Below are 57,671 nucleotides of genomic sequence, written 5' to 3' on the forward strand. Positions count from 1 at the left end.
ATCCAAAAATTGCCTAAGGCAACACAAAACCAATTAAAAATGATTGCTTGAAACTAAATTTATTGCTTCTTTGCTTGATATCATGCGGTTTATAATCATTTTTTATGTTTCAAGTTTTAGTTTCTAAATCATCTATTCTACGCTTGACCAAGAAACTGGGTTTTTCTGGCTATTCTGAATTCAAGTATTTTCTTCGCCAAGAGCAGACAAGTCGCCTAGCCTCAGAGACGGAGCAACTGCTTTATGATAAGCAAATGGATGATATTCAACGTACGCTAAACCATTTGAAGGCAGCGGATTTGCTACCGATTAATGACATGTTAGGGCGTAGCAAGACCATCTATTGTTATTCAACGGGCTTTTCGCAGAAGAAACCCTTGGAAGAATTTTCTAAACTCATGCTACCTTTAGAAAAGCGTGTCCTTATTTTGCCTAATAAAACCGAATTTGATATGGCTATGCCTATGATTAGTCATGAGGATTGTGTGATTATCACTTCTTTTAGTGGTGAAACTGAAAATATTAAGGAAAACTTGACCACGTTAGCTGTTCGTAAGATTAAAACTTTAACCATTACAACACCAGGTAATAATTATTTTGCACGAAATAGTGATTTTCATCTGAACTATTATTGCACGCCATTTCATGTGGGGCAAAAGAGATTTGAGATTTCGTCTCAGGTTAGCTTGAATATTCTGATGGACTATCTTTATCGGTCCTATGGTGCCTATACTTTATTGGAGGAGTAAATTCATGTTTCGTTTTAAGACTAGAACCTTTAAACATCTATTGGTGGGCTACTGGTTAGTGGCGCCTGCTTGTTTCTATGTCTATCTGCTTATGACCAGTAGTATGCGGCAGGTTAGTATGGTGGACCTGATGACGAATGTTCCAGGGATTACCTTGGCAAGTCTGCTGGCTTCATTGATGCTGATTCAGGCTGTAACACTCTATTTTATTCAACAAATTTCTAGCAGTCGGGATGGGTTATTAGGTAAGTTTTTAACCTTTTCCATGATTCAGCAGCTCTTTACAGGGAATATTGTTGGTGCGATTCTTTCCTTCTTTTATGGTCGTTCCTTAAGCTATAGTCAAGAAAATCCGACAAGGCAGCAAAAGAGTGTCGTCTTGGTTACTTGTGTAGTGTTCTCAATGTTTTCGCTCTTATCACTGTTTATTGCTTGGCGTTTAAGAGGCGGTTAATTAAATGTATACAAAAACGTTAGATCTTCTGTCTGACATCAAAACGGTGGCACTGCTCTGAGCCTTGGTCTCAGAGCTCACCTGGCTACGTATCTGTAGTTCGGCTGAAGCCGAAACAGCTACTGTGCGCCCGATGTGCTCTACACCGTGATGTCAGACAGAAGGTCTAACGTTTTTTGATTTGATTTTGGAGATAGGAAATCTATTTTTAGGTTATCCAACTAAGTTCTAGTGCCAAATATCTTGTGTTAATTCAATAAAATTCTATCACATCTGGTGTCATGCAAGGTCAAGGGTATAAGCAAATTGCTCAGATTATCCAAAGTAATACAGAGGCTAACTACAAACAAGCCTTGCGCATTGCTCGGACTGAGGGTGGTCGCTTGAGGTCTGCAGCACGTCAAAAAGCCAATGAGGAAATGAAAGAGCTAGGTGTTGATATTCGTAAGCAATGGCTTGCTACAGCTGATAGGAAGACTAGGCACAAGCATCAACGGTTAGATGGTCAAATTAAAGATATTGAGGACTACTTTGAGGTTGATGGCTACAAGGCTAAAGCACCTCGGATGTTCGGTGTGGCTGCTTTGGATATCCATTGTCGGTGTACTACTATCTCTATTGTTGATGGTATTTCTGCTGACCTGCGATTGGATAATGAGACTGGGGAAGAGATTCCTTTTCAAAAGTATTCTGATTGGCGCAAGTCGATTGATGAACGGTACTTTACCATCTCAAGTTCTGATGACTTCATGAAAGCTAAAAACATGAGGGAGTATCAGGTTTCTAAGGAGAAAGAGTTTATACAAGATTTAAATGTGTCCTTTGGGGCTCGGAAGGTCTTAAATTCTAAGTTTAATATGTATGTGTCGAACACATTGCCGGGTACTAAGAAGAGCATTAACTATTATGAAAAACAAATAGACCAAGCTTTTTCTATGTTGAATATTCCTGACGGTGCAGAACTACCAAGAATAGTGCTTATGAACTCTGAGAAAGATATGGGTGTTGGAACTAGGTTTGGTTCATTCTCATCAGCATCTAACACGGTTTATCTTGATGCTAGGAAGCCGAATGAAAAGAGTATCTTATCAAGACTTAAAAAAGCTAATCAAGAGAAACGAAAACAAGGCTATAAGACAGATTGGTTTGCGGTTGATGATGACGCACTGAGCCCGGTAATTCATGAGTTGGGACATTATCAGCATTATCAATATGTTAATAAGTATGCTAAAGAAAATGGACTTATGTTCGGAGAATCAAAACGTAGATTTAATGAGAAATTGATTGAGTTCATGGGTCAAAAGCGATATAATGTTAGTGAAGATATTAGTGCTTATGCTAAGTATCATTTTGCTAAAGTTGGCGGTGAGCTTAGTATGAATTCAACAAATGAGATAATCTCAGAATCTTATACACTGGCTGTTTTGGAAAAGAGTCGGAAAGCAACTCAAATTATTAATTTTTTAGAGAGAGGAGAGTGGTAACGTGAAAATCACAGCAGGGTTTGAAGAGTTTGAAAAAAAAGGAGAGTCATTGTTCATTGCAATTGATCCATATTTAGCTCCGCTAGGTCAGGGTGAGACAACCCTAATTCCGGATGCCCCTCCTGAAATTGTAAAACTACGCGATGAATTTTTAGAATGGCGTGAGGAATACCATAAAAGATATGATATTAAAATGGATATCTAAGCACCCAGTAGCTAACTGTTACTAGGTGCTATTTTTGTACCCAAAAACTAAATAAAGTCATTAACTAGTCTTAGAAATACGGCTATTTTTTATGTCCTGATGGATGACGTTAAAAGCCATACCGCCCAAGTCTGGGGGCATATCCAGACACTCCTAGCAGGGAGCGACCTGCATAAATATGCTATTGGAGGATGTAGAGATGGACTGGATTATGGTGATTTTGAACAAGTACAAAAAGGAAGATGGCACTATTGACTTGGTATCTGCAGAACAAGAGATTAGAGCTGAATTTCCTAAGAATGCGATTGTTAAGTCTGTGTTTAATGAGCAGACAGAGCAACTAAAGACTGCTAATGAGACAATCAACAAGCTTCAAAAAGGTAACAAGGACAATGAAGAGCTGCAAGCTGAGATTACTGGCTACAAGAGCCGCATTACCGAACTGGAAACAGAAGCTAAGACAAATGCTATGACTTACCAAGCTCGTACAGCTTTAGATAAGGCTGGGATTATGGATGTTGAGTATGGTTTGTATTTGTTAGGCGAGTTAGAAACGGACAAAGACGGGAATGTGATCAATCTGGACAACAAAATCAAGACGCTACAGATTGAAAAACCTAGCTTTTTTGAGGTTAAGCAAGAAGAAAAACCTGCAGCTGGGTACAAAGTAAATGATAACAAGCTGGATAATGGCTCTACTAATTCTAGTCGTGAGGCACAAGCAATCGCTGATGTGTCTAAAGTACACAATACTTCTTAATAGTAAATTCTCAAACAGTAGTTTTTCTTAGGTAATTAACATAATTCTAATTATTCTTTCATTTTCATCGGAAGTATTGTATACTTTGATTTGTCGATGATCAAAATCGGAATAAAGAGATAAAAGTATGAGGAATATGCTTTGCAAATACATGGTTATCGGATGATAGTTATGAAATAGTTGGAGAATTCATGAAATCTTACATACTTTATATAGTGCTAATAATCCATGTGAATAGTGGAATATGTTGTGGAGAATGAACTAAGAATCTATAGAAAAACAGGTGCAACAGCAGCTACTTGTCTTTGTGGAAAAATGCACTAGGACAAGCTAGACAGTTAGAAAATTTATTAAACAAAGTGGGGTAAGTTATGACAAAATACATGAAATTTTACTGGAAAGAAAACTTGCTATTATTCTTCATTATCGTTGTTGGGGCCTTATCCCAAGTATTATCGGTCGTGTTGAATGCCAGAGCCTTTAATGCTTTGATTGCTTTTGATTGGACAGAGTTTGTGAAAACAATGCTCTTGATTCTCTTTATGCTGATTATTTATATCCTTAGTTTATTGATTAAAATTCCTTACGAGACAAGGGTATCACAACTCATGTCTACCAAGATTAGAACAGATGTCATTTCAAAACTAGAAGATGTGTCTTACCAAAAGTATCATGAGTACGATTCAGGAACCTTCGTATCATGGATTACAAATGACATTAATACCATTGAACGTGATGGCTTTGCTAATGTGTATTTACTGATTACCATGATAGTGAATATGCTTTTTGCTAGTATTGCCCTATTATTCTTCCATTGGAGTATTATTGTTTACTCTGTGGCTGTCTCAGTAATAACTATCTTACTACCTAGACTTGTTCAAGCAAAGGTTAGAGATGCTGTTATTGATTTTTCTAAACAACAGGAAAGATTTGTTTCAGTTATGACCAGCATGATTAAGGGCTTTGATACCTTATTTTCTTTTAACTTAGTTTCTAGAATCACTAAAACAGTAACAGAAGCATCAGAAGAATTGGCAGATAAACGTGTGAAACAACAAAGAGCTATGGCTTATAGTGCTATCCTAGGAGCTTCTGGAAACCTTTTTGGACAAGCTGGGGTTTTGGTCTTAACCGGATATTTAGCCTTTAAGAGAATTGTGTCATTAGGTTCGATTACAGCTACTGGTGCTTTGAGTGAAACAATTTTCAACAGCCTTGGAAACATCACCAACGTTATTGTTGAGATAAAAACTGTTCAACCGATTTTTGAAAAGTTTGATGCACTGGATGCGGATGATGCAGGAGACTACCTACCGTTCCATAAAACAAACGACCAGATTAGCCTCGACAACTTGAACTACAGTTTTGGCGATAACCAATTGTGGACAAATGTCTCATACAGTTTCAATGAAGGTGGCAAGTACGCCATTGTCGGAGAAAGTGGAACAGGTAAAACAACCCTCTTGAATATTCTGAATGGTAAAATCAATGACTACCAAGGTTCAGCTAAGTTTTCCAACAATGAACTAAAGGATGTAGATGGTTACCAATTGCGACAAGAGATTATCTATCTAGACCAAGCGCCCTATATTTTTGATGGCAGCATCTTTGATAACCTTACCCTAGGCGAAAGCTTTTCTGAGCAAGAGATTTGGGAAGCACTCGATGTTGCAGGTTTAAAACAATTCGTTCAAGCTCAAGAAAACCAATTGGAAAGCCCTGTTGGCGAAGACGGAAGACTGCTGTCAGGCGGACAAAAACAACGGCTTTCTCTAGCGAGAGGCTTCCTCAGAGGAAAACGAGTGATTCTAATTGATGAAGGAACCTCAAGCCTAGACCATGAAACTGCTCTTGAGATTGAAAATAAACTAGTTGAAAATGCTGACTTAACAGTTATCATGGTCACACACAACTTAAGAGAAGAAATTGCTTCAAAACTAGATGGTATCTTGAATTTGAATGACTTTAAAGCCTAATGACTTTCTGCTCATAAAAAAGAGCCTCCAACTTATCACTTAGATAAGTTGGAGGCTCTTTTTTATGGCATATTTTCTAGGAATCGAATTTAGATGAAAAAGTTGGTCACGGTAAGCACTAATAGAATCGTAGTAAGTGCAAAATCAAATTTAGTCAAGGTATTCTTGTGTAGATGTTTTCCAAGATAAATGACGTTAATAACCAAAGCAAGAATAAAAGAAATAGTATTGTAAGGGCTAGGTAAAAAATATTGAATGATAATTAAGGCAAAGATTAACAAATAAACCAGTAGCTCTCTAGTGTCCTCTTTTTTCATAAATAGTCCTCCTCTTATTATAATTGATACCATATCTTAATATCTATATTACCAGACAAAAAAACGATTTCAAGGGGGGCTCAAGTCCATGTTGCTATTCAAACTCTTTCGTGAGTTAAAAATATATCAGTCATTAAGGACTTGAACCTCATCCCATAAAAAAGACAGGGCTCAATAGACACTGCCATTTTGCAGCAAAATCTGCTATACTATTGAGGAGCAAGACGCTTAAAAAAGCTAACTGGACAAATAACCTACCACTATCTATTGGAAGTAGGTTTGTTTTTTGCGTGCATATGGTATGTAGTAGGCTACAAACACATAAAAAGTGACACCAATCAAGCCCTTACAAATCCTTGCTATTTCAATTATCAGATATTTAGAGTAAAATAATAATGATGTCACCATAGACGTGACAAGAAACAAATGAAGAGAGGTGAACCATGGAAGAAAATGTTCATGACCGCATTCCCCCACAAAATATTGATGCAGAACAATCTGTCATTGGTTCCATTTTCCTAGAACCAGATGCCATTGTGGGTGTTCTAGAATATTTAACCCCTGAAGATTTTTACCGCCAAAATCACCAAGTCATCTTTAAGGCTATGATGGCGCTTAACGAACGTGGTGAAGCGGTTGATATTGTGACAACCAGTAACGAGTTGTCGGAAAAGCAACAGATAGAAAACGCTGGTGGCCAGGGTTACCTGATTGAATTGGCTGAAAAAGTGCCCACAGCTGCCAACGTTGAATATTACGCTAAGATTGTTTCAGATAAATCAACCCTAAGACGATTGATTCGCACCTCTAATGAGATTTCCAAGGAAGCCTTCACGGATGGTGGCGATTTGGCTTCGGTATTAGACCGTGCTGAAAGAAATATTCTAGAGGTGTCAGAAAAAAGAAATCGCTCTGGTTTTGTCCTTATTAGAGACGTCTTAAACCAAGCCTTGGAATCGGTGGAAGCTCGTGCTAAGAGCACAGGGGACATTACTGGTATCCCAACTGGCTATATCGAGTTGGACCGTATGACTTCAGGCTTACATGCAGACGAATTGATTATCCTAGCAGCCAGACCATCTGTCGGAAAAACAGCCTTCGTTTTAAACATTGCACAAAACGTTGCGACAAAAGCCGAAGAAGTGGTTGCCATTTTCAGCTTGGAAATGGGGGCGGAGTCCTTGGTTAACCGGATGATCTGTTCTGAGGGCAGTATTGATGCTGGTCGTTTGCGGAATGGTCAGTTGACTGACCAGGAGTGGGAGAGTTTTTTCCTTGCTATGGGGTCGCTGTCTAAGGCGGATATCTATATTGATGATACGCCGGGGATTCGGGTGGCAGAAATTCGAGCAAAATGTCGTCGTCTCAAGCAAGAAAAGGGGCGTCTTGGCTTAATTGTTATCGATTATCTGCAATTGATCGAAGGAACGGGTCGAGAAAGTCGGCAACAAGAGGTTTCAGAGATTTCCAGAAACTTGAAAAAATTGGCCAAAGAATTGTCCTGTCCAGTTATTGCCCTGTCGCAATTGTCGCGTGGGGTGGAGCAACGGCAAGATAAGCGGCCGATTATGTCGGATATTCGTGAATCAGGTTCTATCGAGCAAGATGCGGATATTGTTGCTTTCCTTTACCGGGACGATTACTATCGTCAAGAAGAAGGGGAGGAACCTCAAGAGCCTAACAATGTGATTGAGGTCATTGTGGAAAAGAACAGGAGTGGTCCTCGGGGCACTGTCGAGCTCATTTTCACTAAGGAATACAATAAGTTTACATCTACGGTGCCTGACCAGTTGGCCAACAGCATGGTCGCGCCGTACTAAAAATCAAAGTGTTGGGGCAACCTGAACATGAAAAAACTAGAAGAGGTGGATGTTTATGTCATCAGTAGTAGTAGTAGGAACGCAATGGGGAGACGAAGGAAAAGGAAAGATTACGGACTTTCTAAGTGAAAATGCCGAAGTTATCGCACGTTACCAAGGTGGAGACAATGCCGGCCACACCATCAAATTCGGCGGTGAAACCTACAAGTTGCACTTAATTCCTTCAGGGATTTTTTCACCAGAAAAGATTAGTGTCATTGGAAATGGTGTTGTGATCAACCCTAAATCCCTCATTAGAGAATTGGCTTACCTACACGAGAAAGGCATTACCACTGATAATCTGCGTATCTCTGACCGTGCTCATGTGATCTTGCCTTACCACATTCAATTGGACCAACTGCAAGAAGATTCCAAGGGCGACAATAAGATCGGGACCACCATTAAAGGGATTGGACCAGCTTATATGGACAAGGCGGCTCGTATTGGGATTCGGATGGCTGACCTCTTGGACAAGGAAGTCTTTAAAGAGCGTCTAGCCATTAACCTAGAAGAAAAGAACCGTCAATTCGTAAAAATGTATGACTCACAACCGATTGCTTTTGAGGATATCTTTGAAGAGTATTACGACTACGGTCAACAACTCAAAAAATACGTTTGCGACACATCTGTTATCTTGAATGATGCTTTGGATGCGGACAAACGCGTGCTTTTTGAAGGAGCTCAAGGGGTTATGTTGGATATCGACCAAGGAACTTACCCATTTGTCACCTCTTCTAACCCGGTAGCGGGTGGGGTTACCATTGGTTCAGGAGTTGGGCCTTCTAAGATTAACAAGGTTGTTGGTGTCTGCAAGGCCTACACCTCTCGTGTGGGAGATGGACCGTTTCCTACAGAGCTGTTTGATGAGATTGGTAGCCGCATTCGTGAGGTGGGTCGTGAATATGGAACGACTACAGGAAGACCTAGACGTGTCGGTTGGTTTGACTCCGTTGTTATGCGTCATTCCAAACGTGTATCAGGGATTACCAACCTCTCCCTTAACAGCATAGACGTACTAAGTGGTTTGAAAACATTGAAAATCTGTGTGGCCTATGAGAAAGCTGATGGCACACGTATTTCTCACTACCCTGCCAGTCTCGTAGAACTTGGCCAATGCAAACCAGTTTATGAAGAGTTACCAGGTTGGGAAGAGGACATTACAGGATGCAGAACTCTAGAAGAATTGCCAGAAAATGCTCGTAACTATGTTCGTCGTGTTTCTGAGTTAGTTGGTGTTCGTATCTCTACGTTCTCTGTTGGACCAGACCGTGATCAAACCAATATTCTTGAAAGTGTTTGGGCATCTGTGTAATAATAGTAAAACTCCAAGCAAGTTAGTTGGAGAAGATTACCATAAGGAAACGATTGGTGCACCTTGACCAGTCATGACCACCCTAAGGAGGCAGGTATGAAAAAAATTCTAGTTGTAGATGATGAAAAGCCAATCTCAGATATTGTCAAATTTAGTCTAGCAAAAGAAGGGTATGAAGTATCCACGGCATTTGATGGGGAAGAAGCATTGAAAGTCTTCGGTGAGGTTCAACCTGACCTAGTTCTCTTAGATTTGATGCTACCAAAGATTGAAGGCTTAGAAGTTTGTCGTGAAATTCGTAAAGTCAGCCAAGTACCGATTATCATGGTAACGGCTAAGGATTCAGAGATTGATAAGGTTCTAGGGTTGGAACTTGGTGCAGATGACTATGTCACCAAACCATTTTCAAATCGGGAATTAATCGCTCGTGTTAAGGCTAACTTGCGTCGTCAGCAGTTGGCGCCGGTTGACCCAGATGGCGGTAAAACCGTTAACGAAATTGTCATCGGTTCTTTGATTATCCATGAAGATGCCTATGTGGTGTCCAAACGTGGCGAAGAGATTGAGTTAACCCACCGTGAGTTTGAATTGTTGCACTACCTAGCGCAACACATTGGACAAGTTGTGACGCGTGAGCATTTGTTACAAACGGTTTGGGGTTATGATTATTTTGGTGACGTTCGAACAGTCGATGTGACGGTGAGACGTTTGCGTGAAAAGATCGAAGATACGCCAAGCCACCCAAGTTGGATTATGACCCGTCGCGGCGTCGGTTATTTCATCAAGAATCCAGAACAAGAAAAAGAGTAGGCATCCATTAGAATAGGGCTTATTCCATATAGAAAAACATATGAGCACTAACCAATCGCCTTATCATAAGGACAAAGGTGGTGCTCATTTTTTGGAGGTTTCCATGAACAAAGGCATTCGATTTTTTAGATCGATTCATTTTAAAATACCCTTGCTCTTTATCTTCCTCTTGCTAATTGCCTTGCAACTGATTGCGACCAACTTTTTGCGTCAGTTGGAGCTACAAACCATCAACAATTTCCAAGAGCAGGTTCAGTTGCAGGTAGGGTATCTGAAAAATACCATCCAGCCCATTTTGGCGCAAGATACGACGGAAGAGGCTAAAGAAGAGTTGATTTATCAGATTCTGCAAGATTATCCGGCTGGGAACTATATTGTTGAGACTCGTGTGGTTGATGCTCAGGGCTATATTTTGGGGACGACCGACCAGTCAGCCCAATCCCTAGTCGGAACCAAATCAACAGAGACGGACATTCAACAAACCCTACTGCTCAATCAATCCACCAACTATGAGTACACTAGTGAAAATATCCGCTATTGGAAATTGGTATCGCCTGTCGAGCAAAGCAATAATAGCAACCAATTATTGGGCGCCTTGTCCATTAGAACCAATATTGAATCCAGTTATAAGCAGGTACAAAATATTGGTATTATCTTTATTAATGCGTCTTTGGTGGCCATTGGCTTAACCATTGTGGTGACTTTTTTGATTTCCCAGGGGATTACGCGACCGATTGAGGCCATGAAACACCAAACGGAGCGGATTGCGGACGGGAATTATACGGGTGAGGTTAAAATTTACGGAGATGATGAGCTGGGTCAGTTGGGTCAAGCCATTAATGACTTGTCGACTAAGGTTAAGGAAGCGCAAGAGACCACCGAGTCGGAGCGGCAACGGCTAGACTCTGTCCTCAGGCATATGAGTGACGGGGTGATTGCCACTGATAGACGGGGGCGCATTGTTATCGTCAATAATGCTGCCTTGGACATTCTCAATATCCAGTCTGAAAATCTGATTGGAAAACCAATTATGGATATTCTGAAACTGGATGAAAGCTGGTCTTTCCGTAATTTGTTAGAAACACAAGATGAAAATGTTATGCAGATTGTAGAAGAAGATAGTGGTTCGGTTATTCAGTGTGAGTTTTCCGTGATTCAAAGGGATTCTGGCTTTATTTCAGGTTTGGTCTGTGTCTTGACGGATATTACCGAGCAAGAAAAGATTGACAGAGAACGCCGTAACTTTGTATCCAATGTGTCGCATGAGTTGCGGACGCCTTTGACCAGCATTCGTTCTTACACGGAGGCCTTGGTGGATGGGGCTTGGGAAAATCCTGATATCGCACCAAATTTCTTGAATGTGATTGAAACGGAAACCAATCGGATGATGCGTATGATTACCGATTTGCTAAACTTGTCTCGTATGGACGAGAACCGTTTAGGCTTGGAAAAAGAGTTTATCAATATGAATGCTTTGATTGAGCATATTGTGGATCGATTTGATATGGTCTTGCAAAGTGAGCCTTATCGCAACAAGAACTATCGTATTTTGAAGGACATTACCTTGCGTGACTTGTGGGTGGAAGTTGACCAAGACAAGATGACGCAGGTGATTGATAATATTATCAACAATGCTATCAAGTATTCTCCAGATGGTGGGCGGATTATTGTTCGTTTGATGGAGACCCACAACAACTTGATTGTCTCCATTAGTGATGAAGGCTTGGGGATTTCTCGTAAGGACATTCCGCACCTTTTTGACCGATTTTACCGCGTTGATAAGGCCCGTTCCCGTCAAATGGGGGGCAGCGGACTAGGTCTTGCTATTGCGAAAGAGGTGGTGCAGCTACATGGTGGAAAAATCTGGGTTAACAGTGTAGAGGATAAGGGATCAACCTTCTATATTTCCTTGCCATTTGTTGCCTTTGATGAGGAGGGGGAATGGGAATGAAAACGTCTAAAATTTTATTAGTTGTTTTGGTGGCCTTAATGATGGTCTCCTTGTCCCTAACAGCCCTCTTAATTATTCGGCCAGCCAAGCAGACCGCTAATACTGGTTTAGGGCAGACGACCACAACGGTTGGGACAACGACAGATAACCAAACTAGAACCAGCCTAATACCAGATGAGGTCTTTAGTCCAAGTCGTTATGTTTACAATCATGACGATAAGATTGAGGTTACCTCAGATAAGGCCGTCTTAAAGGCTTTGAATCTGGAACTGCACCAATCATTTGAGAATATTCAAAGCATGGGGACCTTGGAGCAGTACAACTATGAACAGCTACTGCTAAAACAAAGTGCAGGGCAACTCTTATTTGACGCACCTATCCCAATCAAAAATGCTGTGAGCTACTTTGTGGATATACCAGATGAATTTGCCAATACAACCATCACGCGGATTGTCCTTTTGATGGATGATGTGTCAACGGCTTATTTAATCAATGACCAAACCAAGGCTAGCTATTCGGTCACTCGGAAAAAACAGTCCAATGAGTTTTTGAAATCTGCTTACAGTGAGAAGCTTTTTTACCCGATTCAATCCTACATTACCAAGGGTGGCTTAACGTTTGTGCGGATTGACGATATCAAGTTGGACCAGTTGACCTATTTAGTGGAGCAACACATGACGTCATTTTATATTGGCATGCTTTACTCCAACACGACCGACCTGAAAAATCGTAGTGACAACAAGTCAATTGTTTATAACGATAATGTCTCTCAGTTGATTATTGACCGCTCGTCTAGTATTTTGAGCTATTTCCGTAATCGTTTGTCAGAATCGGTGCCGGATATGTCAACTACGCTACAACACAGTTTTAACCAGATGAACCGGTTTGAAAACTGGACTTATGGCATTTACTATTCGGGTTATTCTCAAACCAGTCAGGCGGTAGATTTTTTACGCTATGTTAATAACTTTCCGATTTTGGATGCCAACCAGCAGGGAACTTTACGGATTACGGTAACGGATGATGGCTTGTCCAAGATGCGAATTCCGACTTTGGTTGCTCAAACGCCTTTGGTCAGCCGTACTAAGCAAGTGTCGCTCATGTCGGGGGATGATGCGGTGTCGGTGATTATGAGTAAGGGCATTGACTTGCTGCAAGTTGAGGACGTTCGGATTGGTTATCAGTGGGTTAGTAGCCAAGAAAGCAACAAAATTGTCAACTTTATTCCGACTTGGTTTGTCAAAATCAATGGGGCTTGGCAAACAGTGGACAGTGCCACTATGGACCAGGTCACTCTTGAGGACGCTGGAGAACTTGAGCCTGTTAGCATGGATTTAGGGGAGGAAGACTAAGATGGATTTTAAACGTTCAACCATTGTTTTGATTGTCTCTTTTTTATTCTTAGATATTTTCCTGCTTTACTCCTACTTTAGTATGCAGGGCAATACCATTAGTTCCCAAAACACCAATATCAATGTCTTAGAGCAAATGCGTTCTGACGATATTTCCTTTTCTGGACTATCCTCCAATGTTGAGTCAGTTCCTTTGGTGCAGACCAACCGGGCTAGTTTAGGCGAAAAAGTTTCTCAGTTGACCAATCAGACCTATAGCTTTGAGAACAATATTTTATCTAGTACTTTGGAAACCCCTATTGAATTGGATTTTACCAAAGACATCACCAATGATACCTTTACTAGGGTCACTGAATTTTTAACCAGTGGCGCTATTCTCAATGGGGAGCAGTACGGTCTTTTCACTTATAACCCGTCTACTAGAAAAATTATCTATGCGCAACGAGCCAATAAGGTGCCGATTTTGGATGGAACTAGCCAGATTGTCTTTTCTGTCAATGCAAATGGGCAGGTGACTTCGTATGAGCAGACCTTTGCTGGTGATGCACAGGTTCTAGGAGACAGCAGACGCTTGACGACCTCACAGTCGGCAGTGGAGAATTTGTACTTAAGTGGGCGAATTCCGCCTAAGTCAACCATTTTAAAGACGCGCTTGGTCTATTACCGTTCTTTGAGTTTGGATGATATGTATGTTTACAGCCCGGCTTGGTACGTGGAGATTCAGCAAGCGGATGGGCAGATTGTGGTTCGGCGTGTGGATGCCTTGCGTGGCGGTATCTTGAGTGGTGATTCTTTGGAAGTTCAAGGGGTCAAGTCGTCCTAATCGGTGGAAATAGCTGCGATTATTTGGTAGGATTAGTGAGTTAAAGATATGTGTGCTTGTTAGAGAAGGGGTAGTTTGTGAAGATGATGCAATTGGAATCAGAATTAGGATTTAAGGTTTCCTTATTGGCTAGTGGCAGTTCGGGCAATGCTACTTATATTGAAACGCCACAACGAAAAATTTTGGTGGACTGTGGCTTGAGTGGCAAGGCGATGGAGGCTTTGATGGCCAAGATTGGGCGCAACTTGTCTGATGTGGATAGTATTTTGGTGACCCACGAGCATAGCGACCACATCCATGGTGTCGGCGTTTTAGCCCGCAAATACAAGATGGACGTCTACGCCAACCACGAAACTTGGCAAGCCATGGAAGGTAAGATAGGCAAATTGGCTACTGAACAAAAACACATTTTTGAACTGGGCCAGATGCAAACCTTTGGCGACCTAGACATTATTTCTTATGGTGTTTCTCATGACGCTGCCAATCCGCAGTTTTACGCCTTTCAAAAGGACCAAAAACAGTTTGTCATGTTGACCGATACAGGCTATGTCAGTGACCGTTTGCGTGGGTTGCTGAAAAATGCGGATGCTTACCTGATTGAAAGCAACCATGATTTGGAAATGCTACGTATGGGTGGCTACTCTTGGTCATTGAAACAACGCATTTTAGGAGATAAGGGTCATTTGTCCAATGATGATGGGGCTTTGGCGACTGCTGAGATGGTTGGGGATAAGACCAAACGGGTATTTTTAGGCCACTTGAGTCGCGACAACAATATGAAGGCCATTGCCTATGACACGGCCTATGCTATTTTAAGGGACAAGGATTGTGGCTTGGAGGAGAATTTCCAGCTTTACCACACCGACCCTGTTGAACCGACTGAATTGTTTACTATATAGGGTTGAGCTTGGTAAAATGTCCGCAAAGAAACAAGAGTTGTTTCTAAAGCACAAAATAGTTTCCGACATAGGGAGCAGAAATGAGAACGGTGGCACCGCCGCAAGACTAGGTCTTTCGGCTTAGCTGTCTACGTGGCTGTAATCGGCTAAAGCCGAAACATCCACTGTGCGTCAGCTATGCTCATACACCGTTATTTCTACTCCCTATGTCGGAAACTATTTTATTTTGTTGTATACGGACTCTGTGCTCTGTTGATAAGAAATTTCTTCATAGATGGTGATAGAACTTAAAGAATTTTCCCTAACATCTTCACCAAAAGTTCAAAATCTCAGGGTATACTAGTGGAAAGAATACGGGTGAGACTACCCAAAAACAGATTAGAGGGGGCATAGAACTATGTCAAAAGATGATGTCAATCCGAACGATGTTGAAAAACATAACGAACATATTAACAATGGTGACCAGGCATACAATGAGCCAGATGATGTAGAAACCAATGAATCAGAAGAAGACTTACAAGCTAGAAACCAGTGGGAAAATGATGCTGCTTACTATAATAGCGTGCAAGACAAGGAAACCCCTGCTAGCGATGAGGTGGAGGCTAATCTTTTTACTTCTGGAGACAATGAGCCTGATGTAGAAGTAGAAGAGCCAAGCCGAGGTGTAATACCGCCATTTTCACAGGAAGAAGTCCCTAATCCTAAACCGGAAGATCCTAAAACTAAGGGCTTTAGGTCTGGTTTTATGGGTGGTTTAGTCGGTGGGTTAGCTGCATTTGCGCTTTGTGCGGGTATTGTTTTGGCTATGGGTGGTAATATTTTACCGGGTGCTGCGACAAGTAGTAGCGCGCCTAGCTCATCTTCTAGCAGTAGTGCAGCCCAAACCAGTGAGGGCCAGGGGACGACTGCTCCTTTAACCACGACACCAACCGATATTACACAAGTGGTCGACAAGGTGAAAGACGCTGTGGTGTCTGTCGTGAATTTGCAGGCTGCTAAACAAACCGATATTTTTGGGCGCTCAAACGGTAGTACGGGAGAGTTGACGACTGCTTCTGAAGGGAGTGGGGTCATTTACAAGGTGACTGGCGGCGAAGCTTACATTGTCACCAATAACCACGTTATCGCCAACGCATCCGGTCTGCAAGTCTTGCTGGCTGATGGCACCAAAGTGGAGGCAACATTGGTCGGCAGCGATGAATGGACTGATTTGGCCGTATTGAAAATCTCTGCAACTGACGTGAAAACCGTGGCAACATTCGGCAACTCCGATGATGTCTTGGTGGGACAAGTGGCGCTAGCAATCGGCTCACCGTTAGGGTCAAGCTTTGCGACTAGCGTGACTTCAGGAATTGTTTCGGCTAAGGACCGTTCAGTCGATACAGATGTTGACGGTGACGGACAAAGTGACTGGACCGTGACCGCCATCCAAACCGATGCAGCTATCAATCCGGGCAATTCCGGTGGGGCGCTTATCAACGCAAGCGGCCAAGTGATCGGCATCAACTCCATGAAGATTAGCAATTCTGCTGTCGAAGGGATGGGGTTCGCCATTCCGTCCAACGAAGCGGTTCAGATTATTAACCAACTAGAAAAAGACGGCAAAGTTATCAGACCAGTCCTAGGCGTAACCATGATCAACCTAAGCTCCATTTCAGTGGCCTACGAAGAAGAACTAAAACTACCAGAAACCGTGACCAGCGGAGTCATCCTCTACAACATCACAGCAAATGGTAGTGCAGAAAAAGCTGGCTTGAAGCAACTAGATTTGGTTGTCGAATTCGATGGCCAACCTATCGAAAATATCCAAGCCCTACGAAAGGTGCTCTACAGCCATAAAGTTGGCGACACCGTTCCTATTAAGTTCTACCGAGATGGCAAACTACAAGAAGCCAATGTGACCCTACAAGAATCTAGCCAACCAAGTTTATAATCTTTTGAAATCAGTACCTTCACATGTGGAGGTGCTGATTTTTTGTTGCTGGAGCTAGTAAGCGTACAGTTATGCTGTACAAGTTGCTTCTGATTAGATTTCTCATAAATAAGACCCAAAAGCTAAATTAAAAGGAAAAGTATTTTTAAGATGACGAATTATGAGAAAAAGGATTCAAAACAGGTCTCCGACGAGGAATAAAAGTACTTTATTCCTCGTTAGAAAGTAAAAATAGTTATGTTTTCTCATAATTCAACCGATTCTAGCTCAATAAAGGTCAAAAAAGCCCAACAAATGACGAATTATGAGAAAAGAGCTTTAAAATAGGTCTCTAACGAGGAATAAAAGTACTTTATTCCTCGTTAGCAAACAAAAATGGCTATGTTTTCTCATAATTCAACCGATTTTAATTCAATCAAGGTAAAAAAGCCCAACAAATGACGAATTATGAGAAAAGAGCTTTAAAATAGGTCTCTAACGAGGAATAAAACACCTTTATTCATCGTTAGTAAGCAGAAACAGCTATCTTTTCTCATAATTCAACTAAATTTAGCTAAATAAAGACAAAGGACTTGATTTTATTTCAATTTAGTAATAAAGTGATACTATACTAAAATACCACTAAAGGAATGAAAGCAGGAATCAATATGACAATGAATCAACGAACACAAGCAATTAGCCATTTAACACCGGAGCGGGTGCGTATCAATGCGCTCAACCCGACACGTTTAAGTCAGTTTTACCAAGATGTGATTGGTTTGGACCTTATATCTGAGCAAGATAATCATATCTCATTAGGAATTAAGGCGGATAATGCTGTCTTGCTGGAAATTTATCCTAGCACCACCGATAGAGAGACCCGGACAACTGGGCTGTTTCATATGGCCTTTCTCTTGCCGACTCGTAAGGCTTTGGCGGATAGTTTGCTGCATCTGATTACCGTAAAGGCGCCCTTGCAAGGGGCTAGTGATCATGGTTACAGCGAGGCGCTTTACTTGGCTGACCCTGAAGGCAACGGCATCGAGATCTATTGGGATAAGGACCAGTCTGTTTGGGACAAGCGCCCGGACGGTTTTATTGAGGGGATTACCATCGAGATAGATGCAGACGGCTTATTGGCACTGGCATCAGACGGCTTCCAAGGTTTCCCCAGCGGCACCAAAATCGGACACGTGCACCTGTCTGTCAAAGACCTAGTCTCTACCGAGAAATTCTACCACCAACTCTTAGGACTAGGCGTGCGTTCCGACTACCAAGGCCAAGCCCTCTTCCTAGCAAGCGGTGACTACCACCACCATTTAGGGGCCAATATCTGGGCAGGCCGTAACCTACCAGCACCAAAAGACGACCAAATCGGCTTGAACGCAGTTATCTGGACAACACCTCACCAAGCTGACCTAGATACCATTGAAGCTAATCTAAAAACAGCAGGAGCCAGCTACCATAGAGAGGCAAACCATATCAAAACGCACGACTACTCAGGCCTTGCCCTAGAAATCCACCACAAAGCCTAGTCTGGTAAATGGTGCCTCGTTAGCAGAACACTGCTTGCAAGGCACCATTTAGCAGTGTGGTTTTGGGCTTGCAATTGGGGTGAATCTGGTTTATAATAATACGTGCCGCAAGGCCGTATGGCAATAGCGAACTTATGAATCGAGTCAGGTCCGGAAGGAAGCAGCTATAAGTAAGCTTCGTTATGTGCCGTATGTACATAGAAGACAAAGGTTGGGGCTATAGGTTCCAACTTTTTTTTAGGCATTTTTTGTGGATTCATACACATTAACCATTTCAGGAAAGGGAGGTTTTGGATGAAAAGTCAAGGATGGAAAGAAGAAGTCGGTCATCTAAGGGGAATCTTGGCAGAGTTTGACCAGCAGATTCAAAAGGAAAAGAATCGTTCAAAACAGGAGGGCTTGGAAGACAGCAGGCAGGATTTTTTACGTTATTCTGTTGAGCAGTTGAAAACACAAAAGGCCTCTCCCTACTTCGGTCGTCTGGATGTCACCTTTGAACAGGACCAGAAGGTGGAAAAGATGTATATCGGCTCATCAACCCTCTTCGATGATCAGGACAATGTCTTAATCTACGACTGGCGCGCACCAATTGCCAGCCTCTTTTACGAGGGTACGCTAGGCCAGCTGGATTACCAAACGCCAAATGGCTTAGAAAGAGCCCACGCCAGCTTGAAACGGGATATCGTCATCCGCAACCAAGAGCTGCAATCCATCTATGATGTGGAAAGTGAAGAGTCCCGCTTGATGGAAACCTTGAGTGCCTCTAGCAACCGTGATGGTCGTCTAGAAGGCATCACCGCTACCATCCAAAAAGAACAAAACGAGATTATCCGCCACAAACAAAAGGACTGGCTGATTGTTAATGGTTGTGCCGGTAGTGGAAAAACCACCATCTTGCTCCAACGCATCGCCTACCTTATGTACCAAGCCAGACAAGAAACTATGAGCGATATGCTGCTGCTATCCAGAAATCAGCTCTTTGCCAACTACATCTCGCATGTTATCCCTCATCTAACGGGTGGCAGCGAACTGTTTCAAAGAACCATTTGGCAGAAGACGCAGGACTTGTTTAGGGAGTTTCAGCTGCATCACCAAGTGGAAGTGGTGGCTGAGGTAACCGAGGACTGGTCTTGGGAGCGGGCCTACCTGCCGGACAGCGAGTGGGTAGACCTGATCGCCGGTCAAATGGCTGACCTAAGTCTTAAGGATATTCACTTCAAGTCTATCTACCTCAAGGGCTATCGCTTGTTTTCGCTGCGCGACTTCCAAAAGTTGTCTGAGCAGACCAATCCCAACTTAACCAATCACCAGCAGTTGACTCAGATTCAAGGCGCCTTAGAACGTAGCCTCAAACGCCGTCTCAATAAGTTTTTTGCCTCTGACCGGGCCATGGCTTATTTTGAGCGTTTGTCCAATATGCAAATCGAGCTCCTCCTAGACGGGCAGGAATTTGTTAATGAGAGTGACTACTACCAAAATCTCGGCATGAAGCTGTTTGAAAAGGAAATCAAGGTAGTCGAGGAGCAGATTGAAAAGTTTGCCTTCGTCAATAGTGCCAAGCATCTGCACCAATGGATTAAGTTTGCCAAGGCCAGACGCAAGCAGATTGGCCAGACCTTCAACGTACAAACGCCAATCAAGCTAACCGAAGAAGGCTATTACCAAGCTACTCCAGAAGGTATCCGCGTATTGGAATTTATCGCAACTAGCCTAGCGCCGATTCGTTGCCACAGTGGCTACACCCATCTATTTATTGACGAGATTCAAGATGTTTCCCTCTTGCTCATGGGCACCCTGTCACGCTACTATTTCCGTTCTAAGTTCACCGTCGTCGGCGATGAGTATCAAGGCTTCGGCAATCGCACCACCATTTTCAGCCTCTTGGAAGACCTGCAAGGCACCCCCGGTCAAATGCAGCTGGCTCAAAAAAGGCTAGATACCCTGTTTCCAAGTCGTGACCTAGAAAGTCGCCAGCTGGCTATCAGTTACCGCTGTACTAGCCAAATTACTAGGTTTTCTAACGGGATTCTGGATTGGGATTTGGACAAGAATGTCTTCCCTAGAAATGGGAAGGACCCGCAAGTCGTCTTGACGGCAGAAAACCAAGATTATGCTGCACTGGAAGAAGTCATAGACCATTTGGACGATTATTTGCACACGGTAGGCATCATCTGTTCTGACCGAGCGCAGGCTAAGGAGCTGCAAGCAGCCCTAAAAGGAAAGCTGGAACTGCCAATCCTAGAAGATGGCGGCGAGTATCTGGGCAACCGAGTTATTGTCACCACTATCGATGTGGCCAAGGGGATGGAGTTTGACGCTGTGATTATCATGGACGTCACCAAAGAAAACTACCCCGACCAAAGCACCCAGAAAGCCAAACTCTACACCTCCTGCACCAGAGCCAAGCACGACCTCATCCTACTAGCCAAAAAGGGCGAGCTCAGCCCATTAGTCAAACATAACAAAGCTCCCTATCAAATGGTGGGGGAATAGAATAAAGAGAAAAGCTACAAAAATCTGTAATAACATAAAAACTTTCTAAATCATAAAAGAGTTCCCCAGAAATCTATCCGAAATGAGAACGGTGGCACGGCCGAAAGCCTTGGTCTTTGGCCTTAGCTGTCTACGTGGCTGTAATCGGCTGAAGCCGAAACAGTCACTGTGCGTCAGCTATGCTGAAACACCGTTCTGTACGGATAGATTTCTGGGGAACTCTTTTATTTGGTCACTATTTGGACCTGAATTGCTTGGTAGAAAGAGAGTTGATAAAGAATTAGTTTTTACTAATATCTTTTGCTTTCATTTTAGCAAGTTCTTTATCCAATTTTTTCTTTCTACTTTGTTTTCCACTTTCATAAGTTCCGATTAATGCTATTTCACCAATAAAAGGCATAAGGATATCTTTAAAATTGAATCCTAGTCTTCCGGTAAATAAAAAGAAGAATACGAATCCGGCAAATATTATTGGTAAGATAGCTCCTAAATATCTATTCCCTATTCTTCCGGAAAATTCTTGCCATGCTATTGCAGCTACAATAATAATTATGGTTAATACATTACTCATGGTTAGCCTCCTTATGCTTTTCTATTATCAACTTTCCAGTATCAAGTGATAGCTTATCTTCAATAACCATTTTCATGATACTGACTTCAAAAGAATCTGACATTTTATCAGTTAAATTTATCTGTTCTATTAATTTATCTAAACGGTTTCTAACTGTTGGATAACTAACATCATATTCTTTCGCTAATTGCTTTAATGAACCAGAAGCAAGAATAAAATTTTTAATAAATTCTTGTTCTTCTTTTTCTAAATTTATAAACCAATCCATGAACAAACCCCTTTCTTTAATATTATTTATTTAAGTTTAACATTATTAATATAAAAAGACAAGTTAAATAAACAATATATAAAACTATAGTAAAAAAGACTAGCTATCTATTTCACTGCTATTCTTTTTTATTAATTTTTTTAAAAGCTCGTTGTTGAAATGAGAAAGTTAAATAATTTTCATCACCAGTAGACAAAAAGAGTCTCCAGCACAGCCTTTAAAATTTTGCAGTCAATTACGTGCACAAACTGGGTAAAGTTGGGTATAATAGATAGGTGAGATTATCAGATTCATTTACCAGAAGACCTAAGACGGATTCACATGAGAAGGGAGTTAATCGAATGGCGTATCAAGCGCTCTATAGAACCTGGCGGCCGCAACGGTTTGACGATATCGCTGGGCAAGAGGCGGTGACCAGAACCTTAAAAAATGCCTTGAAAAATCATAAAACCAGCCATGCCTACCTGTTTACCGGGCCAAGAGGAACTGGCAAGACCAGTGCGGCTAAGATTATTGCCAAGGCCATCAATTGCCCAAATGCGGTTGACGGCGAACCGTGTAACGACTGCGACCTATGCCGTGCCATCACCAATGGAACGCTGGGTGATGTGATCGAAATCGATGCTGCCAGCAACAATGGTGTTGAAGAAATCCGAGATATCCGGGACAAAGCTCGTTATGCACCAACCCAAGCAAGCTACAAAGTTTATATCATTGATGAAGTCCACATGCTGTCCACCGGTGCCTTCAATGCCCTGCTCAAAACCCTTGAAGAACCGCCACAAAACGTGGTCTTTATCCTAGCCACCACCGAACCCCATAAGATTCCAGCCACCATCATTTCCAGAACACAACGCTTTGATTTCCGTCGCATCACCTCTGACGACATCAAAAACCACATGGCTCACATTCTGCAAGAAGAAGCCATCGACTACGACCCAGCAGCCCTTGATGTCATTGCCCGCTTTGCAAATGGCGGCATGCGAGATGCCTTGAGCCTGCTTGACCAAGTCATTTCGTTTGGAAATGGTGCAGTGACCTTTGAACAAGCCATCCAAGTTTCTGGAAGCCTGACCGATGAGATGAAAACCAACTTTCTACAAGAATTGTGGGCTGGACAAACCGAGTCGGCATTAGGACTATTTCATGATTTATTAGAATCTGGCAAGGAGCCAGGACGCTTTGTCGAAGAGATGATTGAGTTTTCCAGAGACATCCTAGTCGGCAAGCAGTCACAAGTATCGGTTGAGAATTGGACCATGATTCAAGTCAACCAAAACCTAGTTGATTTCGTGGACAAGGTGCCCAACACCTACCTCTACCAACTGATCGAAGCCTTCAACCAAACCCAACAAGAGATGCGCTTCACCACCAAACCCAGTATCAACCTAGAAGTCTTCATCGTCAAAATGAGCCAAGTGCAAGTGACGCCAATAGCCACGAGTGTCAGCGACCAAGGCCAAGTAGAAGAACTACAAAAACAGATGAAAGCCCTAGAAAACCAACTAGCCCAACTCAAACAAAACGGCATCCCGGCAAATGGTGCTGAGACCCAGACAAGTGCTCCCGCTAAAAAAGTAAGCACCACAAAAAGTGACTACAAACCAAACCTGAGCCTCATCTACAAAGTCTTGAACCACGCCACCAAACAAGACCTGCAAGCCATCAGAGAAGTTTGGCCAGACTTACTGGACAGCCTATCCGTGACACAAAAAGCCATCCTAAAAGCATCCGAACCAGTCGCCGCCAGCAAAGACGGATTCGTGCTCAAATTTGACTACGAAATCCTCTGCCAACGAGCGGACGGAAACACTGAATTGATAGAAGCGGTTAAAAACTACTGCCAAAAAACCATCAATTACACCGGAGAATACGTCAGCGTTCAAAGCCAAGAATGGCCACTCATCCGTAAAGAATATATCCTAGAAAAACGAAAACTAAAAGACGAAGAATCCGTCTCAGGCGCCACCGAAGACCCAGAAAACCAAGACCTACGATTAGACCTAGACAAAGCAGAACCCCAAGAAGAGCACGAAATAGACAACCTAATCGAAGACCAAATCATAGAAGAAGAACAAACCGAAGTAGATAAACTAGCTGAAAAAACAAAAGCCGACTTTGGGAATATAGTAGAAATCAGAGCGTGAGGGCGACTGCCCAGCTATGACAGGATTTTAGGAAATTTTTACGGAAGCCTTGAAGAGGCTGTAGAAAAATTTATCTAAATCCCGAAAAGCTAGGAGCCCGAACGCGTTTCAATCAGAGCGTGAGTAGCGCTTAGAGCTGTAGAAATTTAGGGAATTCAAAGCTTGAGTCTATAAAGTGAAGAAAGTTGAAGAAAAAGCAATTCCACGGTATAATTAAGTAAAATTTTAAGTAACCAAGGAGTGTTTTTTATGGAAAATATTATGCCTGTATCGGATATGCGATACTATAATCAAAAATTGAGTGATGTCAGTGTTGGTTCCCAAGTTATCTTAACTCGTAATGGAAAGGCTGCTTATGCGGTTGTAGATATTGAGGAATGGCGAAAGACACAAGCGACATTAAGATTGTTTGAAGAGCTTCAGAAAGGCTATCAGTCTTTACGAAATGAAGAACCTGTTTCTCGTGAAGAGTTTAAAACTAATTTAGGTATTTGATGATGGGTTATACTGTGAATGTTGCACGCCAAGTACTTAGAGATGTTGAAGAAGCTGTTTTCTATAAGCGAGAGTTAGGTATGTATCTTGAAAATATTGAAAAGTTTGTCATTCATTTGGATACGTTAATCTATGAAAAGTTGGAAGAAAGTCCGTTGACTGGAACAAGTTTATCCTATCGTTTAGATGTCAGCACAAACATTCGGTACCTACTGGAAGATGACTATATTTTATTTTATGCTATCCAAAATGATGAAAAAAAGGTAGATGTTTTACGCTTGTTACCAGCTAAATCGAATTGGATGAACACCATTCAAAAATATTTGTAGATTTTTAATTACCACTGTCAAGTGAGTACAATCAGATTTATCTGAAGACTCAACCACTTAACACAAGCACACCATTTAAAATCACAAGGAGGTACCCACATGAGAGGTATGGGAAATATGCAAGGCATGATGAAACAAATGCAAAAAATGCAAAAAATGCAAAAACAAATGCAAGAGGCACAAGAAAGCTTGAACCAACAAGAATTCACAGGTGTCTCCCAAAGCGACATGGTCAAAGTAACCATGACTGGTGAGCGCAAAGTGACCGCTATTGAGATTAAACCAGAGGCTGTTGACCCAGAAGATGTTGAGTTACTGCAAGACCTAGTCATGATGGCAGTAAACAATGCCCTTGAAACTGTAGCACAAGCCAATGACAGCACCATGGGCCAATTTACCAAAGGATTGAATATCCCTGGTTTCTAGAAACGAGTCACAGAATGGAAGTGAGACCTGATGCAGTATCCTGAACCAATCGCCAAACTGATGGATTCCTACATGAAATTACCCGGTATAGGCGCTAAAACAGCAGCTCGCCTAGCTTTTTTTAGCATGGATATGCGTGAGGAAGATGTGGTGAATTTTGCCAATGCCTTAATCAGTTGCAAGCGTGACCTGCGTATGTGCTCCATTTGTGGGAATGTGACGCAAGAAGACCCTTGTGAAATCTGCCAAGACGCTAGTCGTGACAAGTCGACGGTTTTGGTGGTGGAGGATTCTAGGGATGTTATGTCCTTGGAGCGGATGCGGGAGTATCATGGGCAATACCACGTTCTGCACGGTGTTTTGTCGCCAATGGAAGGCACTGGGCCTGATGATATCAACGTAGCATCGCTGATTAAACGCCTGCAAGACCCAACCATCGAAGAAGTCATCATCGCAACCAACGCCACAGCTGAAGGCGAAGCGACCGCCATGTACCTATCCCGCCTGATTAAACCAGCCGGCATCAAGGTCACCCGCCTAGCCCACGGACTATCAGTCGGCAGCGACATCGAATACGCCGATGAAATGACCCTCTTCCGCGCCATAGAAGGCAGACGAGAACTGTAAAGCGATAAAGACATAGAGCTCTGATGAGAGTTTTATGTCTTTTTTTGTGGAAAATGGTGCTTATCATTAAAGGTTAGTTAAACTTTGAAAAAATCTCTCAAGGAGTGATTTATTTCTGTGACTAGTTTTTTCCCCCAACAAGCGATATACTGATAGAAACAGAGTAGGAAGGAGGCTCCTATGGTCAATATTGTCAACGATATGAGCCTGATAGGCCAACAAATGTTAGATGGAGTGGTGACCAGTTACCCTCATCTGGCTCAGATGGATAAAACAGGTATTATTTATCAAAAGCACCAAGATGACCAGATTATTCCCATTATTTCTGGAGGAGGTAGTGGTCACGAGCCAGCCCACTTCGGTTTTGTCGGTCGTGGTATGTTAACGGCGGCTGTAAGTGGTCCGATTTTTGTCCCGCCTAAAGCCAAGCACATCTTTCAGGCCATTCAAACAGTCAACCGTGGTAAAGGTGTTTTCCTAATTATCAAGAATTTTGAAGCTGATTTAAAAGAGTTCCACCAAGCTATTCAAGAAGCCAACCAAGCCGGAATATCAACCAAATATGTTATCTCCCACGATGATATTTCAGTTGATACCTACAATTTTCACATGCGACACAGAGGCGTTGCTGGCACTATTTTGCTGCATAAGATTTTGGGTCAGGCAGCTGTGCAAGGAGCGAGCCTAGACCAACTAGAGGACTTGGCGCTAGAACTCAGCGTCCATATCCATACCCTAGCCGTCGCCACCCGTCCAGCCACCATCCCAGGTCAAGACACGCCACTATTCCAACTAGGACCGCAAGAAATCTCATTTGGCATCGGCATCCACGGTGAACCCGGCTATCGAACCGTCAACTTCGTCTCATCCGAACGACTGGCAAACGAATTAGTCAACAAACTAAAGATGAAATTCCGCTGGCAAGACGGGGATGAGTATATCGTGCTCATCAACAACCTGGGCGCCACGCCACTCATGGAGCAGCTCATCTTCACAAATGATGTCATGCGCCTGCTGGAACTGGAAGGCATCAAAGTAAACTTCTTGAAAACCGGAAAATACATGACCAGCCTAGACATGGCGGGACTCTCACTGACCATGTGTCCTATCAAAAACCAACTATGGCTAGACTACCTACAAGCCCCAACCCAAGCGTTTGCTTGGTAAATGCAAGTCCCTGAACTTGGGAAAAGTCTATAAACAATAAAAGCTATTCCTAAATCAAAAATAGGTTCCCGAAAGGTATCCACAATGAGAACGGTAGTACCGTTTCGATTTCAGATATATTTTTGGGAACTATTTTATTTTGTCATAATATTTATGCTTGCCCAATCTCTACTCCTAGTACATCGTGGAGCTCAGCCTCTTTTTTCTCAAGATTCGTATAATTTTTTAGTTTTGTTGCTGATATAATAGGATTATCGGTTGAATTATGAGAAAAGGCATCTTATTTGGGCATTTTACTGGGAGTAGAAGTCGTCTAGTCCCAGTAATTTACTAGATCTGGAGTGTTTTTCTAATAATTCATACTATTTGTTAGATTTATTACTAGTATAACAGGATTATCAGTTGAATTATGAGAAAAGGCATCTTATTTGGGCATTTTACTGGGAGTAGAAGTCGTCTACTCCCAGTAATTTACTAGATTTGGAGTTCTTTTCTAATAATTGGTACTATTTGTTAGATTTATTACTAGTATAATAGGATTATCGGTTGAATTATGAGAAAAGGCATCTTATTTGGGCATTTTACTGGGAGTAGAAGTTGTCTAGTCCCAGTAATCTAACAGATTTAGAGTATGTTTCTCATAATTCCTCATTATCGAATCTTTTAAGATCTTCACTTGGTCAAGATGAAACGAATTTTGAGAAAACTTTGCTCATTCAAGACTTTGGAAGTGGGCAAACAGCCTATCTTGCAAGAAAACAAAAGAGCCCTAGAAGTTTTATCAGAAATAGTGGCGCTACCGTTCTCATTTCTGATAAAACTTCTAGGAACTTTTTTATGCAGATGTATTTGCTAGAGATTCTTACCCAAACACAAAGAAGCACCCTCGAAGTTAGGTAAGACCTAACCTCAAGGGTGACGCAATGTTTAAAATCTAGAAACCTAGTTAGAACTTGACGCTTCACTGGAAGAGCTAGCTGCTTCACTAGATGATGCTGCACCAGCATCAGCAGGCAAGAATTCAGCAAGCGCATCTTTCAAGTCTTCATCGTTAATCTTGATGTTTGCTTCTTGGATCAATTTACCAACGATAGAATGGATGTAAGCTGAGTCTTTTAATTTTTCATTCAGCATTTCTTCTTCCATAGTTGCGCGGACTTTATCTAAAGCTTCTTTAGCAGGTTTGTCGGTCAACTTGATGATGTGGAAACCATAATCAGTTTGGACAGGCTCCTTGGTATAGTCACCAACATTGGCAAGGGCATAGGCTGCATCAGAGAAAGGTGCTACCATCTCGTTATGAGAGAATGGTCCGATGGTTCCGCCACTTTCTTTTGAGCCGGTATCGTCAGAGTTTTCTTTGGCCAAAGTCGCAAAATCAGCGCCACCATTCAGTTGGCCGATTAAATCGACAGCTTTTTGTTTAGCTGCTGCGATGGCTGTAGGGTCGTCTGTTGCTTTGCTAGCGATTAAAATATGTTGCACGGTAATTTTTGGTTGCCAAGCATCGTAGTGAGCTTGAACTTCTGCATCTGTGAAGGTTGTTGCCTTTTTAACAGCTGCGTTAATCAACTTGTTCAAGTAAACTGTTTCTTTATACATATCAATAGAAGAAAAACCACTTTGTTTAAGAATTGAGGTTAGGCCTTCTTCGCCGCCGTATTGCGTCATTTGTGTGGCAACTTCTGCATCAGCTTCTTTTTTCAAGGTATCTTTTTGGTCGCCAGCATCTTTTTCAAGAACTTGAATCATGACCAAACGTTGCAAGGTAGCTGAACCAGCTTGGGATTTTAGAGCAGTATATAATTGATCCTTGGTGATGGTACCTGCATCTGATGTCAAGACTGTATCAGGAGAGCTAGTACCTGTTCCGTTTGAGCAAGCAACCAATACCACAGAGGATAGTAGGGCTAGGGCTCCTACGAAAGATTTCTTCATATTGTACACATCCTTCAATAATTTATCTAACAGTCAACAATATACCACATAATCAAGGCAAAACAAAGGTTAGAGCAAAAATACTACAAAAAAGTCAAACAATCTTCATGAATCAGCGGACCTTGGGCAAAAAATCTGAAATAAAACAAGGAGCTTTCTACAGCATAAAAGAGTTCCCCAGAAATCTATCCGAAATCAGAACGGGGCACCGTCGAAAACCTTGGTTTCACTGGCTTAGCTGTTTAGGTGGTTGTAAATCGGCTCAAGCCAAAACAACTACTATACGTCAGCTATGCTTCTGCACCGTGATGTCGGATAACTGTTCTGCAAACTCTTTTGTGTTTTAAAATCATGCACTCAGTTGGGACAAGAAAATTGAAAAAACAGCCTATTATTGGTAAAATAGCTTAATTATGGAATAAGGGATTCTGCCCAAATCCAAGACCACCAAAAACCAAAAAAAGGAGTGAAACAGATGATAAAACAACTATTGCCATACTTTTCTAAGTATAAGCGATACCCCTTTCTAGCCTTCTTCACCATCATGATTGAAGTTTTATGTGAAGTTGCGCAACCTGTCATCATGCTAGAAATTATTGACAAGGGAATCCCCAATAAAGACGTGGGCTTCATTGCCCAACAAGGCCTCATCATGGTGGGCATTTCGCTAGTATCCCTAGCTGCCGGGGTAGCCGGTGCCAAGTTTGCGGCCATTGCCGGAACAGGTGTAGCTACCGAACTCCGCTATGCCGAAATGGAAAAGATTCAACAATTCTCCTTCCAAAACATTGATCATTTTTCTAACGCGTCATTGATTACGCGGATGACTAGTGACATCACCAATGTTCAAAACACAGCTATTATGACCATGAGAATTTTGGCTCGGGCGCCAATGATGATGATTTTTGCGGTATTCTTTGCGTTTAGAATTAACGCACAAATTTCCTTAACCTTTATGGTTGCTATACCGATTCTTGCCTTAGCACTAGCCCTTATTATCACCACTGCATTTCCACGTTTCCACAAGATGCAAGAAGCGACCGACCGCATCAACCGTACCCTGCAAGAGAACTTTATCGGGGTTCGCGTGGTCAAATCCTTCGTTCGTGAAGATTATGAGCGCCAAAAGTTCGCCAAGGAAAACCGCAACTTTAGAGAACGTGCCCTCAACGCCATGTATGTTATCATCCTCAACAACCCAATGATGCAGTTAACCATCTACTCGGTAACCATCGCTGTTATGTGGTTTGGTGGGAACTTAGTCATCGGTGGCGGCATGACAACCGGTGAGTTAATCAGTTTCCTATCCTATATTACTCAAATTCTTATGTCCCTCATGATGATTTCCTTCGTTTTCATCATGCTAACCATGACCAAAGCCTCTATGGAACGGATTTTTGAAGTCATGGACACTAAAACCGACATCACCGAACCAATCTCCCCAACACCACTAACCGTAGCAAATGGAGATGTGCGCTTTGAAAACGTCCATTTCTCATATGGAAAAGACCAAACAGAAGAAGTGCTCAGAGACATCAACTTCAGCATCGACTCTGGACAGGTGCTAGGAATTATTGGGCCAACCGGGTCAGGGAAAACCTCGCTCGTTCAGCTGATTCCACGACTCTATGACACGACAAAAGGTGCCGTTTTAGTGGGTGACCGCAATGTAAAAGACTACACCTTTAAAGAATTACGCCACAATGTATCCATGGTACTACAAAAAAATACCCTCTTCTCAGGAACCATCCGTGAAAACCTCCTATGGGGAAATGAAGATGCCACTGACGAAGAACTAATTCAAGCCGCAAAATATGCCCAAGCCTATGATTTCATCATGGAATTGCCAGATGGCTTGGACAGCAAGATTGAACAAGGTGGTGGCAACTTCTCTGGTGGACAAAAACAACGTCTATGTATTGCCAGGGCCATGGTCCGCAATCCAAAAGTTCTCATCTTAGACGACTCCACTTCAGCCGTGGATACCACAACGGACTCACGAATCCGCGAAGCCTTCTTCAATCACATGCCAGAAACAACGGTTATCATTATCGCCCAACGGATTTCTTCTATCCAAGGTGCAGACAAGATTTTGGTCTTGGATGATGGCCGCATCGATGGTATCGGAACTCACGAAACCCTTATTGAAAGCAATGCACTCTATCAAGAAATTCACCAAACGCAAATGGAAGGAGCGGAAGAATAATGAGAAGACCAACAAATTACACCCGCCGCCCCCAAAATATGCGCCAAACCCTATCTGATTTGATGGGCTACCTATGGAAGAGCAAATGGAGCCTTTTCGTTGTCGTTATCGCCCTAATCATCTCTTCAGCTGCCGGAATTGCCGGAACCTACTTTATCCGTCCTTTAATCAATGATTTTATTGAAACCAAGGATATAGCTGGTTTGGGCCGTATGCTGATGGTGATTGCCTTAATTTATATTTTAGGAACTATCGCTTCTTATCTGGCCTCTCGCATTATGATTACCGTAGGCCAAAAGACCATCGAAGTCATGCGTAAGGATTTGTTTGACCACATTCAAGACCTACCTGTTCGCTTCTTTGACACCAATACGCACGGGGACCTTATGTCTCGCTTTACCAACGATTTTGATAGCATTCAAAACGCCTTCAACAACAGCTTTTCTATGATTATCACGTCAACCTTGCAGTTGGTCTTGACCTTTGTCATGATGGTTATCCTTTCCCCAATCTTGACCGTTATCCTGATTATCATGGTGGCCATAATGACCTATATCGTTAAAGTCATCGGTGGTAAATCGGCAGCCTTCTTTTCCAAACAACAAAAGAGCCTAGGACAAGTCAATGCCTATGTCGAAGAACATATCGAAGGGCAAAAAGTCGTTAAAGTCTTTAACCATGAAGAGCGTGTGCTCAAAGAATTTGGCGAATTGAATGATGATTTAAAAGAAACTGCCAACAATGCACAGTTTTTCTCCAACATCATGTTCCCAATCTTAGGCAACATTTCTTATGTTAACTATGCCTTAACCGCAGCAGCAGGGGGCTACTTAGTCGTCTTAGGCAGCATGGACGTAGGGGCCTTAGCCTCATTCCTACAATACTCCAGAACCTTTGGACAACCCTTAGCGCAAATGTCGCAACAAACCAACGTCCTTCTAGCCGCTATGGCAGGGGCTGAGCGGATTTTTGCTATCCTTAAAGAGCCTAAAGAGATTGACGAAGGAACCGTTGTCCTTGACCAAAGTGACCCAGAGCATTGGGTTTGGGTGGACGGTGACAGCCGCATTCCAGTTATCGGTAATATCCAGCTGAAACATGTAGACTTCGGCTATGTACCTGATGTGCCAATCCTAAAAGACATTAACGTCTGGGCAGAACCTGGTCTAAAAGTGGCCTTCGTTGGAGCAACCGGTGCCGGAAAAACAACCATCACCAACCTAATCAACCGCTTCTACGAAATCAACGACGGGGTCATCACCTTTGACGAAATTCCAATTACTCGCATCAAAAAAGATGACCTACGCAAAACCATTTCTATTGTGCTACAAGATACGCATCTCTTTACTGGGACAATTGCCGATAATATTCGCTATGGCCGACTAGACGCCAGTGATGACTCCGTGATTCAAGCAGCCAAATTGGCCAATGCACACAGTTTCATCAAGCGACTACCTCATGGCTACCAAACGGAGATTACCGGTGACGGAGATGGCTTGTCACAAGGACAGCGCCAGCTCTTGGCTATTGCCCGTGCTGCTGTTGCTAATCCAAAAGTGCTTATCTTGGATGAAGCCACCAGCTCTATCGATAGCCATACCGAGCTACTGATTAGCCGAGGCATGGACCAGTTGATGCAGGGACGGACCTCATTTGTTATTGCCCACCGCCTATCGACTATTCGTAACTCGGACGTGATTATGGTGATGGACCACGGCGAGATTATCGAACGTGGCGACCACGAATCACTGATGGAGAAAAAAGGCATCTACTACAAACTCTATACCGGTCAAATCGAACTCGACTAGACCAAATGAGATCCATCAAGCCAGTGAGCTTGGTGGATTTTCTTTAGAAATCGTAAAGCTGCCCCAAGAAAGATAAAAATATGCTATACTAGCCAAGAAAGCTTCAGAAATCAAAATAAAGGAATGACGAGTAACTTATGATTACACTAAAATCAAGCCGAGAAATTGAGGCTATGGAAGAATCCGGTGCTATCCTAGCAGGGATTCACCAAGAATTAAGAGACTTTATCAAACCAGGTGTCACCACTTGGGAAATCGATCAATTTGTTCATAAAAAAATTCTAGCTGCCGGAGCAAGTGCTCCACAAATCGGCTACGAAGGCTATAAATACGCTACTTGTACCAGCATCAATAACGAAATCTGTCACGGATTTCCACGCAAACAGCCTCTTAAATCAGGAGACTTGGTCAAGGTGGATTTCTGTGTGGACCTGAAAGGTGCCTTATCAGATTCCTGCTGGTCTTATATTGTAGGAGAATCCACTCCTGAATTGGATCATTTGTATGAAGTGACTAAAAAGGCTTTATACTTGGGAATCCAACAAGCACAAGTGGGTAACCGGATTGGGGACATTGGGCATGCTATCCAGACCTATGTGGAAGCTCAAGGCTTGTCCGTTGTGCGCGACTTTATCGGCCACGGCATTGGCCCAACGATTCACGAAAGCCCATCCGTACCTCACTACGGCCAAGCTGGTAAGGGGCTCCGTTTGAAAGAAGGCATGGTCATCACCATCGAGCCTATGGTAAACACAGGTACATGGAAATCTGAGATGGAAAGCAACGGCTGGACAGCTCATACCCTTGATGGCGGATTAAGTTGTCAATTTGAACATAGTTTAGCTATTACCAAAGATGGTCCACGCATTTTGACCTTGCAGGCGGACCATCAAGAAGATGTGTTAGCATAAAAATTGTAGCAAAAAGATAGGAGTGGTAAATGTGTCAATATTAGTAACAGGTGGAGCAGGGTATATCGGGAGTCATACCAGTATTGAACTAATTAAGGCAGGGTTAGATGTGGTGATAGTGGATGACTTTTCTAACAGCTCACCAGAAGTTTTGAACCGGATCGCTAAGATTACCGGAGTTCAGGTGCCATTTTATGCAGGCTCTGTTTTGGACAAGGATTTCTTGAACAAGGTCTTTAGCCAAAACGACATTCAGTCGGTTATCCATTTTGCGGCCTTTAAAGCAGTGGGTGAATCGGTTGAAAAACCCTTGGAGTACTATAAGAACAATATTTCTGGCACTATTGCACTGCTGGAAGTTATGACGGCTCACAAGGTTAAGGACATCGTCTTCAGTTCTAGTGCCACCGTTTACGGTATGAACAACCCGGTGCCATTTACCGAGGAGATGCCAACTTCAGCCACCAATCCTTACGGCTACACCAAAGTCATGCTGGAGCAAATCCTTAACGATGTGGCCTACGCTGATCCTGAGTGGTCGGTCACCAACCTGCGTTATTTCAACCCAATCGGTGCCCACGAATCCGGTCTCATCGGTGAAGCGCCAAATGGCATCCCTAACAACCTCATGCCTTACATTACGCAAGTGGCTGTGGGTAAGCTGCCGGAACTAAGTGTCTTCGGCGACGACTATGATACCCCAGACGGCACCGGTGTTCGGGATTACATCCACGTGGTCGACCTAGCCAAAGGGCATGTGCTGGCTGTCAACTATAATCAAGCACACAAAGGGTCTAAAGTCTTCAACCTAGGCACCGGGATTGGCTACAGCGTCCTAGACCTCGTCAAAACCTTTTCAAGAGAAAATGGCGTTGAGATACCCTATGCCATCCGCCCACGCAGAGCCGGCGACATCGCATCATGCTACGCCAATGCTGAAAAAGCCGCAACTGAACTAGGCTGGACTGCTGAAAAAAATCTAGCCGATATGGTCCGCGACTCATGGAAATGGCAAAAAACCAATCCGAATGGGTATGAGAATAAATAGTTAAAATAAATTGATGAAAGCCACACAAGGAGCTTAGTGCTTACTTGTGTGGCTTTTTTGGTGAGAAACCGAGGATGGTAAGAGTAAAACCCATTTCGAAATTATAAAAAAGTTTTGCGAGAATCTTATCAGAAATAAGAACGGTGGTTCCTTATAAACAAGGTGAGTCAAGGTCTCACTGGCTTAACTGTCTACGTGGCTGTAATCGGCGAAAGCACCAAATATCCACTGTACGCCAGCTATGCTCTACACCGCTATTTCTGATAATATTTTCGCAAAACTCTTTTGTTGTAATAGGGATTTTTTGTTTAGTTTCATAAAGGGGCTTAAATTGAGAAGGGTTTGAGATAAATGTTTTCAATTATGAGAAAAAAGCTTTAAAACAATCCTTTAACGAGGAATAAAAGCAGTTTATTCCTCGTTAGAGAGCCAAAACAGGTCCTTTTTCTCATAACCCCCCCAAATTTAGTCGAATCAAAAGCAAAAGAGCTCAAAAAATGAAGAATTATGAGAAAAGAGCTCAAAAACAAGTCCCTAACGAGGAATAAAAGTAGTTTATTCCTCGTTGGGGAGCCAAAACAGGTTATTTTTCTCATAATCCCCCCAAGTTTAGTCGAATCAAGAGCAAAAGAGCTCAGAAAATGAAAAATTATGAGAAAAGAGCTCAAAAAGAAGTCCCTAACGAGGAATAAAAGCAGTTTATTCCTCGTTGGAGAGCCAAAACAGGTTATTTTTCTCATAATCCCCCCAAATTTAGTCGAATCAAGAGCAAAAGAGCTCAAAAAATGAAGAATTATGAGAAAAGAGCTCAAAAACAAGTATCTAACGAGGAATAAAAGCAGTTTATTCCTCGTTAGAGAGCTTAAACAGCTCTATTTTCTCATAATCGACCAATCCCAACCACCGCCCCCAATACAAAAAGCCCACTCAAAAACTCACTCCTGCATTTTCTCCAAGTCCTCCAACTCCCAGCCTAGGTCATCGGCGACTGATTTTAGTGCTTCATGGCGGATTTTTTCTGACAAGGTCGAAAACAATTCCTCAATGCCATCGACCACTGATTCCTCATCATTAACAGGCTGTCGAAAGGTACGCCCCAGAGAATGTGGACTTGTCTCAATCGTCATGGCCAACCAAGTTTTCATAAGCTCCGCCAGCATTGATTTCAAGGCCATAATATTTTTAAGATAGGTAAAGTAAGGCGTCGCACCGCGCTTGTTGCCCTCGTAAGTCACAGTCAGCTGATGAGGGTAGTGCAGCAACAACTGATTGTGACTATAGTCATACTGCAGCAAATGGTGGTAGGCAAACCAATGATGATGCCGCCTATGTGAGGTAGAAGACTTGGGAAAGAAGAGCAATTGTCCAATGCCATAAGGGGAGCGGTAATGCCTGCCAAGATAATGCTGATAAGTGGTGGAGACTATCTGACGTGGCAACCCCATCTGCTTTTCGAACCGGCTAAGTATGGTGCTAGTTGTTTCTTTGCTCTTAAAGATCTGACCACTCGCAACAAAAATCAAGCTAGAGAACTGACTTCCTAGACCATGAATAGAGATCAAAGCAAGCGTCTGCCTATCCATCAAATACCGCTCACACTCACTCGACCTAGCCAATAGCGCCTCAACATCCAGCCGATCAATATCAATATTCAGTGGGCAAACAGAAGATTGACTCTCTTCAACGCTTAAGTATTCAAACGACTTATCAGATAAGTCTAATTTTTTCTTTTTTCGGACTACGTTCACTAAATAACCTCATTTCCTTTTAAAAATATGTAGTAAAAACGATAATGCGATAACTACTACCCTTATTAAATCCCATAATAGAAATTTTGTCTAGAGGAAAATGATAAAAAAGTAACAAATCAACTCTAAGTATAATAATTAGACAGATTTCGCATAAAAACAAGTAATTTTTACATAAAAAATGACCATTTTCCAACTTTGAAAAAACCATTTGCAGCTATTAAACTAACAAATGAGCAAGGCCTTGTATCTTTTCGGACAGCGCAACCGAGAAGGAAAAGAAGATGCAAGATTGGAAAAACCTATCAGAAGAGACCACAAACAAACTATTAGAGCAGTACGAGCCCTTAATTCACCACACCTTAAAAACCATGAACCTAACCAGCTACCACACTGACTATCAGGATCTCTTACAAAATGGGCGAATCCTTTTAATAGAAGCCTACCTGACCAGTAAGGAAGACGCCTTTGAAGAACCAAGCCGTTACCGCTTCGCCAACTATGCCAAAAAATCCATACGTTGGATGTGCCTAGACCATTTCCGCAAAACCAACAAAATCTCGCAAAAAGAAGTCATAACCGGCGACCAAGTACTCGTAGATACTCAAGACCTACAACACGAGCACGACTACCAAAGCCTAGAATATAAGGAGCTACTAGACAAGATACAAAGAAAACTCAGCCCACATGAATGGCAAGTCTTTCTAGCCCTATTAGATGAAGAAAAGAGCCGCAAACAAATCGCAGCGGACTTGCAAATAGATCGCAAACGCCTCTACCGCCAACGAAAAAGAATCCAAGAAAAAATAAAAGTTTTTTTCTAAACAGTGGGACACATGAGGAAGTTCTGACGTTCTTATAGGTGTAGACGTCGACAACTACAAAAACACTTGAGGAGGAAACACCATGTCAACATCATTTGAAAAAGCAAGCATCGAACTTTACCACTTAGATGCAGAAACTGAAAAGATTAAAAAGTATAAATCACTAGGAAATCTAGTGGACCAAGTACCAGCTGATTCCGTTAAGGCTATCGTTGAAGGGATGAATGCCCTGACCAACCAAACTGCCAGCCACGCTATCGTGGTCAATCGCCAACGCCACACGCTGGACAACTAATAGACCATAAAAACTAGGAGGAAACATCATGCCAAAAACAGCCCAATTCTTATTCAAATCAAGCCAAGGAAAAACAAAAATCCTAAACATCGCTAACCCAAAAGAAGGCCTAGACGAAGAGACAGCCCGCCAAGCCATGGAAAAAATCGCCGCAACAAAAGCCTTCCAAGTAGATGACGTAGAAATCTACCAAACACCATACGCCGCTAAATACGTAGAACGTTCTGAAGAACAAATCTTTACAACAAAGAAATAGTGCTTTCCAACAGGTAAGGGCTAGGGCTTATCTAATCACTAGCCCCTTACTAAAAATGACAATCATGAAACGACATCAAAAATTTCTGACTGCTTACAAACATTTGAGTTGCAAGAGACTCTAGCGACTCAAATGTTTAAGCACAACACCTAACCAATCTGCTATTACCAATAAAGAAAGGCCTAGCCCATGACCTACACCATTGAACAATCTCTACTTCCCATCTTTCAACAACCCCTACCAGCCCCAAAATTCATCATCGCCCACGAATCAGGCAATTCCAACAATGTTGGACCCAAGGCCTTGGACAATGAAGTAGCCTACATGAAACGCATGGCAGCAAGCACCGGAGTCTATGTATCGCACTGGGTAGGCGGCGGTGGACGCATTATCCAGATTGCCAAAACCGGACACATCCAACACGGAGCAGGGCGCTTTGCCAATCCCTATAGCTATGCCCAAGTAGAACTAGCCCGCACCAATCAAGCAACCCAATTCCAAAAAGACTACCGAGCCTACATCTGGCTGTTAAGAAAACTAGCAAATGAAGCCAAAATCCCCTTAACCCTCAATAGTGGCGCCAGTATCTACTCCCCCGGCATTAAGACCCATAGCTGGGTTTCCAAATACCTAGGAGGCACTTATCATGCAGACCCAGACGCCTACCTAGCTTCATTTGGTATTAGTATGCAGCAGTTTGCCCGCGATTTGGAACGTGGCTTGGAAGTAGGCCCACCATCTATAACCCCAAACCCAAAGCCCCACTGCGCAACCTGCACCTGCCAATTCACCAAGCAGAATAAAGCCAAGGTGCACGTCGTCGTAAAAGGCGATACCCTGTGGAGCATCGCTAAACGTTACCAAACAACCGTCACCCAACTAAAATATAAGAATAAAATAGAAGGAAACCTCATCAAACCAGGTCAAGTATTGGACTTGTCCCTATAGCTATCATAAAACACCGAAAGTATCTTGTTGCATTTGTAACAAGGTGCTTTTTTTAGTATAATAAAGTGATTATGATCAGTTCACTAACCAAACAGAGCTACAAGTAGAAAAAAATTAAGGAAGTTTAAATTTTTGCAGAATTAACAAGTCTTAAAGCGAATACATTTAAAGAATAGCTTGAAATACTACTGGTTTTTAGTACAATTGAATATATTAGATGAATTCTGTTTTAATGCTATTTAAGGTAATGATTAAAAAAAGATAGAAACATATTGACTAAGTAGGAGGAGAAAAATGTCTCAAATCAGCAGAGTAAATGCTAAGAGAAAGAAGAAAAGGGGTTGTTTATTCCGACTTTTGATCATGTTTTGTATTATTTCTATGGGAGTTGTAGTTTTTTTTTGGAAAGTTTATAGCGATTTAGGAGATACAACCAAAAAGATATATAAATCAATAGAAACAGAGCAAGTGAGGACAGAAGTGGTAAATGTACAAACTAAAAAACCTTTATCAATTCTATTTTTAGGAGTGGATACGGGAGATTTAGGGCGAACAGAGCAAGGACGTTCTGATGCTATGATGGTTTTAACAATTAACCCCAATAAAAATAAATCAACTTTAGTCAGTATCCCTAGAGATACTAGAAGTGAGATTATAGGTAATGGAACGGTTGATAAGATTAATCACGCCTATGCTTTCGGTGGGGTAGCTATGTCAGTTAATACTGTGCAGAATCTACTCAATATACCAATTGACTATTATGTGGAAGTTAATATGCAGGGTCTAAGAGAGATTATAGCTGCTTTAGGATCTGTTGAAGTCGTACCTAATAATACATTTACTCAAGATGGGTACTCTTTTACACAAGGGATTTCGACTCAACTAGATTATAATTCAGTTTTACCATTTGTAAGGAACCGTTACTCTGACTCAGATTATGGACGTCAAGAACGTCATCGTCTAGTTATTCAAGCCATCCTTAATAAAGTAGCTAGTTTGGAGAGTATTATGAAATATAGTGAAATTTTAGCTAGCTTACAAAATAATATGCAGACCAATCTGACATTCCAAGATATTCAAGGATTATTTTTTGATTATCGTAGTTCATTGGGTAATCTTCAACAAATACAATTGAAGGGTGAAGGCACCACCATTGATGGAATCTATTATAATATTCCAGATGAAAATCAATATTTAGAAGTCACTAAACAATTAAGAAGTGAATTAGAACTCTGATAGTAGAAAGATGTAAGTTATAATAATGCATTCTAAATGTTACTTAAATAGCTAAATGTCAGATATTTATTAATCATAACGGTATAGCGAATACATCACCATAAAGAGGCTAGTTACAAAATAAAGTGTGATGGTTGTGGATACCGTTATGTTTTTACAGAAATAATAAAGAAGTTTTGTGCAATAATAAAGAATTATTAGAACTGGATTTTTTATGTATATAAAAAGAAAAATAAAGGTGATGGAGAATTTGTCTAGAAATTTAAAAAGAATTATTTTGATAGTTGCTGATATATCAAGTATTGCAATAGGTGGATGGGTTGCCATAGTGTTTTTATCAAGATATGTTGAAATTAGCCGAGGAAATTACTTAATATTATTAATTTTAGCCTCTATAATGTATGTCTTTATTGCCTATTATCTTAAAATATTCTCAGTGATTAATCGGTTTACAGATTATAAAGTTTATGCAAAAGTGGGGGTTGCTCTGTTTATTAGCTTCTTTACCACTTATATTTTTTCTGTATTTTTTATAAGCCGCTATAGCAACCGATTTATTTTACTTAGTTTTATTTTTACTGTGGGATTAAGCATTGGATTAAGACTTTTATGGAGAATTTATCATGAATATAGTATTCGTGGTAATAAAAATCTGATTAAACAAAAAAAGAGAACGCTTGTGGTTGGTGCAGGACAAGGTGGAACGTTATTTATTAGAATGGTTGAAAAAAACCCCCAAGATATTTGTATTATAGGATTAGTAGATAAAGATCCATTTAAAACCAATACATATATAGATGGAAAAAAAGTAATTGGGACAGAAGAAGATATTCCAACTCTAGTCAAAAAGCATGAAATCGATCAAGTCACTATTGCTATCCCGTCTTTACGGCCACAAGACTACGAACGCATCATTGATTTGTGTAACCAAGTTAACGTAAAAGTTACTATTATGCCTAGTTATGAAGAAGTCTTACAAGGGAAATTATCTGTAAGTAGACTTAGAGAGATAGAAATTGCCGATTTATTAGGCAGAGTTGAAGTCGTTTTAAACCAAGATAGTATGGTATCTAATCTAAAAGGCAAAACAGTTTTAGTGACAGGGGCTGGAGGTTCTATAGGTTCTGAACTTTGTCGTCAATTAATCAAATTCCAACCAAAAGAAATTATTCTTTTAGGTCATGGAGAAAACTCTATCTATCTCATTCATAAAGAACTAACCCTCCTTTACGGCAATCAAATCAAAATTATCCCTGTTATAGCTGATATCCAAGATAGAGAACGTATCTTCTCGATTATCAAAGAATATAGACCGGACCGTGTTTACCATGCGGCAGCGCACAAGCATGTTCCGCTTATGGAAGAAAATCCTTATGAAGCTGTTAAAAATAATATTTTGGGAACAAGAAATATTGCGGAAGCTTCTAAAGAATATGGCGTGGAAAAATTCGTCATGGTCTCCACTGATAAAGCTGTAAACCCACCAAATGTCATGGGGGCAACCAAACGTGTCGCGGAAATGATTGTGACGGGTTTGAACGAAGAAGGGAAAACTAAGTTCTCTGCTGTTCGTTTTGGAAATGTTTTAGGGAGCCGTGGGAGTGTAGTTCCTCTATTTAAAGAGCAAATCGCCAAAGGTGGGCCTGTTACAGTTACAGATTTTAGAATGACACGGTACTTTATGACTATTCCCGAGGCTAGCCGTTTAATTATTCAGGCGGGAGCTCTAATGCAAGGTGGGGAAGTCTTCGTTTTAGATATGGGAGAACCAGTCAAGATTGTTGATTTGGCCAAAAAAGTTATCATGTTGAGTGGATTTTCCGAGGATGAAATCGCCATTGTTGAAAGTGGAATTCGCCCTGGTGAAAAGCTTTATGAAGAATTGTTAACCAACGACGAGCGAAAAGAAGACCAAATCTATGAAAAAATATTTGTTGGTAAGGTAAGACAAATACCTAGAGAAACAGTTGATTCCTTTATAGATAGTTTGTCTGCATATGACAAGCTCACTTTGAAAAATAAATTAATAGAATTTGCTAAGGAATAGGGTGAAGAGCATGTATCAGTATATAAAAAGGATGATTGATATCTTCATGTCGTTTGTAGCGATTATTATATTTAGTCCACTTATGTTACTCACTGCGATTGTGATTAAACTAGATTCAAAAGGACCAGTTTTGTTTAAACAAAAGCGGGTTGGAAAAGATAAAACTCATTTTCAGATTTACAAATTTAGAACCATGTATCAAGATACACCAGGTGATGTACCCACACACCAACTTCAAGGAGCTAAATCCACGATAACTCGTGTCGGAGGTTTTTTAAGGAAATCTAGTCTAGATGAATTACCGCAACTTTTTAATATTTTGAAGGGTGACATGTCAGTCATTGGTCCACGTCCAGCTTTGTGGAATCAATATGATTTAATTGAAGAAAGAGATAAGTATGGTGCTAATGATATTAGACCGGGATTAACTGGATGGGCACAAATTAACGGTAGAGATGAGCTAGAGATACCTGTTAAAGCAAAACTAGATGGATATTATAAACAACAGATGAATTTCTTTTTTGATGTCAAATGTTTTTTTGGAACAATAGTTTCAATAATGAAAGCAGATGGCGTAAAGGAAGGAAGTAATCAAAAATAGTTTTTGTATAATGATAAAAGAACTTTCTTAGAAGGTGTGTAGTGTGTGAATAAGATACTGGTGTATTGTCAATATTATTATCCCGAGCAATTTCGTATACACGACATTTGTGAAGAGCTAGTTAGGAGAGGATATGAGGTTACTGTAGTTACTGGAATTCCTAACTATCCAATAGGGTCATTTTTTGAGGGCTACGGATTATTTAACCGAAGACGAGAAATGATAAATGGGGTCCAGGTTGTTCGGTTACCTATTGTTCCTAGAGGGAAAAGAACTATCCAACTAATGTTCAATTATTTTTCTTATATAGTGTCTGCTGGTATCTATTCTCTATTTACTAGACAAAAGGCAAGCCACGTGTTTACTTATGGATTAAGTCCAATAACACAGGCCTTGCCAGGAATAATTTATTCAAAAAGAAAAAAAGTAAAAAATATCCTTTATGTATTAGATCTTTGGCCTGAAAGTGTTACTGCAACCACCTCACTAGAAAACAGAAGAATTATCTCTTTTATTGAAAGAATGGTTTCTTATATCTATAGACATTATCAGTATATTCTAGTAACATCCGGAGGTTTTTTAGAGTCAGTTAATAAATACAACCAGAATGCAGATAACCATGTGGCTATTTGGCCACAATATGCCGAGGAAACCTATTATCCTGTACCGAAAACTAAACCAGAAATATTTACAATTTTATTTGCTGGGAATATTGGAGTTGCTCAAAATATGCACTTGTATCCGAAAGTGGCCAAGCTACTTAAGGAAAGGGGTTATATGTTCCAGTTTAAAATTATTGGTGATGGACGAGCAAAACAATCCTTAGAGCAACAAGTTGAAACGGAAAGAGTTTCTGAGTATTTTGAAATTTTACCTCCAGTTCCAGTAGATCAAGTTAAGTATGAAATGGCTAAAGTAGATGTAGCGATTATTAGTTTAAATGATGACCCTATGGTTGGGAAAACAATACCCGGAAAATTGCAATCATGTATGGCGTGTGGAATGCCTCTCTTAGTGTCTGCAAATGGTGAAGTGGCAGAAATTGTGGAAAAATCTAATGCTGGGTTGGTCTCCAATGCGGATGATGCTGAGGCTTTGGCAGAGAACATTGTCAAGTTTTTACAATTAACAAGGGAAGAATTGGAAATACTTGGTAAGAATTCGTACGAGTATTATCAAAACAATTATGATAAAGCAAAATTATTAGATCAACTAGAAGAGTATTTAAACAGATAATAAAGGGGATTAATTATGTTTACAGACAAAGTACTTTTAATAACAGGTGGAACAGGTTCATTTGGCAACGCAGTTTTAGATCGTTTCCTAGATAGCCCGCTAAAAGAAATTCGTATCTTTTCTCGTGATGAAAAGAAACAAGATGATATGAGAAAGAAGTATGCCAATGATAAGATTAAGTTCTTTATTGGTGACGTTAGAGACTTGGATAGTGTGAGAAATGCAATGCATGGCGTGGACTATATTTTCCATGCGGCAGCGCTAAAACAAGTACCGTCCTGTGAGTTTTTCCCTATGGAAGCCGTTAAAACCAATGTCATCGGTACAGATAATGTCTTAACAGCGGCTATTGAAGCCAAAGTAAAAAAAGTGGTTTGTTTGTCTACTGATAAAGCAGCTTACCCAATTAATGCCATGGGAACTTCAAAAGCGATGATGGAAAAAGTTTTCGTTGCAAAATCAAGAAATGTAGATCCAGAACAAACATTAATTTGTGGAACCAGATATGGAAATGTTATGGCTTCACGTGGGAGTGTTATTCCTCTATTTGTTGAGCAATTAAAAAATAAGAAACCTCTAACCGTAACAGAAGGAACCATGACTCGTTTCATGATGAGTTTAGAAGAAGCTGTTGATTTAGTCCTCTTTGCATTTGAAAATGCGGAACAAGGGGATATTATGGTTCAAAAAGCGCCAGCAAGTGATATCAACACCTTAATCCAAGCAATTCAAACAATCTTTCATACAAATGAAGAAGTGCAACATATCGGAATCAGACACGGTGAAAAAATGTACGAATCTCTTCTAACAAAAGAAGAAGCCGCAAATGCCATCGATATGGGAGACTTCTACAGAGTCCCTTCAGACAAACGTGATCTAAACTATGGCAAATTCTTTGATGAAGGAAACGTTGAAGCCATCACTTTAGAAGAATACAATTCAGACAATACAGAACAATTAACAGTAGAAGAATTGGCTGAGAAATTACTAGCCTTACCATACATCAAGAAAGAACTTGCTAAATGGGGGAATGCTTAATGAATATTCTAGTTACTGGAGCAAAAGGGTTTATTGGAAAAAACCTTATCAGTGAATTAAGAAATACGACTGAGCATACGATCTTTGAAGTTGATATGGATACGACAGACCAAGAGTTAAGTCACTACTGTACAGAGTGTCATTTTGTCTATCATTTAGCTGGAATTAATAGACCAGAAACTGATGATGAGTTTATGAAAGGCAACTTTGGTTTTACTTCTTTGTTGCTAGATAAGTTAGCCAGTTTTGGTAATAAAGCACCTATTTTGATTACTTCATCTATCCAGGCTGAACTAGATAATCTTTATGGTAAGAGTAAACTAGCAGGTGAAGAGTGTCTACTTGAGTATAGCCAAAACAATGATGTGGAAGCCTATATCTTTAGATTGCCCAACGTCTTTGGAAAATGGTCAAGACCTAACTACAATAGTGCAGTCGCTACATTTTGCTACTCCATTGCCCGTGGAAAAGAGATAACTATTAACAATGCGGCAGCCCCATTGAGATTGGTCTATATTGATGATGTCGTAGAATCTTTCTTAGATGTTTTAAACGCTCAACACGTAAAAAATGATAGTTCTTATTATTCCGTAGCTACAGAATACCAAACAACAGTTGGTCAGGTAGCAGACCTTATCCAATCATTTAAAGACTCAAGAGTGACTTATTTTATTCCTAATATGGAAGACGAATTAAGCAAAAAATTATATAGTACCTACCTAAGCTTTTTACCAGAGAATGACTTTGCTTATCCAGCTAAAATGAATGTCGATCACCGTGGTTCCTTCACAGAGTTATTTAAAACTATGGATCGTGGACAAGTTTCCGTTAACATCTCTAAACCTGGAATTACCAAGGGACAACACTGGCACCATACAAAAAATGAAAAGTTTGTTGTTGTTCAAGGACAGGGTGTCATTCGTTTTAGAAAGATTGGCGAAGAAGAAATTATTGACTATCCTGTATCTGGTGAGGCTATCGAGATTGTTGATATCCCAGTAGGATATACCCATTCCATTGTTAACACTGGGGATACAGATATGGTAACGGTTATGTGGGCCAATGAAGCTTTTGACCCAAATAGACCAGATACGTACTTTTTGGAGGTATAAGAATGAAAAAGTTAAAAGTAATGACTGTTGTAGGAACAAGACCAGAAATCATTCGACTTTCTGCTGTTATCAACAAACTAGATGAGTCAGACGCCATTGAACATATTCTTGTTCATACAGGACAAAACTATGACTATGAATTAAATGAAGTTTTCTTTAACGATTTTAAACTAAAAAAACCTGATTATTTTCTGAATGCAGCAACAGGAACCGCTGTAGAAACAATTGGGAATATTTTGGTGAAAATTGACCCAATTCTTGATCAAGTAAATCCTGATGCATTTTTAGTATTAGGTGACACAAATAGTTGTCTATGTGCCATTGCAGCAAAACGTAGACAAATCCCAATATTCCATATGGAAGCGGGAAATAGATGCTTTGACCAACGAGTTCCTGAAGAAACTAACAGGAAAATCGTTGACCATACGGCAGATATTAATCTTACTTACAGTGATATTGCTAGAGAATATCTGTTAAGAGAAGGCTTGACAGCAGATAGAATTATTAAAACAGGTAGTCCTATGTTTGAGGTGCTTGCTACTAGACAAGAAAGCATAGCGAATTCTGATGTTCTAGAACGCTTAGATTTGAAAGCAAACCAATATTTCCTAGTGTCAGCTCATAGAGATGAGAACATTAACTCGGAAACAAACTTTTTAAACCTTGTTGATAGTTTGAATACTATTGCTGATAAATACCAATTACCAATTATTGTTAGCACTCACCCACGTACGCGTAATATGATTGAAGTAAAAGGTGTCACCTTTAACCCACTAGTTCAACTGATGAAACCATTAGGCTTTAATGACTATAATGCCTTACAAGTACATTCTAAAGCGGTACTTAGCGATAGTGGTACTATTAGTGAAGAAGCATCAATTTTAGGCTTTAAAGCCTTGAATATTCGTCAAGCACATGAAAGACCAGAAGCAATGGAAGAAGCGGCAGTTATGATGGTTGGTCTTGAAAAAGAAAGAATTCTACAAGGATTAGAAGTTCTCGAAAGCCAAGCGCCAACAACTTTGAGACAAGTAAGTGATTACTCTATGCCAAATGTTTCTGAAAAAGTATTGAGAATTATTTTATCTTATACGGATTATGTGAATCGTACGGTTTGGAGAAAATATTAAGATGAAAAATAGTGATTTACGCATTATGATGATTTCTCCTCTGCCGCCACCAATCGGAGGGATAGCCAGATGGACTGAGCAATATATTCACTATGCCACTAATAGAAAGATGGATATAAGATTAGTTAATACTGCTATTATTGGTGAACGCTCTAAAATTATTAATTCAAAACGAAATATTTTGGATGAAATTAAAAGAACGTATCAGATAATTAGACAGGTAATAAAAATAGAAAGAGAATATAAACCTGACATTATACATCTGAATACATCCTGTAGTAAATTAGGCCTTTTCAGAGATTACTTATGTGCGTTGGTTGTAAAAAAATCTAGTACTAAACTATTTATACATTATCACTGTAATATTAGTGACCAGATAAGCGGCCGTTTACAACTATTGATTTTAAAAAAGATGACAAAATTAGCAGATAGACGACTTGTTCTTAATAATGACTCTAAGACATATTTACTTGTAAATAGTGATTGTGAAAGTAAGATTATCCCGAATTTCATTGATAATAGCTCCATTAGAAATCATCTATTTGTTGATTCTGGCAAGATTAAAGAAATAATCTTTGTTGGACATATTCAAGAGAGTAAAGGAATTAATGAAATTATTAGAGTTGCTGAGGCGATGCCTGATAGGATATTTAATCTAGTGGGCCCAAAACAGCCCAGTTTAAATGAAGAAAATTTCCCTAAAAATGTAAAGTTATTGGGTATCTTATCTAAGGGAGATGTACAAAAGAGACTTAAACGATCTCACCTTTTTTTGTTCCCTACCTATAGTGAGGGGTTTTCGGTGGCTTTATTGGAAGCGATGGCGTCTGGATTGCCTATAATTACAACGAACGTTGGTGCTAATGTAGATATGTTAGAAGATAAAGGTGGAATAATTGTTCCGGTTGGAGATAGTGAGAAGATAATTGAAGCAATACATGATTTAGATGATTCGGAGTATAGGCAACAAATGTCTGATTGGAATATTGATAAAGTAAGACGTAACTATACTCTGGAAGGCGTTATGGAAAAATTATTTTCTGAATATGAAGCAGTTAAGAGTGTGCTATAATATGCCCTAAGGTAGTATTCTACTATATAAAATTATTGGAAACTGCTATATCTCTCATAGGTAAATCATTGTGCTGTAATTGAAAGAAGATACTTTTGAATTAAAGAAATAATTATTTATATTAGGAGCGTAGTAGTTATGGAAGAAAATAAAAAAATTGATATCATTCAAGTGATACCAACATTGGGTATTGGCGGCGCAGAAATTGTTGTTGAAAATTTAGTGAGAGAACTTAAAAATAAACAGTATAATGTGCTCGTTGTAACATTTTTTTCCAATGAAACATTTATTTCAGAAAGAATTAAAAATCTAGGTATACCGATTATATACTTAGATAAGAAGCTAGGGTTTGATATATCCATTATGCGAAAATTATTTGATATTTTCTCTAAATATAAACCTAAAGTAGTGCATTCACACTTATCAGCGACTTTATACTGTCTTCCTATTGAGGTGTTACTTGGAATAAAAAGTCGTATTCATACAACGCATAATTTGGCGGAAAAGGATGCAGGGATATTCTCAAAAATACTTTATCGGATATTTTTCAAACTATTTAAACTTATACCAGTTGCAATTAGCGAAAAAGTTAAAAGCTCTATATCAAAGGTATACCATGTAGATAGTTCTCATATACCATTAATCTATAATGGGGTCTTGCTAGCTGACTTCAATAGAAAGTCTAATTATGAAATTACTAAAAATATTGAGATAGTCCACGTTGGAAGGTTAAGTGAACCTAAAAACCATGTGACTATGATAAAAGCTGTTCAAATTTTGAAAACTAAATATCCAAATTTAACATTGAAACTAATCGGTCAGGGAGAAAAACAAGAAGAATTATCTGAGTTAGTAGAGACTTTAGGTTTGGAGAAGAATATAATTTTTGTGGGTGCTGTAGATGATGTTCGTAACTTTTTATTAGAAGCTGACATCTTTATTTTACCTTCTCTATGGGAGGGGATGCCGATATCATTAATAGAAGCTATGGCAACCGGGTTACCTATCATTGCAAGTGATGTAGGTGGGATTGGGGAGATGATTTCTCATGAGGAATCAGGGCTATTAATTGAACCTGATACAGATGCCTTAGTGGACTCCATAAATAGTTTGATAGAAAGTCAGTGGTTAAGAGAATGTTTAGGGAATAACGCGTATATAAAATCTTTAGACTTTACAAGTGATATTATGGCAGAAAAATATATAGAATTGTACAGAAAGGGAGAATAAAGGTGAGTGCAAAGAATGAAACTATTGCTGAAAAACTTTTTTTAATCCATATTATTTTCCTGGTATATATAACTATGATATTAATATTTGGAGTGCCGCTTATTGATGTACTGATAATTTCTATATCTTACTTAGGGTTGTATTATTTGTTGACACCTATAATTGATAGAAAATCTAATGCAATCAAGCCCTTAACACTTTTACCTATTATGTTTGTGATGTATGCATTAGGTCCTTTATTATATCAAAACTTATATGATAGTAAGGTTATTGTTAATTATTTGTTTATCAATTTATTGGGGCTAGTATTTTTAATTTTAGGATTAAAATCAGTCAGAATGAAGGATTCTAATGATATTGGTGTTAAAGCCGATAAATTAGATATACAAGCATTAAAATTAGTAGTGTATATTTTTTTATTGATCTCTATGCTTTCCGTTGTTAGTGAAGTTCTTGCTTTTGGGGGGCTTAAGCAGATGCTAGCTGCTGGATATGGATTGGATAGAATCAACATATTAAAAGACTCCGTAGTTATTGGTGGAGGATTTCAATGGTTGATATTATCGGGAATAGTGACTTGGTATTATGGCTATAAAACAAAAGAAAAGCTATTTCAGGTAGTTGGTGTGCTAGTATCTGTTTTTTCCTTATTTGTATTATTAATTATTGGTGCTAGAAGCACAATTATCTATTCTGTTATTTTCTTGTTGGTATTATATAGCTACGATGTTAAGAAAGTAAAGATAGTCCCTCTTGTTGTTGTGTTTTCATTTGGGATAGGACTAGCACAGCTCTATTCAAATGCGCGATATTACTTTCCGGAAGGTCTTGAATCTACAATTAATAATAGTATAAGGATGGTCACCGTTGATCCGGGAGCCTATCTTCCTATACCAAAAAATATTTCAGAGTTCATATCTCCGGTTAGGTCGTTGTTGGATGTATTGACGAATAGTCCAGATGTACGATTCTATGGACAGTCTTATATTAATGCTATTGGGGCTCCCATACCATACCTTGCTCGCTTTTTTGTGAAATATGGAGTAGAAATAAATGACTGGTTTTTATCAACACAGCATCCAGATGTTTTTGCTTCAGGAGCAGGTTTAGGATTTTCTCCTGTAACAGAGGGGTATTTAAATTTTGGGTATATCGGAGTTGCCCTACATATGTTTATTTATGGATGGGCTGCATCTAAAGTATATGCTGCATATGTGAAACATCAAAATATTCTTACACTTTTTCTACTTGCAGGAACGCTACCAATCTTCTTTCTTGATGCACTTAGAATTCATCTAACATCTTCTTTATATAAAATATCTAGAATATATCTAGTCCCTATGTTTTTATACTGGATTGTTCGATATGTATTACCGAAGATAGTAAATTATAGAAGGAAATCCTAGTATGAAATTTATTCAAAATCTTATAAAAGTTATCCTAGCAAGTCTATTTAATTATGGAAGTAGTTTTATTATTGGGTTAATTTTGCCTATGGTTTTATCCGTTCATGATTATGGACGGTATAGGCAATATACATTATTTCTATCCTTTGCATACATTTTAAATATTGGATTTAATGACGGTATCTATATCAAGTATGGTGGGAAAGATAAAAAAGATTTAGATATAGATACCATCAAAGATGAACATAATTTTTTAGTTTTCTATCAATTGTTAATAACTCTTGTGCTTACAATACTAGCTTTGCTATATGGAGATCCAATTTATATGTGGTTTTCTATTTCAGCATTCTTTATATTAATCAATACCTACCATCAAAATTTTAGGCAAGCTATTGGTGATTTTCATGTGTATTCATATAGTACAATGCTTACAAGTGTGCTATATACATCTTTATTGCTAATGACGATTTTTATATTTCAAAACAGTAATTACCAAGTGTATATTTTTTTAACACTGTTGAGTTATATAATATTATTTTTAATATATGAAGTGTATTTTTCGCGTGAATTTGGAATTTCTAAACAATTTAGTTCTCAGAGGAAATTACAATTAATCAAAGTAGGAATGTTTATATTAATTGGAAATATGTCTATGGCTTATGTTGGTAATGCAGGTAACTGGCTTGTAAATATATTTTTTGATTTAGAATCATTTGCACAATACTCATTCCAAAATTCCTTATTAAATATTTCTTTACTGATTGTAAGTGCAATTAGTCTAGTTTTTTATAATTTACTAGCTGCTAATTCAAGTAAAACAATTATGGATGCTGTCATAACGGCTTGTGTAGTCATAGGCGAGGTAAGTGGCATAGGGTATTTTGTCATATATTTTTTCGTGTCTACAGTATTACCTAAATATATGCTGTCATTACCTATTCTTTCTGTAACATTTTTGGCCTTGCCTTTTATTATTTTATCAAATATATTATTAATGAATTTATACAAGGTTAAAGTAGATGGGAAAATTTATTTAAGAAATTCAGTCTTATTTGCTATCACTTCAACAATTATTATTCTGGCGTTGCTAACTATATTTGGAACGTTGATAAGTGTTGCTATAGGTATTTTAGTTTCCTATATGTTGTGGGTTGCCTATAATTTTATAGTAGTTTTTAAGGATTTAAATTTTAAGAAAAAACATTTATTATCTTTAGCTGCATATATGGTTATCCACATACTAGTGACAACCTATATGATGAATATTTTTGGGTTTATAGTGTATATTTTATTTGTTATAGTACAAATATTATTGTTTAGAACAGAAATAGCTGCTATGGTAAAAAGATAGGGATTAAAATTAGTATCAGAAAGGATTATATTAACAAAGAGATTTTTTAGAAACAGCAGTGTATGGACTGGCTTTTACGCCCATGGCTGTTCATCGTTATTATGATACAATTCTTGGAAACTCTTTTGTTTTATTTCTCACTTACTTAAGAACAGAAACGAGGTGAATTCATTGGCAGATCCGTTACAAAAATTAGTAGAGAGCAATTTAAAATTGACGGAACAAGTAGCTGCCTTAGTCGAAGAAAATAAACAACTTCGTCTCTTACTTTCCAATATGAATCGCAAAATGTTTGGCATATCTTCTGAAAAGTCAGCTACCAATCAGCTTTCTTTATTTGAGGAAAAAGACTAGTATTTTAATTCGGCAGAGACAACTGCGAATGAACAAACCGTTGAAACGGAAGAAATTATTTACAAACGAAAATTTCTAAAGGTAGAAAAGTAGAGCTGATCGAGGGTCCTCCCTGTGAAGTACACATTCACGATGTGGAGTAATCCGATAGATTTTGAGCCTGTTATGACACTGGAATGTTCGCAATTGACAAACGTGGAGTGTCTACAGAAATAGAATTTATCCCTGTAACGTTGGTCAAGCATGCCCATTATGAACAAGCGTATGAATGCAAGCGTTGTAAGGTACATGCATCTAAAGCATCCATTAAAACAGGCAAGGCTCCAAAACCCACTATTCAAAATAGATTAGCAAGCCCTAGCGTTTTAGCAAAGAACCGAAGTTTCTCGACAAGCAAATCTGAAGCTGCCGTAAATTATTATGCATATAATATCATTTAAACCGTGATTGCAAATGGATTAGATATTTATGCTTATTTGAGATATCTATTTGGACAGTTGCCGAATCAGTCCGATTTAACGTTATCAGAAATTCTAGATGATTTTCTTCCATGGAGTTCAAAAGTGAAACATGTTTTGACATAAAAAAATAGGCGAGTCCAGTTTGGATTTCGCCTATTTTTTATGCGTTATACCCTGAATTCCCGGGCAGATGTAGTATACCTATTTTCAAAACGTTAATCTATCAAGCTTTATTTGTTAAATTTGACAAATAAAGCTTGACTTTTTTAATCATGTATACTATAATAGGTAGTATACAAGGAGGACTTTGCCATGAAACAACTAGTTCAATTGCCTAAAAAACGCATTACTTATAAGAAAGGTCCCAACGGTACTAAATACGTTTATTATACGCTGCGTTCTTACCGGAATGACAAAGGAAAACCAACTTCTGATGAAAAAAGTATTGGTAAATTGGACCCGGAAACCGGTATGTTGATCCCAAATAAAAATTATTTTGACTTGTTTCCTGAGGAAACAGTATCTTCTTTAGAAAGTGTTAAAAGCGTTCATACGGTTGGTTTTATGGCTGCTTACCATCGGTTGGCAAAGGAGCTAGGACTAACTCCTATGCTACAAAAAGCCTTTCCCCATCAATGGGAAATGATTCTTAATCTATCTGCTTACATGATGGCTAACGGCAATGTCATGATGGATTTTGAAGACTGGACAATAGAACAAGATATCCAAACTGAGAAATCTTTTTCTTCTCAACGAGTTAGTGAGTTCTTTGCCTCTATCAAGGATAAGCAACGCTTGGATTTCTTAGATGTCTGGTGTCAAAAAGCTAAAGAGAATGAATATATCGCCTACGATGTCACTTCTATCTCTTCTTACAGCCAACAAAATGATTACGTTGAGTTTGGCTATAACAGAGATGGGGATAAGTTAGTCCAATTTAACTTAGGTGTTTTCTATGGAGAAAAATCTCGCTTACCTCTTTACTATTCCATTTATAATGGCAGTCTGATTGATAAAACCTATCTTCCTTACATGTTTGAACTGACTCGGCAACTGCAATTTAGAGAGGTCAGCTTTGTCATGGACCAAGGCTTTTTTACCATGTCTAACCTGCGGTTGGTGACTGAAAAAGGGTTTAAGGTGTTGAGTCTGTTACCCAAAAACTATACCTTGTACAAAGAACAAATCAATGAACAGTTGTCTATCCCATTTTCTTCAAAGGAATTTTCTAGAACAGAACAAATTTATGGACGTACCATTCCTGTATCCAATTCAGAAACACCGCTAAACATTCACATTTATTATGATCCTGCACGAGCTAACTTAGAAGAAAAAGCACTTTACGATGATATTGACCGTCAAGAAAAACAACTAACGCTACTGGCAAAGAACCGTCAATTAAAGAGCAGTCAGAAGAAATATTTTAAGGTGATAGAGAGTGGTGAAAAAACGATTGAGTTTGAAATTGATTACGAAAGTATTGACGCTATCAAATCAAAATTTGGCTATTTTATGCTAGTGACTAGTGATTTAGAACAAACAGCTGAGGAAGCTATCAGGATTTATCGACAAAAGGATATCATTGAAAAGAGTTTTGACAACTTGAAAAATGGAATGGACTACCGTCGCATGCGCACTCACCATACGCAAACAACGGAAGGAAAGATGTTTGTAGCCTTTATTGGATTAGTTTTACGTAGTGAGTTAAGCTACCGAATCAAGCAACATCCAGAAACCGAAGGGTTAAGAATCAAGCAGGTCATTCGTGAATTAAACAAGATTCGCAAGCTATGGACTGGAGATTGCCAAGCCATTGTTCCTCTAACAAAAGTGCAGAAACAAATTTTAACAGCCTTAGATGTCACTATTGGATAGCTCAATCATAAAATAAGTCACCTTCGGCTCTAGGCGAGCAAGGTGACTTGTATACTATGTTTCTTCGGGAATTCAGGGTACATTCGTTTCCACATCAATCAAGACGCCACCCAACCAAGCCCCTATGCAGCACCTGCCGAATATCCTTGCTCAAGTTTCGGCAATCCATGTCCCCGGCAAGGATACTTTTACGGATAAGAAAACTGATGGCCGCAGCTTGATAGGCTACAAAAAAGTTGTACTCGTCTGGGCTCCATTTGTAGGCTTGGTTTGTGGGGTTATCGCTAATCATCTTTTCGACTAGTTGGTGGCAATAGTCAAAAAAGTAGTCGGAAAAGTTGTTTTGGCCTTCTAGCAGGAAGAGTTTGCGGTAGAAGGTTTGGTTCATGGAGAAGAAATCCAGCACCTGCAGCATGAGGCTGTCTCCGCTAACGTAGGTCAAGTTGTCTTGAATCTGCTCTTCCAAGTCAGTCACAAAAATCCAGTTGAGCAGGTCGTACTTGTCCACAAAATGGCTGTAGAAGGTCTGACGACGGATACCGGTCTGCTCCATAATTTCAACGATGGAGATTTTTTCAAATTCAGTTTGTGCCATCAGGGTTCGCAAGGATTTGGCAATCCGTTTTTTGGTAATGAATGAAGTCGTCATAGGCTCTCCTTTCCTCAAAACTATTATACCCAATTCTATCAAGGAGGACAATTCTCTTAAAATGTCCATTCCATATGGGGCTAGTGGCGTTTACAATAAAGAGGAATAAATGGTGGGACAACCTGCCAAAACAAAGGAGAAATGGAAATGAAAAAAATTATGAACGACCCACGCAAGATTGTTGACGAGATGTTAGATGGGCTTGCTTATTGCCATTCGGATATTGTAGAGCGTTTGGAAGGCTTTGACAGTATTGTTCGTACAGCTCCAAAGACTGGTAAAGTGGCGTTGATCTCTGGTGGTGGCTCTGGTCACGAACCTGCTCATGCTGGTTTTGTTGGTCAAGGTATGTTATCGGCGGCTGTTTGTGGTGCGGTCTTTACTTCACCAACGCCTGACCAAATTCTAGAAGCGATTAAGGCAGCTGATGAAGGCGCTGGAGTTTTCATGGTCATTAAGAACTACTCTGGTGACATTATGAACTTCGAGATGGCGCAAGAATTGGCAGAGATGGAAGGCATTCAAGTGGACAGTATCGTGGTGGATGATGATATTGCCGTGGAAGATAGCCTCTATACACAAGGCAAGCGTGGAGTTGCAGGAACCATTTTGGTGCACAAGATTCTAGGTCATGCGGCAGATACTGGTAAGACTTTGGCTGAAATCAAGGACTTGGCGGTAAACTTAGTGCCGAATATTAAAACCATTGGGCTAGCTTTATCCGGTGCAACAGTTCCTGAAGTGGGCAAACCTGGTTTTGTTCTAGAAGACGACCAAATGGAGTTTGGTGTCGGCATCCATGGTGAGCCGGGCTACCGTCGTGAGAGCATGAAACCGTCTAAGGACTTGGCACAAGAATTAGTAGGCAAGCTTTTAGCGTCATTTGACCGCAAAGAGGGCGATAAGTTTGGGCTGTTGATCAATGGTTTGGGCGCTACGCCTTTGATGGAGCAGTATGTGTTTGCGAACGATGTGGCTCATTTGCTGGCGGCGGAAAATATTGTGGTGGATTACAAGAAGGTCGGCAACTACATGACGGCCATTGATATGCAGGGCTTGTCCTTGACCTTGATTAAGTTGGAAGATGCGGCTTGGTTAGAGGCCTTGAATGCGCCAAGCAACACGATTACGAGATTTTAAGAGAGAGGGCGAGGCAGATGGAAGCAGGCAAAGTAATCAGATGGATGGAAATTTTTAATGACAAGGTGCAAGCTAACAAGGATTATCTGAGTGAATTGGATACACCGATTGGAGACGGAGACCATGGTGGCAATATGTCACGTGGCATGGCAGCTGTTATGGAGGCTCTGGAAGACAAGGTGCCACAAACGGATGTGGATGTCTTGAAATTGGTGGCCATGCAACTCTTGAGCAAGGTTGGTGGAGCATCAGGTCCCTTGTATGGGTCAGCTTTTATGGGGCTGGCAAAGGGAGCACAGGCAGAAGTGGGCTTGGCTCAATCCTTGAAGGACGGTTTGGAGTCTATTCAAAAACGTGGCAAGGCTGAAGTTGGCGAGAAAACGATGGTAGACGTTTGGGCACCCGTTGTGGACTTGGTGGCTGAGAGCAAGTTGACAGTGCAAGGCATCGATGCGGCTGTTGAAGCAACAAAAGCCATCCAAGCGACTAAGGGGAGAGCTAGTTACGTGGGTGAGCGTTCTGTGGGACACATCGACCCAGGTGCCTACTCAAGTGGCCTCTTGTTCAAAGCGATGATTGAAGCGGGGGTGTATGAGTAATGAGTGATTACGGCATTATATTAGTATCGCATTCCAAAAACATTGCGCAAGGCATTTATGAGTTGATTCAAGAAGTAGCCAAAGACGTGGAAATGACCTATGTCGGCGGCAATCCAGATGGTGGCATCGGGACTAGTTTCGACCAAGTCCAAGACATTATCCAAGCCAACCCTAAAGAAAAGCTACTTGCCTTTTACGATTTGGGCAGTGCGAAGATGAATTTGGACATGG

52 protein-coding genes and 1 other RNA gene (1 of these 53 running past the window's edge) are annotated in these 57,671 nt (G+C 40.3%); 47 read left to right on the forward strand and 6 right to left on the reverse strand.

Going from position 1 to position 57,671, the window contains the following annotated elements; genetic code table 11:
- Positions 1-104 precede the first annotated feature (104 nt).
- From NPA36_RS07700 to NPA36_RS07725, 6 genes are all read left to right on the forward strand, one after another.
- Positions 105-749: a MurR/RpiR family transcriptional regulator gene (locus tag NPA36_RS07700; RefSeq protein WP_256945546.1), complete on the forward strand. Its 645-nt coding sequence runs from the start codon at positions 105-107 to the stop codon at positions 747-749.
- Positions 750-753: 4 nt separating this feature from the next.
- On the forward strand, positions 754-1,203 hold the full coding sequence (locus NPA36_RS07705; protein ID WP_256945547.1) for a hypothetical protein: 450 nt from the start codon (positions 754-756) through the stop codon (positions 1,201-1,203).
- A gap of 266 nt (positions 1,204-1,469) precedes the next feature.
- The gene (locus tag NPA36_RS07710) at positions 1,470-2,687 is read left to right on the forward strand and encodes a phage head morphogenesis protein (protein WP_256945619.1); all 1,218 of its coding nucleotides are present in this window, start codon (positions 1,470-1,472) and stop codon (positions 2,685-2,687) included.
- A 1-nt stretch (position 2,688) separates the two neighbouring features.
- Positions 2,689-2,892, forward strand: a complete 204-nt coding sequence (locus NPA36_RS07715; RefSeq protein WP_256945548.1) for a hypothetical protein — start codon at positions 2,689-2,691, stop codon at positions 2,890-2,892.
- Positions 2,893-3,091: 199 nt separating this feature from the next.
- A complete protein-coding gene (locus tag NPA36_RS07720) occupies positions 3,092-3,652 on the forward strand; it encodes a phage scaffolding protein (RefSeq protein WP_256945549.1) in 561 nt (186 codons plus the stop codon).
- A 371-nt stretch (positions 3,653-4,023) separates the two neighbouring features.
- Positions 4,024-5,628, forward strand: a complete 1,605-nt coding sequence (locus tag NPA36_RS07725; protein ID WP_256945550.1) for an ATP-binding cassette domain-containing protein — start codon at positions 4,024-4,026, stop codon at positions 5,626-5,628.
- An 89-nt stretch (positions 5,629-5,717) separates the two neighbouring features.
- On the opposite strand, the gene NPA36_RS07730 is transcribed toward NPA36_RS07725, so the two are convergent.
- A complete protein-coding gene (locus NPA36_RS07730) occupies positions 5,718-5,945 on the reverse strand; it encodes a hypothetical protein (protein ID WP_256945551.1) in 228 nt (75 codons plus the stop codon).
- A gap of 443 nt (positions 5,946-6,388) precedes the next feature.
- On the opposite strand from NPA36_RS07730, the gene dnaB reads away from it, so the two are divergent.
- The 11 genes from dnaB to NPA36_RS07785 all read left to right on the forward strand — a co-directional run bounded on the left by dnaB (position 6,389) and on the right by NPA36_RS07785 (position 20,891).
- On the forward strand, positions 6,389-7,765 hold the full coding sequence (gene dnaB / locus NPA36_RS07735) for a replicative DNA helicase (RefSeq protein WP_256945552.1): 1,377 nt from the start codon (positions 6,389-6,391) through the stop codon (positions 7,763-7,765).
- A 55-nt stretch (positions 7,766-7,820) separates the two neighbouring features.
- Complete coding sequence (locus tag NPA36_RS07740) at positions 7,821-9,116, forward strand: adenylosuccinate synthase (protein ID WP_256945553.1); 1,296 nt, start codon at positions 7,821-7,823, stop codon at positions 9,114-9,116.
- 96 nt (positions 9,117-9,212) lie between these two features.
- A complete protein-coding gene (gene yycF, locus NPA36_RS07745; protein WP_256945554.1) occupies positions 9,213-9,926 on the forward strand; it encodes a response regulator YycF in 714 nt (237 codons plus the stop codon).
- Between the two features lie 103 nt (positions 9,927-10,029).
- A complete protein-coding gene (gene walK, locus NPA36_RS07750) occupies positions 10,030-11,877 on the forward strand; it encodes a cell wall metabolism sensor histidine kinase WalK (RefSeq protein WP_256945555.1) in 1,848 nt (615 codons plus the stop codon).
- Positions 11,874-13,229, forward strand: a complete 1,356-nt coding sequence (locus NPA36_RS07755; protein WP_256945556.1) for a YycH family regulatory protein — start codon at positions 11,874-11,876, stop codon at positions 13,227-13,229. Before walK ends, NPA36_RS07755 begins: the two co-directional genes overlap by 4 nt.
- A gap of 1 nt (position 13,230) precedes the next feature.
- Positions 13,231-14,052 (forward strand): two-component system regulatory protein YycI, encoded by an 822-nt coding sequence (locus tag NPA36_RS07760; protein ID WP_256945557.1) that lies wholly within the window; start codon positions 13,231-13,233, stop codon positions 14,050-14,052.
- A gap of 86 nt (positions 14,053-14,138) precedes the next feature.
- Positions 14,139-14,951, forward strand: coding sequence for an MBL fold metallo-hydrolase (locus tag NPA36_RS07765; protein WP_407932808.1), 813 nt, complete (start codon positions 14,139-14,141; stop codon positions 14,949-14,951).
- A gap of 397 nt (positions 14,952-15,348) precedes the next feature.
- Positions 15,349-16,884: a S1C family serine protease gene (locus NPA36_RS07770; protein ID WP_256945558.1), complete on the forward strand. Its 1,536-nt coding sequence runs from the start codon at positions 15,349-15,351 to the stop codon at positions 16,882-16,884.
- Between the two features lie 647 nt (positions 16,885-17,531).
- Entirely contained in the window at positions 17,532-18,398 is an 867-nt protein-coding gene (locus NPA36_RS07775; RefSeq protein WP_256945559.1) for a VOC family protein, read from the forward strand.
- Positions 18,399-18,510: 112 nt separating this feature from the next.
- Positions 18,511-18,597, forward strand: an RNA gene (gene ffs / locus NPA36_RS07780) — signal recognition particle sRNA small type.
- 95 nt (positions 18,598-18,692) lie between these two features.
- Positions 18,693-20,891 (forward strand): HelD family protein, encoded by a 2,199-nt coding sequence (locus tag NPA36_RS07785; protein WP_256945560.1) that lies wholly within the window; start codon positions 18,693-18,695, stop codon positions 20,889-20,891.
- Positions 20,892-21,171: 280 nt separating this feature from the next.
- Here NPA36_RS07785 and NPA36_RS07790 read toward each other — a convergent pair whose 3' ends face one another.
- A complete protein-coding gene (locus NPA36_RS07790) occupies positions 21,172-21,462 on the reverse strand; it encodes a hypothetical protein (RefSeq protein ID WP_256945561.1) in 291 nt (96 codons plus the stop codon).
- The gene (locus NPA36_RS07795; protein ID WP_256945562.1) at positions 21,455-21,730 is read right to left on the reverse strand and encodes a DUF2089 domain-containing protein; all 276 of its coding nucleotides are present in this window, start codon (positions 21,728-21,730) and stop codon (positions 21,455-21,457) included. The genes NPA36_RS07790 and NPA36_RS07795 overlap by 8 nt, the downstream gene beginning before the upstream one ends.
- 341 nt (positions 21,731-22,071) lie before the next feature.
- Between NPA36_RS07795 and dnaX the strand changes: the two genes are divergently transcribed.
- The 6 genes from dnaX (at position 22,072) to dhaQ (ending at position 26,921) form a co-directional block, all read left to right on the forward strand.
- Positions 22,072-23,877, forward strand: coding sequence for a DNA polymerase III subunit gamma/tau (gene dnaX / locus NPA36_RS07800; protein WP_256945563.1), 1,806 nt, complete (start codon positions 22,072-22,074; stop codon positions 23,875-23,877).
- 249 nt (positions 23,878-24,126) lie between these two features.
- Positions 24,127-24,372: a type II toxin-antitoxin system Phd/YefM family antitoxin gene (locus tag NPA36_RS07805; protein ID WP_256945564.1), complete on the forward strand. Its 246-nt coding sequence runs from the start codon at positions 24,127-24,129 to the stop codon at positions 24,370-24,372.
- 14 nt (positions 24,373-24,386) lie between these two features.
- Positions 24,387-24,701: a type II toxin-antitoxin system RelE/ParE family toxin gene (locus NPA36_RS07810; protein ID WP_256945565.1), complete on the forward strand. Its 315-nt coding sequence runs from the start codon at positions 24,387-24,389 to the stop codon at positions 24,699-24,701.
- Between the two features lie 99 nt (positions 24,702-24,800).
- Positions 24,801-25,127, forward strand: a complete 327-nt coding sequence (locus tag NPA36_RS07815; RefSeq protein WP_256945566.1) for a YbaB/EbfC family nucleoid-associated protein — start codon at positions 24,801-24,803, stop codon at positions 25,125-25,127.
- Between the two features lie 30 nt (positions 25,128-25,157).
- Positions 25,158-25,754: a recombination mediator RecR gene (recR, locus tag NPA36_RS07820; RefSeq protein ID WP_256945567.1), complete on the forward strand. Its 597-nt coding sequence runs from the start codon at positions 25,158-25,160 to the stop codon at positions 25,752-25,754.
- Between the two features lie 180 nt (positions 25,755-25,934).
- A complete protein-coding gene (dhaQ, locus tag NPA36_RS07825) occupies positions 25,935-26,921 on the forward strand; it encodes a DhaKLM operon coactivator DhaQ (RefSeq protein WP_256945568.1) in 987 nt (328 codons plus the stop codon).
- Positions 26,922-27,863: 942 nt separating this feature from the next.
- Here dhaQ and NPA36_RS07830 read toward each other — a convergent pair.
- Positions 27,864-28,859, reverse strand: coding sequence for a peptidylprolyl isomerase (locus NPA36_RS07830; RefSeq protein WP_256945569.1), 996 nt, complete (start codon positions 28,857-28,859; stop codon positions 27,864-27,866).
- 475 nt (positions 28,860-29,334) lie between these two features.
- On the opposite strand from NPA36_RS07830, the gene NPA36_RS07835 reads away from it, so the two are divergent.
- From NPA36_RS07835 to galE, 4 genes are all read left to right on the forward strand, one after another.
- On the forward strand, positions 29,335-31,065 hold the full coding sequence (locus NPA36_RS07835) for an ABC transporter ATP-binding protein (RefSeq protein ID WP_256945570.1): 1,731 nt from the start codon (positions 29,335-29,337) through the stop codon (positions 31,063-31,065).
- On the forward strand, positions 31,065-32,873 hold the full coding sequence (locus NPA36_RS07840) for an ABC transporter ATP-binding protein (RefSeq protein WP_256945571.1): 1,809 nt from the start codon (positions 31,065-31,067) through the stop codon (positions 32,871-32,873). The genes NPA36_RS07835 and NPA36_RS07840 overlap by 1 nt, the downstream gene beginning before the upstream one ends.
- Positions 32,874-33,010: 137 nt before the next feature.
- Positions 33,011-33,784 (forward strand): type I methionyl aminopeptidase, encoded by a 774-nt coding sequence (gene map / locus NPA36_RS07845; protein ID WP_256945572.1) that lies wholly within the window; start codon positions 33,011-33,013, stop codon positions 33,782-33,784.
- Positions 33,785-33,815: 31 nt separating this feature from the next.
- The gene (galE, locus tag NPA36_RS07850) at positions 33,816-34,832 is read left to right on the forward strand and encodes a UDP-glucose 4-epimerase GalE (protein WP_256945621.1); all 1,017 of its coding nucleotides are present in this window, start codon (positions 33,816-33,818) and stop codon (positions 34,830-34,832) included.
- Between the two features lie 935 nt (positions 34,833-35,767).
- Here galE and NPA36_RS07855 read toward each other — a convergent pair.
- The gene (locus NPA36_RS07855) at positions 35,768-36,580 is read right to left on the reverse strand and encodes a hypothetical protein (RefSeq protein ID WP_256945573.1); all 813 of its coding nucleotides are present in this window, start codon (positions 36,578-36,580) and stop codon (positions 35,768-35,770) included.
- Between the two features lie 284 nt (positions 36,581-36,864).
- Between NPA36_RS07855 and NPA36_RS07860 the strand changes: the two genes are divergently transcribed.
- The 17 genes from NPA36_RS07860 to NPA36_RS07940 all read left to right on the forward strand — a co-directional run bounded on the left by NPA36_RS07860 (position 36,865) and on the right by NPA36_RS07940 (position 55,052).
- Positions 36,865-37,404 (forward strand): sigma-70 family RNA polymerase sigma factor, encoded by a 540-nt coding sequence (locus NPA36_RS07860; protein ID WP_256945574.1) that lies wholly within the window; start codon positions 36,865-36,867, stop codon positions 37,402-37,404.
- 82 nt (positions 37,405-37,486) lie between these two features.
- Positions 37,487-37,699: a hypothetical protein gene (locus NPA36_RS07865; RefSeq protein WP_256945575.1), complete on the forward strand. Its 213-nt coding sequence runs from the start codon at positions 37,487-37,489 to the stop codon at positions 37,697-37,699.
- Positions 37,700-37,727: 28 nt separating this feature from the next.
- Positions 37,728-37,955, forward strand: a complete 228-nt coding sequence (locus NPA36_RS07870; protein WP_256945576.1) for a DUF2922 domain-containing protein — start codon at positions 37,728-37,730, stop codon at positions 37,953-37,955.
- Positions 37,956-38,144: 189 nt separating this feature from the next.
- Positions 38,145-38,903, forward strand: coding sequence for a LysM peptidoglycan-binding domain-containing protein (locus NPA36_RS07875; protein ID WP_256945577.1), 759 nt, complete (start codon positions 38,145-38,147; stop codon positions 38,901-38,903).
- 294 nt (positions 38,904-39,197) lie between these two features.
- Positions 39,198-40,139, forward strand: a complete 942-nt coding sequence (locus tag NPA36_RS07880; RefSeq protein ID WP_256945578.1) for an LCP family glycopolymer transferase — start codon at positions 39,198-39,200, stop codon at positions 40,137-40,139.
- 250 nt (positions 40,140-40,389) lie between these two features.
- Positions 40,390-42,186: a nucleoside-diphosphate sugar epimerase/dehydratase gene (locus tag NPA36_RS07885; RefSeq protein WP_275978143.1), complete on the forward strand. Its 1,797-nt coding sequence runs from the start codon at positions 40,390-40,392 to the stop codon at positions 42,184-42,186.
- Between the two features lie 10 nt (positions 42,187-42,196).
- Positions 42,197-42,787 carry a sugar transferase gene (locus NPA36_RS07890; RefSeq protein ID WP_256945579.1) on the forward strand — a complete coding sequence of 197 codons (591 nt, stop codon included), beginning with the start codon at positions 42,197-42,199 and terminating at the stop codon, positions 42,785-42,787.
- A 45-nt stretch (positions 42,788-42,832) separates the two neighbouring features.
- The gene (locus NPA36_RS07895) at positions 42,833-44,023 is read left to right on the forward strand and encodes a glycosyltransferase family 4 protein (protein WP_256945580.1); all 1,191 of its coding nucleotides are present in this window, start codon (positions 42,833-42,835) and stop codon (positions 44,021-44,023) included.
- 15 nt (positions 44,024-44,038) lie between these two features.
- Positions 44,039-45,061: a polysaccharide biosynthesis protein gene (locus NPA36_RS07900; RefSeq protein WP_256945581.1), complete on the forward strand. Its 1,023-nt coding sequence runs from the start codon at positions 44,039-44,041 to the stop codon at positions 45,059-45,061.
- Entirely contained in the window at positions 45,061-46,173 is a 1,113-nt protein-coding gene (locus tag NPA36_RS07905) for a polysaccharide biosynthesis C-terminal domain-containing protein (protein WP_256945582.1), read from the forward strand. The genes NPA36_RS07900 and NPA36_RS07905 overlap by 1 nt, the downstream gene beginning before the upstream one ends.
- 2 nt (positions 46,174-46,175) lie before the next feature.
- Complete coding sequence (gene wecB, locus NPA36_RS07910) at positions 46,176-47,303, forward strand: non-hydrolyzing UDP-N-acetylglucosamine 2-epimerase (RefSeq protein WP_256945583.1); 1,128 nt, start codon at positions 46,176-46,178, stop codon at positions 47,301-47,303.
- Between the two features lies 1 nt (position 47,304).
- Entirely contained in the window at positions 47,305-48,375 is a 1,071-nt protein-coding gene (locus NPA36_RS07915) for a glycosyltransferase family 4 protein (protein ID WP_256945584.1), read from the forward strand.
- 138 nt (positions 48,376-48,513) lie between these two features.
- Positions 48,514-49,605: a glycosyltransferase gene (locus NPA36_RS07920; RefSeq protein ID WP_256945585.1), complete on the forward strand. Its 1,092-nt coding sequence runs from the start codon at positions 48,514-48,516 to the stop codon at positions 49,603-49,605.
- A 2-nt stretch (positions 49,606-49,607) separates the two neighbouring features.
- Complete coding sequence (gene wzy, locus NPA36_RS07925) at positions 49,608-51,011, forward strand: O-antigen polysaccharide polymerase Wzy family protein (protein ID WP_256945586.1); 1,404 nt, start codon at positions 49,608-49,610, stop codon at positions 51,009-51,011.
- 1 nt (position 51,012) lies between these two features.
- Positions 51,013-52,362: a polysaccharide biosynthesis protein gene (locus NPA36_RS07930; protein WP_256945587.1), complete on the forward strand. Its 1,350-nt coding sequence runs from the start codon at positions 51,013-51,015 to the stop codon at positions 52,360-52,362.
- 171 nt (positions 52,363-52,533) lie between these two features.
- Positions 52,534-52,716, forward strand: coding sequence for an IS66 family transposase (locus NPA36_RS07935; protein WP_256945588.1), 183 nt, complete (start codon positions 52,534-52,536; stop codon positions 52,714-52,716).
- A 773-nt stretch (positions 52,717-53,489) separates the two neighbouring features.
- The gene (locus NPA36_RS07940; protein WP_256945589.1) at positions 53,490-55,052 is read left to right on the forward strand and encodes an IS1634 family transposase; all 1,563 of its coding nucleotides are present in this window, start codon (positions 53,490-53,492) and stop codon (positions 55,050-55,052) included.
- Positions 55,053-55,146: 94 nt separating this feature from the next.
- Here NPA36_RS07940 and dhaS read toward each other — a convergent pair whose 3' ends face one another.
- A complete protein-coding gene (gene dhaS, locus NPA36_RS07945; RefSeq protein WP_256945590.1) occupies positions 55,147-55,701 on the reverse strand; it encodes a dihydroxyacetone kinase transcriptional activator DhaS in 555 nt (184 codons plus the stop codon).
- Between the two features lie 147 nt (positions 55,702-55,848).
- Here dhaS and dhaK point away from each other — a divergent pair, with 147 nt between their 5' ends.
- The 3 genes in view from dhaK to dhaM are tightly spaced (at most 17 nt apart) and all read left to right on the forward strand, a layout consistent with a single transcriptional unit that may run on beyond the window.
- Positions 55,849-56,841 (forward strand): dihydroxyacetone kinase subunit DhaK, encoded by a 993-nt coding sequence (dhaK, locus tag NPA36_RS07950; RefSeq protein ID WP_256945591.1) that lies wholly within the window; start codon positions 55,849-55,851, stop codon positions 56,839-56,841.
- A 17-nt stretch (positions 56,842-56,858) separates the two neighbouring features.
- A complete protein-coding gene (dhaL, locus tag NPA36_RS07955; RefSeq protein WP_256945592.1) occupies positions 56,859-57,440 on the forward strand; it encodes a dihydroxyacetone kinase subunit DhaL in 582 nt (193 codons plus the stop codon).
- Positions 57,440-57,671: the 5' portion of a dihydroxyacetone kinase phosphoryl donor subunit DhaM gene (gene dhaM, locus NPA36_RS07960; protein WP_256945593.1), read on the forward strand. It continues 143 nt past the right edge of the window; only the first 232 of its 375 coding nucleotides appear in the window; the start codon lies at positions 57,440-57,442; the stop codon falls past the right edge of the window. The genes dhaL and dhaM overlap by 1 nt, the downstream gene beginning before the upstream one ends.

This window comes from Granulicatella seriolae (assembly GCF_024543085.1).
Taxonomy (GTDB): Bacteria; Bacillota; Bacilli; order Lactobacillales; family Aerococcaceae; genus Granulicatella; species Granulicatella seriolae.

Coding starts and splice junctions, on each gene's coding strand:
- NPA36_RS07725 (WP_256945550.1), top strand. CDS start 4,024: ATGACAAAATACATGAAATTTTACTGGAAAGAAAACTTGCTATTATTC.
- NPA36_RS07870 (WP_256945576.1), top strand. CDS start 37,728: ATGCCAAAAACAGCCCAATTCTTATTCAAATCAAGCCAAGGAAAAACA.
- NPA36_RS07770 (WP_256945558.1), top strand. CDS start 15,349: ATGTCAAAAGATGATGTCAATCCGAACGATGTTGAAAAACATAACGAA.
- dnaB (WP_256945552.1), top strand. CDS start 6,389: ATGGAAGAAAATGTTCATGACCGCATTCCCCCACAAAATATTGATGCA.
- yycF (WP_256945554.1), top strand. CDS start 9,213: ATGAAAAAAATTCTAGTTGTAGATGATGAAAAGCCAATCTCAGATATT.
- NPA36_RS07890 (WP_256945579.1), top strand. CDS start 42,197: ATGTATCAGTATATAAAAAGGATGATTGATATCTTCATGTCGTTTGTA.
- dhaS (WP_256945590.1), bottom strand. CDS start 55,701: ATGACGACTTCATTCATTACCAAAAAACGGATTGCCAAATCCTTGCGA.
- wecB (WP_256945583.1), top strand. CDS start 46,176: ATGAAAAAGTTAAAAGTAATGACTGTTGTAGGAACAAGACCAGAAATC.
- NPA36_RS07740 (WP_256945553.1), top strand. CDS start 7,821: ATGTCATCAGTAGTAGTAGTAGGAACGCAATGGGGAGACGAAGGAAAA.
- NPA36_RS07765 (WP_407932808.1), top strand. CDS start 14,139: ATGCAATTGGAATCAGAATTAGGATTTAAGGTTTCCTTATTGGCTAGT.
- NPA36_RS07775 (WP_256945559.1), top strand. CDS start 17,532: ATGACAATGAATCAACGAACACAAGCAATTAGCCATTTAACACCGGAG.
- walK (WP_256945555.1), top strand. CDS start 10,030: ATGAACAAAGGCATTCGATTTTTTAGATCGATTCATTTTAAAATACCC.
- recR (WP_256945567.1), top strand. CDS start 25,158: ATGCAGTATCCTGAACCAATCGCCAAACTGATGGATTCCTACATGAAA.
- NPA36_RS07795 (WP_256945562.1), bottom strand. CDS start 21,730: ATGGATTGGTTTATAAATTTAGAAAAAGAAGAACAAGAATTTATTAAA.
- NPA36_RS07720 (WP_256945549.1), top strand. CDS start 3,092: ATGGACTGGATTATGGTGATTTTGAACAAGTACAAAAAGGAAGATGGC.
- dhaL (WP_256945592.1), top strand. CDS start 56,859: ATGGAAGCAGGCAAAGTAATCAGATGGATGGAAATTTTTAATGACAAG.
- NPA36_RS07835 (WP_256945570.1), top strand. CDS start 29,335: ATGATAAAACAACTATTGCCATACTTTTCTAAGTATAAGCGATACCCC.
- NPA36_RS07700 (WP_256945546.1), top strand. CDS start 105: ATGTTTCAAGTTTTAGTTTCTAAATCATCTATTCTACGCTTGACCAAG.
- NPA36_RS07915 (WP_256945584.1), top strand. CDS start 47,305: ATGAAAAATAGTGATTTACGCATTATGATGATTTCTCCTCTGCCGCCA.
- dnaX (WP_256945563.1), top strand. CDS start 22,072: ATGGCGTATCAAGCGCTCTATAGAACCTGGCGGCCGCAACGGTTTGAC.
- dhaQ (WP_256945568.1), top strand. CDS start 25,935: ATGGTCAATATTGTCAACGATATGAGCCTGATAGGCCAACAAATGTTA.
- NPA36_RS07900 (WP_256945581.1), top strand. CDS start 44,039: ATGTTTACAGACAAAGTACTTTTAATAACAGGTGGAACAGGTTCATTT.
- NPA36_RS07920 (WP_256945585.1), top strand. CDS start 48,514: ATGGAAGAAAATAAAAAAATTGATATCATTCAAGTGATACCAACATTG.
- NPA36_RS07785 (WP_256945560.1), top strand. CDS start 18,693: ATGAAAAGTCAAGGATGGAAAGAAGAAGTCGGTCATCTAAGGGGAATC.
- dhaK (WP_256945591.1), top strand. CDS start 55,849: ATGAAAAAAATTATGAACGACCCACGCAAGATTGTTGACGAGATGTTA.
- NPA36_RS07860 (WP_256945574.1), top strand. CDS start 36,865: ATGCAAGATTGGAAAAACCTATCAGAAGAGACCACAAACAAACTATTA.
- NPA36_RS07875 (WP_256945577.1), top strand. CDS start 38,145: ATGACCTACACCATTGAACAATCTCTACTTCCCATCTTTCAACAACCC.
- NPA36_RS07940 (WP_256945589.1), top strand. CDS start 53,490: ATGAAACAACTAGTTCAATTGCCTAAAAAACGCATTACTTATAAGAAA.
- NPA36_RS07805 (WP_256945564.1), top strand. CDS start 24,127: ATGGAAAATATTATGCCTGTATCGGATATGCGATACTATAATCAAAAA.
- NPA36_RS07865 (WP_256945575.1), top strand. CDS start 37,487: ATGTCAACATCATTTGAAAAAGCAAGCATCGAACTTTACCACTTAGAT.
- NPA36_RS07730 (WP_256945551.1), bottom strand. CDS start 5,945: ATGAAAAAAGAGGACACTAGAGAGCTACTGGTTTATTTGTTAATCTTT.
- NPA36_RS07905 (WP_256945582.1), top strand. CDS start 45,061: ATGAATATTCTAGTTACTGGAGCAAAAGGGTTTATTGGAAAAAACCTT.
- NPA36_RS07840 (WP_256945571.1), top strand. CDS start 31,065: ATGAGAAGACCAACAAATTACACCCGCCGCCCCCAAAATATGCGCCAA.
- NPA36_RS07790 (WP_256945561.1), bottom strand. CDS start 21,462: ATGAGTAATGTATTAACCATAATTATTATTGTAGCTGCAATAGCATGG.
- NPA36_RS07705 (WP_256945547.1), top strand. CDS start 754: ATGTTTCGTTTTAAGACTAGAACCTTTAAACATCTATTGGTGGGCTAC.
- NPA36_RS07760 (WP_256945557.1), top strand. CDS start 13,231: ATGGATTTTAAACGTTCAACCATTGTTTTGATTGTCTCTTTTTTATTC.
- NPA36_RS07930 (WP_256945587.1), top strand. CDS start 51,013: ATGAAATTTATTCAAAATCTTATAAAAGTTATCCTAGCAAGTCTATTT.
- NPA36_RS07830 (WP_256945569.1), bottom strand. CDS start 28,859: ATGAAGAAATCTTTCGTAGGAGCCCTAGCCCTACTATCCTCTGTGGTA.
- NPA36_RS07880 (WP_256945578.1), top strand. CDS start 39,198: ATGTCTCAAATCAGCAGAGTAAATGCTAAGAGAAAGAAGAAAAGGGGT.
- NPA36_RS07815 (WP_256945566.1), top strand. CDS start 24,801: ATGAGAGGTATGGGAAATATGCAAGGCATGATGAAACAAATGCAAAAA.
- map (WP_256945572.1), top strand. CDS start 33,011: ATGATTACACTAAAATCAAGCCGAGAAATTGAGGCTATGGAAGAATCC.
- NPA36_RS07755 (WP_256945556.1), top strand. CDS start 11,874: ATGAAAACGTCTAAAATTTTATTAGTTGTTTTGGTGGCCTTAATGATG.